The 56,679-nt window shown below is 70.8% G+C and carries 49 protein-coding genes (1 of these 49 running past the window's edge); 19 read left to right on the forward strand and 30 right to left on the reverse strand.

All coding sequences use genetic code 11. The annotated features are described in order from the left end of the window. Positions 1-410: the start of a DUF222 domain-containing protein gene (locus tag AB0J36_RS02355; RefSeq protein WP_357172033.1), read on the reverse strand. It extends 841 nt beyond the left edge of the window; 410 of the gene's 1,251 nt are visible here — the first part of the coding sequence; its start codon is at positions 408-410; its stop codon lies beyond the left edge, outside the window. 541 nt (positions 411-951) lie between these two features. Continuing rightward, positions 952-1,431, reverse strand: a complete 480-nt coding sequence (locus AB0J36_RS02360; protein WP_357124143.1) for a helix-turn-helix domain-containing protein — start codon at positions 1,429-1,431, stop codon at positions 952-954. A 107-nt stretch (positions 1,432-1,538) separates the two neighbouring features. Here AB0J36_RS02360 and AB0J36_RS02365 point away from each other — a divergent pair, with 107 nt between their 5' ends. Continuing rightward, entirely contained in the window at positions 1,539-3,080 is a 1,542-nt protein-coding gene (locus AB0J36_RS02365) for an MFS transporter (protein ID WP_357171948.1), read from the forward strand. Between the two features lie 75 nt (positions 3,081-3,155). On the opposite strand, the gene AB0J36_RS02370 is transcribed toward AB0J36_RS02365, so the two are convergent. After that, complete coding sequence (locus AB0J36_RS02370; protein ID WP_357124149.1) at positions 3,156-4,022, reverse strand: oxidoreductase; 867 nt, start codon at positions 4,020-4,022, stop codon at positions 3,156-3,158. Positions 4,023-4,171: 149 nt separating this feature from the next. Between AB0J36_RS02370 and AB0J36_RS02375 the strand changes: the two genes are divergently transcribed. Together AB0J36_RS02375 and AB0J36_RS02380 are read left to right on the forward strand one after the other, a co-directional pair. Then, the gene (locus AB0J36_RS02375; RefSeq protein ID WP_363660046.1) at positions 4,172-4,714 is read left to right on the forward strand and encodes a TetR/AcrR family transcriptional regulator; all 543 of its coding nucleotides are present in this window, start codon (positions 4,172-4,174) and stop codon (positions 4,712-4,714) included. A gap of 92 nt (positions 4,715-4,806) precedes the next feature. Then, positions 4,807-5,838, forward strand: coding sequence for a medium chain dehydrogenase/reductase family protein (locus AB0J36_RS02380; RefSeq protein ID WP_357396299.1), 1,032 nt, complete (start codon positions 4,807-4,809; stop codon positions 5,836-5,838). Positions 5,839-5,844: 6 nt separating this feature from the next. Here the strand turns inward: AB0J36_RS02380 and AB0J36_RS02385 are convergent, their stop codons facing one another. Then, on the reverse strand, positions 5,845-6,645 hold the full coding sequence (locus AB0J36_RS02385) for an RNA polymerase sigma factor SigF (RefSeq protein ID WP_357124158.1): 801 nt from the start codon (positions 6,643-6,645) through the stop codon (positions 5,845-5,847). Between the two features lie 285 nt (positions 6,646-6,930). Here AB0J36_RS02385 and AB0J36_RS02390 point away from each other — a divergent pair, with 285 nt between their 5' ends. Further along, positions 6,931-8,145 (forward strand): PP2C family protein-serine/threonine phosphatase, encoded by a 1,215-nt coding sequence (locus AB0J36_RS02390; protein WP_357396296.1) that lies wholly within the window; start codon positions 6,931-6,933, stop codon positions 8,143-8,145. 67 nt (positions 8,146-8,212) lie between these two features. After that, a complete protein-coding gene (locus AB0J36_RS02395; RefSeq protein WP_357171945.1) occupies positions 8,213-9,280 on the forward strand; it encodes a DUF2855 family protein in 1,068 nt (355 codons plus the stop codon). A gap of 5 nt (positions 9,281-9,285) precedes the next feature. Here AB0J36_RS02395 and AB0J36_RS02400 read toward each other — a convergent pair whose 3' ends face one another. After that, complete coding sequence (locus AB0J36_RS02400; RefSeq protein ID WP_357171944.1) at positions 9,286-10,086, reverse strand: SDR family oxidoreductase; 801 nt, start codon at positions 10,084-10,086, stop codon at positions 9,286-9,288. 225 nt (positions 10,087-10,311) lie between these two features. Here AB0J36_RS02400 and AB0J36_RS02405 point away from each other — a divergent pair, with 225 nt between their 5' ends. From AB0J36_RS02405 to AB0J36_RS02415, 3 genes are read left to right on the forward strand one after another with little or no spacing between them, the layout of a single operon-like run. Further along, on the forward strand, positions 10,312-12,144 hold the full coding sequence (locus tag AB0J36_RS02405) for a sigma-70 family RNA polymerase sigma factor (RefSeq protein WP_357171943.1): 1,833 nt from the start codon (positions 10,312-10,314) through the stop codon (positions 12,142-12,144). Beyond that, positions 12,144-12,776 carry a DUF305 domain-containing protein gene (locus AB0J36_RS02410; protein ID WP_357171942.1) on the forward strand — a complete coding sequence of 211 codons (633 nt, stop codon included), beginning with the start codon at positions 12,144-12,146 and terminating at the stop codon, positions 12,774-12,776. Before AB0J36_RS02405 ends, AB0J36_RS02410 begins: the two co-directional genes overlap by 1 nt. Continuing rightward, entirely contained in the window at positions 12,763-13,458 is a 696-nt protein-coding gene (locus tag AB0J36_RS02415; RefSeq protein ID WP_357396291.1) for a hypothetical protein, read from the forward strand. Before AB0J36_RS02410 ends, AB0J36_RS02415 begins: the two co-directional genes overlap by 14 nt. 8 nt (positions 13,459-13,466) lie before the next feature. Here AB0J36_RS02415 and AB0J36_RS02420 read toward each other — a convergent pair whose 3' ends face one another. Then, a complete protein-coding gene (locus AB0J36_RS02420) occupies positions 13,467-14,024 on the reverse strand; it encodes a GNAT family N-acetyltransferase (protein ID WP_357124180.1) in 558 nt (185 codons plus the stop codon). 113 nt (positions 14,025-14,137) lie between these two features. Here AB0J36_RS02420 and AB0J36_RS02425 point away from each other — a divergent pair, with 113 nt between their 5' ends. Genes AB0J36_RS02425 through AB0J36_RS02435 form a run of 3 tightly spaced genes read left to right on the forward strand, consistent with a single transcriptional unit; the run spans position 14,138 to position 17,609 of the window. Further along, positions 14,138-14,848: a siderophore-interacting protein gene (locus AB0J36_RS02425; protein WP_357396288.1), complete on the forward strand. Its 711-nt coding sequence runs from the start codon at positions 14,138-14,140 to the stop codon at positions 14,846-14,848. After that, on the forward strand, positions 14,845-16,101 hold the full coding sequence (locus AB0J36_RS02430) for an MFS transporter (RefSeq protein WP_357396284.1): 1,257 nt from the start codon (positions 14,845-14,847) through the stop codon (positions 16,099-16,101). Before AB0J36_RS02425 ends, AB0J36_RS02430 begins: the two co-directional genes overlap by 4 nt. Beyond that, entirely contained in the window at positions 16,098-17,609 is a 1,512-nt protein-coding gene (locus AB0J36_RS02435) for an MFS transporter (RefSeq protein WP_357396282.1), read from the forward strand. The genes AB0J36_RS02430 and AB0J36_RS02435 overlap by 4 nt, the downstream gene beginning before the upstream one ends. On the opposite strand, the gene AB0J36_RS02440 is transcribed toward AB0J36_RS02435, so the two are convergent. The 3 genes from AB0J36_RS02440 to AB0J36_RS02450 are packed head-to-tail and all read right to left on the reverse strand — an operon-like array spanning position 17,606 to position 23,245. Next, entirely contained in the window at positions 17,606-20,473 is a 2,868-nt protein-coding gene (locus AB0J36_RS02440) for an FAD-binding and (Fe-S)-binding domain-containing protein (protein ID WP_363660047.1), read from the reverse strand. The genes AB0J36_RS02435 and AB0J36_RS02440 overlap by 4 nt on opposite strands. A 25-nt stretch (positions 20,474-20,498) precedes the next feature. After that, entirely contained in the window at positions 20,499-21,674 is a 1,176-nt protein-coding gene (locus tag AB0J36_RS02445) for an anhydro-N-acetylmuramic acid kinase (protein ID WP_357396276.1), read from the reverse strand. Between the two features lie 11 nt (positions 21,675-21,685). Next, the gene (locus AB0J36_RS02450) at positions 21,686-23,245 is read right to left on the reverse strand and encodes a sodium:solute symporter (protein ID WP_357171935.1); all 1,560 of its coding nucleotides are present in this window, start codon (positions 23,243-23,245) and stop codon (positions 21,686-21,688) included. A gap of 243 nt (positions 23,246-23,488) precedes the next feature. Here AB0J36_RS02450 and murQ point away from each other — a divergent pair, with 243 nt between their 5' ends. Further along, positions 23,489-24,382 (forward strand): N-acetylmuramic acid 6-phosphate etherase, encoded by an 894-nt coding sequence (gene murQ / locus AB0J36_RS02455; protein WP_357124201.1) that lies wholly within the window; start codon positions 23,489-23,491, stop codon positions 24,380-24,382. Positions 24,383-24,403: 21 nt separating this feature from the next. Here murQ and AB0J36_RS02460 read toward each other — a convergent pair whose 3' ends face one another. From AB0J36_RS02460 to AB0J36_RS02495, 8 genes are all read right to left on the reverse strand, one after another. Then, positions 24,404-25,696 carry a GAF domain-containing protein gene (locus tag AB0J36_RS02460; RefSeq protein WP_357124204.1) on the reverse strand — a complete coding sequence of 431 codons (1,293 nt, stop codon included), beginning with the start codon at positions 25,694-25,696 and terminating at the stop codon, positions 24,404-24,406. A 112-nt stretch (positions 25,697-25,808) separates the two neighbouring features. After that, the gene (locus AB0J36_RS02465) at positions 25,809-26,078 is read right to left on the reverse strand and encodes a hypothetical protein (RefSeq protein ID WP_357124207.1); all 270 of its coding nucleotides are present in this window, start codon (positions 26,076-26,078) and stop codon (positions 25,809-25,811) included. A gap of 28 nt (positions 26,079-26,106) precedes the next feature. Further along, a complete protein-coding gene (locus AB0J36_RS02470) occupies positions 26,107-27,930 on the reverse strand; it encodes a hypothetical protein (protein WP_363660048.1) in 1,824 nt (607 codons plus the stop codon). After that, positions 27,927-28,250, reverse strand: coding sequence for a hypothetical protein (locus tag AB0J36_RS02475; protein ID WP_357124213.1), 324 nt, complete (start codon positions 28,248-28,250; stop codon positions 27,927-27,929). Before AB0J36_RS02475 ends, AB0J36_RS02470 begins: the two co-directional genes overlap by 4 nt. Next, complete coding sequence (locus AB0J36_RS02480) at positions 28,240-28,671, reverse strand: YbaB/EbfC family nucleoid-associated protein (RefSeq protein ID WP_357124216.1); 432 nt, start codon at positions 28,669-28,671, stop codon at positions 28,240-28,242. Before AB0J36_RS02480 ends, AB0J36_RS02475 begins: the two co-directional genes overlap by 11 nt. 193 nt (positions 28,672-28,864) lie before the next feature. Continuing rightward, entirely contained in the window at positions 28,865-31,318 is a 2,454-nt protein-coding gene (locus tag AB0J36_RS02485; RefSeq protein ID WP_357124220.1) for a ricin-type beta-trefoil lectin domain protein, read from the reverse strand. Between the two features lie 314 nt (positions 31,319-31,632). Next, positions 31,633-33,003, reverse strand: a complete 1,371-nt coding sequence (locus AB0J36_RS02490; protein ID WP_363660049.1) for a ricin-type beta-trefoil lectin domain protein — start codon at positions 33,001-33,003, stop codon at positions 31,633-31,635. A gap of 352 nt (positions 33,004-33,355) precedes the next feature. Then, positions 33,356-33,760, reverse strand: coding sequence for an ATP-binding protein (locus tag AB0J36_RS02495; protein WP_357124226.1), 405 nt, complete (start codon positions 33,758-33,760; stop codon positions 33,356-33,358). Between the two features lie 205 nt (positions 33,761-33,965). On the opposite strand from AB0J36_RS02495, the gene AB0J36_RS02500 reads away from it, so the two are divergent. Then, entirely contained in the window at positions 33,966-34,316 is a 351-nt protein-coding gene (locus AB0J36_RS02500; protein WP_357124229.1) for an STAS domain-containing protein, read from the forward strand. 7 nt (positions 34,317-34,323) lie between these two features. Here the strand turns inward: AB0J36_RS02500 and AB0J36_RS02505 are convergent, their stop codons facing one another. Continuing rightward, positions 34,324-35,565 carry a PP2C family protein-serine/threonine phosphatase gene (locus AB0J36_RS02505; protein WP_357124233.1) on the reverse strand — a complete coding sequence of 414 codons (1,242 nt, stop codon included), beginning with the start codon at positions 35,563-35,565 and terminating at the stop codon, positions 34,324-34,326. Between the two features lie 209 nt (positions 35,566-35,774). Between AB0J36_RS02505 and AB0J36_RS02510 the strand changes: the two genes are divergently transcribed. Together AB0J36_RS02510 and AB0J36_RS02515 are read left to right on the forward strand one after the other, a co-directional pair. After that, positions 35,775-36,308: a SigE family RNA polymerase sigma factor gene (locus tag AB0J36_RS02510; protein ID WP_363660050.1), complete on the forward strand. Its 534-nt coding sequence runs from the start codon at positions 35,775-35,777 to the stop codon at positions 36,306-36,308. Next, the gene (locus AB0J36_RS02515; RefSeq protein ID WP_357171931.1) at positions 36,295-37,533 is read left to right on the forward strand and encodes a hypothetical protein; all 1,239 of its coding nucleotides are present in this window, start codon (positions 36,295-36,297) and stop codon (positions 37,531-37,533) included. Before AB0J36_RS02510 ends, AB0J36_RS02515 begins: the two co-directional genes overlap by 14 nt. 51 nt (positions 37,534-37,584) lie before the next feature. Here the strand turns inward: AB0J36_RS02515 and AB0J36_RS02520 are convergent, their stop codons facing one another. After that, entirely contained in the window at positions 37,585-38,424 is an 840-nt protein-coding gene (locus tag AB0J36_RS02520; RefSeq protein WP_357171930.1) for an alpha/beta hydrolase family protein, read from the reverse strand. Between the two features lie 53 nt (positions 38,425-38,477). Between AB0J36_RS02520 and AB0J36_RS02525 the strand changes: the two genes are divergently transcribed. Continuing rightward, complete coding sequence (locus AB0J36_RS02525) at positions 38,478-39,884, forward strand: glycoside hydrolase family 6 protein (RefSeq protein WP_357124245.1); 1,407 nt, start codon at positions 38,478-38,480, stop codon at positions 39,882-39,884. A 138-nt stretch (positions 39,885-40,022) separates the two neighbouring features. On the opposite strand, the gene AB0J36_RS02530 is transcribed toward AB0J36_RS02525, so the two are convergent. Beyond that, positions 40,023-41,243, reverse strand: coding sequence for an MFS transporter (locus AB0J36_RS02530; protein WP_357171929.1), 1,221 nt, complete (start codon positions 41,241-41,243; stop codon positions 40,023-40,025). 159 nt (positions 41,244-41,402) lie between these two features. Between AB0J36_RS02530 and AB0J36_RS02535 the strand changes: the two genes are divergently transcribed. The 3 genes from AB0J36_RS02535 to AB0J36_RS02545 all read left to right on the forward strand — a co-directional run bounded on the left by AB0J36_RS02535 (position 41,403) and on the right by AB0J36_RS02545 (position 44,158). Further along, positions 41,403-42,044, forward strand: a complete 642-nt coding sequence (locus tag AB0J36_RS02535) for a CGNR zinc finger domain-containing protein (RefSeq protein WP_357171928.1) — start codon at positions 41,403-41,405, stop codon at positions 42,042-42,044. Between the two features lie 123 nt (positions 42,045-42,167). Further along, positions 42,168-43,055 carry a helix-turn-helix transcriptional regulator gene (locus AB0J36_RS02540; protein WP_357124254.1) on the forward strand — a complete coding sequence of 296 codons (888 nt, stop codon included), beginning with the start codon at positions 42,168-42,170 and terminating at the stop codon, positions 43,053-43,055. Positions 43,056-43,165: 110 nt separating this feature from the next. Then, entirely contained in the window at positions 43,166-44,158 is a 993-nt protein-coding gene (locus AB0J36_RS02545; RefSeq protein WP_363660051.1) for a hypothetical protein, read from the forward strand. Between the two features lie 14 nt (positions 44,159-44,172). On the opposite strand, the gene AB0J36_RS02550 is transcribed toward AB0J36_RS02545, so the two are convergent. The 10 genes from AB0J36_RS02550 to AB0J36_RS02595 form a co-directional block, all read right to left on the reverse strand. Beyond that, positions 44,173-45,762: a serine/threonine-protein kinase gene (locus AB0J36_RS02550; protein ID WP_363660052.1), complete on the reverse strand. Its 1,590-nt coding sequence runs from the start codon at positions 45,760-45,762 to the stop codon at positions 44,173-44,175. 238 nt (positions 45,763-46,000) lie between these two features. Continuing rightward, positions 46,001-48,877 carry a leucine--tRNA ligase gene (gene leuS, locus AB0J36_RS02555; protein WP_357394190.1) on the reverse strand — a complete coding sequence of 959 codons (2,877 nt, stop codon included), beginning with the start codon at positions 48,875-48,877 and terminating at the stop codon, positions 46,001-46,003. A 331-nt stretch (positions 48,878-49,208) separates the two neighbouring features. Then, positions 49,209-50,366: a hypothetical protein gene (locus AB0J36_RS02560; RefSeq protein ID WP_363660053.1), complete on the reverse strand. Its 1,158-nt coding sequence runs from the start codon at positions 50,364-50,366 to the stop codon at positions 49,209-49,211. Next, complete coding sequence (locus tag AB0J36_RS02565; protein WP_357124266.1) at positions 50,363-50,812, reverse strand: hypothetical protein; 450 nt, start codon at positions 50,810-50,812, stop codon at positions 50,363-50,365. The genes AB0J36_RS02560 and AB0J36_RS02565 overlap by 4 nt, the downstream gene beginning before the upstream one ends. An 80-nt stretch (positions 50,813-50,892) precedes the next feature. Then, the gene (locus tag AB0J36_RS02570) at positions 50,893-51,807 is read right to left on the reverse strand and encodes a phosphotransferase (protein ID WP_357394185.1); all 915 of its coding nucleotides are present in this window, start codon (positions 51,805-51,807) and stop codon (positions 50,893-50,895) included. A 24-nt stretch (positions 51,808-51,831) separates the two neighbouring features. Beyond that, entirely contained in the window at positions 51,832-52,869 is a 1,038-nt protein-coding gene (locus tag AB0J36_RS02575; protein ID WP_357124272.1) for a phytanoyl-CoA dioxygenase family protein, read from the reverse strand. 88 nt (positions 52,870-52,957) lie between these two features. Then, positions 52,958-53,635: an SDR family oxidoreductase gene (locus AB0J36_RS02580; RefSeq protein WP_357394183.1), complete on the reverse strand. Its 678-nt coding sequence runs from the start codon at positions 53,633-53,635 to the stop codon at positions 52,958-52,960. Next, positions 53,632-54,636, reverse strand: coding sequence for a S66 peptidase family protein (locus tag AB0J36_RS02585; RefSeq protein ID WP_357394181.1), 1,005 nt, complete (start codon positions 54,634-54,636; stop codon positions 53,632-53,634). The genes AB0J36_RS02580 and AB0J36_RS02585 overlap by 4 nt, the downstream gene beginning before the upstream one ends. Further along, positions 54,633-55,361, reverse strand: coding sequence for a class I SAM-dependent methyltransferase (locus tag AB0J36_RS02590; RefSeq protein WP_357394179.1), 729 nt, complete (start codon positions 55,359-55,361; stop codon positions 54,633-54,635). Before AB0J36_RS02590 ends, AB0J36_RS02585 begins: the two co-directional genes overlap by 4 nt. 19 nt (positions 55,362-55,380) lie before the next feature. Continuing rightward, positions 55,381-56,223 (reverse strand): methyltransferase domain-containing protein, encoded by an 843-nt coding sequence (locus AB0J36_RS02595; protein WP_357124284.1) that lies wholly within the window; start codon positions 56,221-56,223, stop codon positions 55,381-55,383. Between the last annotated feature and the right edge of the window lie 456 nt (positions 56,224-56,679).

A 56,679-nucleotide genomic window follows, 5' to 3' on the forward strand; every position in this document is an offset into this window, starting at 1 on the left:
GTGACGGCCTTGTCGGCGGCTTCCGGGCCGGCGGTAGCGTGAACGGCGGTGACGGTGTCGATGATGACCCGAGCCTGGTCGAGCGTGATGTCGGCGTCGGCCAGTGCCTGTCGTATCGCGGGGTGGCCGGCGTCGAGGGTGCTGGCGAGGTCGACGAGGCGGCGGGCCGTCGGGTTGGTGAGGTGGAGGCGTTCGCGCAGCCATATCGCCGTGGACGACGCGCCTTGAGCGATCGCCGTTCCCCTGCCGTCCAACTCTCGAATCAGGGCCAGTTTGACGGCGGCGAGGCGCTGCTCGGTGCGGTGTGCGGCGTCGAGGGCGGCGATGAGATCGTCCGCGGGAAGGGCCCAAACCGCCGTTTCGGCGCAGGCCACGACCGCAGCCTCTGCCTGCGTCAACCCCTCCAGCATGACTTGAGAATAGAACACCTGTACGACAATTCTACGACCAAGATCGATCGGTGCCTGGTGCCTGGTGCCTGGTGCCTGGTGCCCGGTGCGCGGTGCCCGGTGCGCGGTGCCCGGTCCGGTGCGCGGTGCCCGACCGCCCTGGCCGCACCGAACGGCTGCCTGATTGCCCCCGACCACACCGAACGACAACCTGACCGCACCGACCGCCTGACCGCATCGACCGCCTGAACGCCGCACCGACCGCCCGACCGCACAGACCGCCTGAATGCCGCACCGACCGCCTGACCGCCGCACCGACGGGGCCGGTGGTCCCGAACCGCCCCGACTGGCCCTGACCGCGCCGAGCGGCCTGACCGCGCCGAGCGGCCTGACCGCGCCGAGCGGCCTGACCGCCCCGAGCGGCCCCGAGCGCCCCAAGTGGCCCCGAGCGCCCGGAGCGCCCCGAGCGCCCCGAGCGCCCGGAGCGCCCCGAGCGCCCCGAGCGCCCCGAGCGCCCGGAGCGCCCCGACCGCCCCGAGCGGCGGCGGCAGGCCTGGCTGCGTCACTGTCGGCGGATCAGGCCCGGTCCCGCGGTGATGTCGATCTCGCCGTCCTCGACGTCGTGTCCGGCGGCGCAGCGGAGCACCGCGCGGACCGGCTCGCCGCAGTCGTGGTGGGTGGCGCGGATGCCGGGGCCGGCCTCGTCGGCGCTCCAGGTGTCGCCCCAGTTGCGCAGCGCGGTGATGACGGGCAGCAGGTCGTGGCCCTTGCGGGTGAGTTGGTACTCGTGGCGGGTGCGCTGGCCCGGCTCCCGGTAGGGGATTCGTTCGAGGAGGCCGGCGGCGACCATCTCCTTGAGTCGGGCCGCCATGGCGGGCTCGCCGACTCCGACGCGGCGGACGAAGTCGTCGAACCGTCGCGTGCCGAGCAGTGCCTCCCGCATGATCAGGATGGTCGAGCGGCTGCCCACGATGTCCATCGCCCGTGCGACGGAGCAGTTCTCCATCGACCAGGATTCGCGGTCGTCCCGTAGGTCCTCCATGTCATCCAGCTTACCTGACTTGCGTTGACGCTAGCCAGGTGATTCACTGGGAGTCGCCTGACTTGCTCACATGTAAGCCAGCGTGAACTCCGACCCGAGGACGTCCAGTGACCACCAGCAGCACGGTCCCGAGCGGAACCGCCGTCAGCACCCGAGCCGCCGTTCGCGGTTCCCGCCCGGTGACGCTGATCGCCATGTGCCTGGGCGCGATGATCACGTTCCTGCAGATCACCGCCACGGTCTCCGCCCTGACCACGATCCAGGCCGACCTCGAGGTCGACCCGACCACCGTGATCTGGATCCCCAGCGCCTACACCCTGGTTGTGGCGAGCCTGGTGCTGTCCGCCGCCACCCTGGGTAACCGCTACGGACGCCGGCGCATGTTCGGCGTCGGCATCCTCGCGATGATCGCCGGCGGCGTCGCCGTGGCCAGCGCGCCCACCGTGGCCTGGGTGATCGTCGGGCAGTTGGTCGCCGGCCTCGGTGGTGCCCTGATCCTGCCGAACAGCCTGGCGATCCTCGGCGCGACGTTCACCGACCCGCACCGCCGGACCGAGGTCATCACCGCCTGGTCGGCCGCCTCCGGCATCGGCCTGGCGATCGGCCCGCTCATCGCCGGTGCGCTGCTGCGTCAGCACTCCTGGCACAGCGTCTACGTGTCGACGATCGTGCTCGGCGTGGTCACCCTTGTCGTCACCGCGATCGGGGTGGCCGAGTCGCGGCCCAGCGCGGGCCGACTCGACCTGCCCGGACTGCTGCTGGGCACCGTCGCCATCGCCGCCGCCGTCTACGCCATGATCCAGGGCGGACGGGACGGCTACACCAGCGGAGTCGTGTCGACCGCCTGGATCGTCTCGGCCGTCGCGCTTGTCGCGTTCGTGCTGATCGAGTTACGCACCAGCGCGCCGATGCTCGACGTACGGCTGTTCCGTTCGGCGTCGTTCAGCGCCGTCATGGTCGTCGCCGCGGTGTCGCTGTTCGGCTTCACCGGTGTGGCGATCCTGCTCGTCCTCTTCCACGAACGTGCCCAGGCGCTCAGTCCGCTGGACACCGGTTGGCGGATGCTGGTGCTCTTCGGCGCGTACGTCCTCGTGGCCTTCGCCGCCGGGCGGGCCATCCGGCGTACCGGATTCAAGGCGCCGCTCACCCTCGGCCTGGTGCTCGGCGCGGTGGCCGCCTTCGGGCTGGCGGCGCAGGGCCCGACCACGACGTTCGACCACCGCTGGGCGCTGTTCGTGCTGTTCGGCGCGGCCAGCGGTCTGGTGGTGGCGCCGGCGACGGCGGCGGCGCTGGCCAGCGTGGCTCCCGCCCAGGCCGGCATGGCCTCCGGCGCGGTCAACGCCTCCCGGCAGGTCGGCTCGGTGCTCGGCTCGTCCCTGCTGGGCACGCTGCTCACCACCACGATGGCGGCCGACCTGCCGGACCGCCTCGCCGCCCACCAGGTGGGCGAACCCACCCGCAGCGCCGTGCGGGCGGCGGTCGCCGCCGGCGCGACCGGCGACCAGCCGCTGCCCGAACCGGTCCGGTCGGCGCTCGCGGAGGCCATGACCTCCGGAGTCCAGGCCGGTCTGCGGGTCACCGGCATCGTCTTCCTCGTCACCGCCGTCCTCGCGCTCACCCTCATCCGCAACCGCCCCCACCAGCGCTGACGCGAGCCCCGCCAGCGCCGGGCCGCCGCCCGGCAAGCACGAGCCGGGGGTACGCGTCAGCGCCCGGTTCCGCGATCAGCCGCCGATCGTGTCGAGGTCCTCGATCGCGTCGGCCGGCAGCGTCAGGTCGGCCGCGGCGAGGTTCTCCCGGAGGTGCGCCAGCGTCGACGTGCCGGGGATCAGCGCCATGGCGGGGGAGCGCTGCAGCAGCCAGGCCAGCGCGACCTGCTGCGCTGAGGCGCCCACCCGGTCGGCCACGGCGTTGAGCGTGTCGGACTGCAACGGCGTGAACCCGCCGAGCGGGAAGAACGCGGCGAAGGCGATGTTCTCCGCCGCGCACCGGTCGACGAGCGGGTCGTCCTGTCGGTTGGCGAGGTTGTAGAGGTTCTGCACGGTGACCACCGGGGCGATGGCCTGGGCCTCGTCGAGCTGGGCGAGCGTGACGTTGCTGAGCCCCAGGTGTCGGATCAGGCCCTCCTGTCGCAGCTCGGCCAAGGCGCCGAACTGCTCGGAGAGGGGATCGTCGCCGGTGCCCTCGGCCACGCCGACCCGCAGGTTGACCACGTCGAGGACGTCCAGGCCGAGGTGCCGGAGGTTGTCGTGGACCTGGGCCTTCAGCTCGTCCGGTCGGAGCGCGGGGAGCCAGGAGGCGTCGTCGCCGCGCCGCGCGCCGACCTTGGTGACCAGGTGCAGATCCTCGGGGTACGGATGCAGCGCCTCGCGGATCAGCTCGTTGACCACCACCGGACCGTAGAAGTCGCTGGTGTCGATGTGGCGTACGCCCCGGTCGACCGCCTCGCGGAGAACGGCGAGAGCCTGCGCGTGGTCGCGCGGGGGGCCGAAGACGTGCGGGCCGGCGAGCTGCATCGCGCCGTAGCCCATCCGGCTCAGGGTGAGGCCGTCGGCGGGAGTCAGTGCGCCGCCAGGAAGATTGTCGCTCATGTGGTCCCTCTATCCGTTGTCGTAGCGGTTATGCGCACGACAACTCTCCTTCGTCTCCGCCCGACCGGCAGGGCGAGGTCTTCCTCAGCGTGACGCGGCCCGGGACGGGGGCTTGACGCGGCGTTGTTTGTGAGTGCACACTTACAAACATGCGATCCACCGCCGAGGCCCGTCGGGCCGTCGTTCTGAACGCCGCCGTGTCGGCCTTCGCACGTACCGGCTTCCACGCCACGCCGGTCACCGCGGTCGCGGCCGCCGCCGGCATCTCCGAGGCGTACGTCTTCCGGCTCTTCGCCGGAAAGCTCGGGTTGTTCGTGGCGGCGGCCGAGGCGTGCTTCGAGCGGATCGTCGCGGCGCTGGAGATGGGCGCGGAGCGCGCCGGGGACGCCGGCCCGGACGAGATCCTGGACGCGATGGGCCGCGCCTACGCCGAGTTGATCTTCGACCGCGATCTCCTGCTGCTCCAGGTGCAGGCGCAGGCCGTCACGGACGTCCCCGAGATCGCCGCGGCGGTGCGGGCCGGCTACAAGCGCGTCGCCACCTTCGTGCAGAACCGGTCCGGCGCGGGCGATGCCCAGGTGCAGCAGTTCTTCGCGTACGGCCAGCTCTGCCACCTGATCGTGACGGTCGGCCTGGAGCAGGTGCCCGAGCCGTGGGCCCGGGCGCTGACCGCCGGCATCCAGCACCCCTGATTTCGACGTCCCACCACGGGCCGCTGCGGCGGCCCACTTTTTCCACCCGACATGTGAGTGAGTGAACACTCACGAACCAAAGGAGAGTAGCGATGACCAGCAGCGAGATGATCACCGAAGTGGTGCTGCCCGGCGTGGTGGAGCCGGATGGGCTCCAGATCAACCGACGCTCCATGCCCGTACCGGCCGCCGGACAGGCGCTCGTTGAGGTCGAGGCCACCGGCATCTCGTACGCCGAGCAGAGCATGCGCCGGGACCTCTACCCCGGTCAGCCGGCGTTTCCGTTCGTACCCGGCTACGACCTCGTCGGCACCGTTCGCGCGGTGGGACCGGGAGGTGACGCCTCGCTGGTCGGCACCCGGGTCGCGGTGGTCACCAAGACCGGCGCCTGGACCACGCACGCCGTCGTGGACGTCCACGACCTCACGCCCGTACCGTCCGGCCTGGATCCGGCCGCGGTCGAGACCGTCGTCGTGAACGGGGTGACCGCCTGGCAGATGCTGGACCGTGCCCAGCTGCGGTCCGGGCAGACCATCCTCGTGCACGGCGCGAACGGCGGTGTGGGGACGGTCCTCGTCCAACTCGGACGCCACCTCGGGTTGCGGGTCATCGGTACCGCGGCCCCGCGACACCACGAGGCGCTGCGGGCGCTCGGCGTCGAACCGCTCGACTACCGCGCCCCGGACCTGGCCGCACGTGTCCGGCAGTTGTCTCCCGACGGTGTCGACGCCGTCTTCGATCCGGTGGCCGGACCGGGCGTACGCACCTCGTACCGACTGCTCGCCCCCGGTGGCACGCTCGTCGTCTACGGCAACGCATCGGCCAACGGTGCCGCACGGTCGATCGTCTGGGTCTTCGTGAAGCTGCTGGCCCGCCTCTACACCTGGAACGCCCTGCCGAACGGCCACCGGGTCGGCTTCTACAACTTCTGGGCCGGCAGCCGCACGCGCGGCGCGGCGTTCCGGCGGCGGCTGCGCGCCGACCTCGGCAGCGTGCTCGACCTGCTCCGGCAGGGCGTGCTCGTGCCGCAGATCGCCGCCCGCTACCCCCTGACCGAGGTCTCCGAGGCGCTGGCCTTCGCCGAGGCCCGCACCCGGCCGGGCAAGGTGGTGCTGGAGCCCTGAGCCGGCTCAGCCGGCCTCCTCGCCGAGATGCCCGCGCAGGCTGACCAGCGCCCGGGTGAGCAGCCGGGAGACGTGCATCTGGGAGACGCCGATCCGCTCGGCGATCTGGACCTGGGTCAGGTTGCCGTGGAACCGCAGGCTGATGATCCGGCGCTCGCGTTCGGGCAGCGTGGCGAGCGCCGGGCCGAGGGCGACGCGGAGGTCGACGAGGTCCAGTTCGTGGTCGTCCACCCCGAGGGTGTCGCCGAGTTCCAAAGTGCCGTCGGCGCCCATGGGCGCGGACAGGGACGTCGTCCGGTACGCCCGGGCCCCCTCCAGCCCTTCCAGCACGGCCTCCTCAGAGACGTCGAGGTGGGTGGCGATGTCGGCGACCGTCGGCGAGCGGCCCAGGGTGTGCGTCAACGTGCTGTTGGCGGCGCTGATCGACAGCCGGAGTTCCTGGAGGCGGCGAGGGACCCGTACGGCCCAGGTGCGGTCCCGGAAGTATCGCTTGATCTCGCCGACGATGGTGGGGATGGCGTACCCACTGAAGTCGACGCCGCGGGCGGCGTCGAAGTGGTCGACGGCCTTGACGAGACCGACCATGGCGGTCTGCGTCAGGTCCTCGTCGGGCACGCCGCGCCCGGAGTAACGGCGGGCCAGGTGGCGGGCGAGCGGCATCCACGCCTCGATGGCACGGTCCCGCAGGGCCGGTCGGCGCGGATCGTCGGCCGGGGTGGTGACCAGTTCGACGATGAGTTGTTCGGTGCTGGCGGTGCTCCGACGGGTGGTGCCGGTGCCGGTCGTGTGCTCCACAGTGGTGACCATGAAACTGGTCCTCTCCACGGGTGCCCATCAGCGAGGTCGACCGGAGAGAGATCCGAACCGGCTGCCGCCGGAGCGCATGGACGGACGGCTGCGCTGTCGAGGAGGGTCCACAACCCGGGCCTCGCCACCGCGTCATGTCGTTCACGTGCCGGCCCCGACGCTACCCGAAAGTGCCAGCCATTACTAGCCGAAAGTATGAGTGGGTCAAGGTAGGGCGAGGTCAGGCGCACATTGGCAGTTCGCTTCCGGGCTTCTAGGGTGGTCAGGACACGGGGGAGGTGGAGCGTGGTCGACGCTGGCGACGCGGCGCGTTGGCTACAGCTCAACGCACCCCGGGGTGGCCCCGACGAGCTGTCGCTCCTCGTCGCTCGGGTGGCCCCGGCGATCGGCGCCACCGAGATCGTGATCTACCTGGCGGACTACACCCAGTCCTGCCTCGTGCCCATGCCGGACGCCGGTCCGACCCGGGACGAGCTGACGATCGAGACGACCCTGGCTGGACGGGCGTTCACGACCCTCGACGTGCAGCGAGCCGCGGACAGTCCGGACCGACTCTGGGTGCCTCTGCTGCTCGGCTGCGAGCGGCTGGGTGTCCTGGAGGTCGTGTCGCCGGCCGCTGGTGACCCGGCGTTGGACGGGCCCGCCTGGGAGTTGGCGGTCAACGTCTCCCAGGTCCTGGTGAACCGCCGGCTCTACGGCGATGTCGTCGAGCGGATGCGACGTCGCCTCCCGATGCAGGTCGCTGCCGAGATCGTGTGGGGGCTGCTGCCGCCGCTGACCTTTGCCACCGACGAACTGGTGATCACCGCGATCCTCGAACCGTGCTACGACGTCGGCGGGGACATCTTCGACTACGCGCTCAACGGCGACGTGCTCAGCGTCGGACTCTTCGACACCTGCGGGCACGGCATCAAGGCGAGCACCCTGGCCTCGCTGGTGGTCAGCGCGTACCGCAACGCCCGCCGGTCCGGCCTCGACCTCGTCGACACGGCGATCAGTGTCGACCGGTGGGTGCGCTCCGAGCACCCCAGCTACTTCGCGACCGCGCTGCTCGCCGAGCTGGACCGGCGGACCGGCCGACTCAAAATGATCAACGCGGGCCACCCCGGCGCCATGCTGCTGCGCGCCGGCAAGGCCATCCGGGAGCTGCCGGGGCCGACCGCGCTGCCGCTCGGCCTGGGTCACCTGACGGCGGCCAGACCCGAGGTGTACGAGGAGGAGCTGCACCCGGGCGACCGCATCCTCGCCTACACCGACGGCATCACTGATGCGCGCAGCGCCGACGGGGAGCGGTTCGGGCTGGACCGGCTCGTCGACTTCGTCAACCGTGCCCTCAATGACCGGCTGCCCAGCCCGGAGACGATGCGCCGCCTGGTGCGTGCCGTCCTCGCGTACCAGGACGAGCAGCTCGACGACGACGCCACCGCCCTGATCCTGGAGTGGCAACCGCCGCACGTGCCGCTGGGGCACCTGCGTCACGTCACCGTGCCCCACCCCTGACCGCCGAGTGGGATTTTGCACTCCCAGTGCACTTGTCTGGGGTTCGGAGGCTGTCTAGCGTCACACCATGGCTGACTCGTGGACCTTCGCCGTGGCCCGTGACGATCTCTCCCGGACCACGCTCACCGACGACGACGTGCCCGAGTTGCCCGATGGTGCGGCGCTGCTGCGCGTCGACCGCGTCGGCCTCACCGCCAACAACGTGACCTACGCGGTGCTGGGCGAGGCGATGCGCTACTGGGAGTTCTTCCCGCCCGGCCCGCGCGGGCTCGACGCGCAGTGGGGGCTCGTCCCGCTGTGGGGATTCGCCGAGGTGGTCGCGTCGACGGTCGCCGACGTCGAGGTGGGCCAACGGGTCTACGGCTATCTACCGTCCGCCGCCCACCTGGTGGTCCGGCCGGACCGGGTGGACGCGTCCGGGTTCCGCGACGCGAGCCCGCACCGCGCCGAGCTGCCCTCGCCGTACAACGCGTACCGGGCGACCAACGGCGACCCGGCCTACCAGGCCGAGCAGGAGGATCTGCTGATCCTGTTCCGGCCGCTCTTCTTCACCTCCTTCATGCTGGCCGACCAGGTCGTCGACAACGACTTCTACGGCGCGCGGTCGCTGGTGCTGTCGTCGGCGTCGAGCAAGACGGCGTACGCCGCCGCGTGCGAACTGCACGGCCGCGGCGCGCGCCTGATCGGGCTCACCTCGCCCGGCAACGTCGCGTTCACGCGGTCACTGGGCTGCTACGACGACGTCGTCCCGTACGACGCGATCGACACCCTCGACGTGGTCGACACCGCGTACCTCGACCTGTCCGGCGGGCCCGCGACCCGGGCCGCGCTCCGCGAACACCTCGGCGACCGGCTCGTCCGGGACATCGCCGTCGGGCTCACCACCCAGACGCCCAACGCCGACGCCGCCGGAGAGGTCTTCTTCGCGCCCGTGCAGATGCGCAAGCGCGGTAGGGACTGGGGGCGCGACGGCCTCGACGCGCGGTTCACCGACGCCTGGCAGCGGTTCGTCCCGAAGGTGAGCGGATGGCTCGACGTGCGGGTCGGCCACGGTCCGGAGGCGCTGCGGGACGCCTGGCTCGACGTCCTCGCCGGTCGTACGCCCCCACGGGTGGGCCACGTCATCCAGCTCTAGCCGCGTTACGGCACGATGGCGTCGACGTAGCCGCCGTCGACCCGGACCGCAGCGCCCGTCGTCGCCGAGGCGAGCGGAGAGGCGAGGTACGTGACCATGTTGGCGATCTCCTCCGGCTCGATGAGCCGCTGGAGCAGCGACTGCGGCCGGTGCAGCCGCATGAACTCCCGCTGGGCCTCATCCCACGGGAGGCTGTCGCCCACCAGATCGGCGACGAGGTCCTCCACGCCGCCGGTGTGGGTCGGCCCGGCGAGCACCGAGTTGACGGTCACGCCGGTGCCGGCCGCGGCCTTCGCGAACCCGCGCGAGACGCCGAGCAGGGCGGTCTTCGAGACGCCGTAGTGGATCATTTCGGCGGGGATGACGACGGCCGAGTCACTGGCGATGTACTGCACCCGTCCCCAACCGCGGTCCATCATCGCCGGCAGGTAGGCGCGGGTCAGCCGGACACCGGCCAGCACGTTCACCTCGAAGTAGCGACGCCACTCGTCGTCCGAGATCTCCAACGGCTCGGTCGGTCCGAAGATGCCGAGGTTGTTGACCAGGATGTCGACGCTGGGCAGCAGGTCGAGCGTACGAGCCGCACCCTCGTCGGTCGACACGTCCGCGTCCACCTCGACGACCTCCGCGCCGGGGACCTCGTCGCGTAGCGCCTTCGCCGCGCGCCGCACGCTGGCGGCGGTACGGCCGTTCACGGCCACCCGCGCCCCCGCCCGGGCGAGCCCGACCGTGATGGCCGCGCCGATGCCCTGGGTCGAGCCGGTGACCAGCGCGGTCCTACCGGCGAGATCGATCTGAACCGTCATGTCCCGTCCCCGTCCTTGCGCACCGCACCCGCTTACCGCAGCCTCGACCGTAACGGTGTCGGCCGGACCCGGCAGGGTGAGTCGGACAGCTCACGCCCGACGGCCGCGGCCGGTGTCCGGTCCGAGCAGAAAACCGTAATCTGACCTGCCACCGCTCGTCTCCGATCAGGAGGCGGTCAGCGCGCACAGGCGCTGTTCGGACCGAGCGCACAAGGAGTGGAACCCATGTCGTCAGCCGGTCGGGCAGTTGCCGATCCCGGGTTGGTCGTCGCGGCGCGACAGGGCGACCGGCGCGCTCTCGACGACCTCGTGGCGGCCTCGCTTCCGCTGGTCTACAACATCGTCGGGCGCGCGCTGCGCGGTCACGCCGACGTCGACGACGTCGTCCAGGAGACTCTGGTACGGGTGATCCGGCACCTGCCCACCCTCAACGACCCGGAGGCGTACCGGTCCTGGCTGGTGGCGATCACCATCCGGCAGGTACGCGACTGGGACCAGCGCCGACGCCTCGCCCTCAACCGGGACGCCGGGCTGGACGCGATCCACAACGTGCCCGACCCCGCCTCCGACTTCGCCGGGATGACGATCCTCCGGCTCGGCCTCACCGACCAGCGACGTGAGGTCGCCGAGGCCACCCGGTGGCTCGATCCGGACGACCAGGAACTGCTGTCGCTGTGGTGGTTGGAGGAGACCGGCGAGCTGACGCGTACCGAGATCGCCGAGGCGGCGAATCTGTCGCCGGGGCACGTCGCGGTCCGCATCCACCGGATGAAGGAGCAGATCCAGAGCGCTCGCGGGGTCGTCCGCGCGCTGCACGAACGACCCGGGTGCCCGGACCTGCACGCCGTGACGGCCGAGTGGGACGGCAACCCGAGCCCGCTGTGGCGCAAGCGGTTGGGCCGACACGTCCGGGACTGTGCGTTCTGCGGTCACCTGGGCGCCGCCTTCCTGCCGATCGACCGGCTGCTCGCGGGGATGTCGCTGCTGCCGCTGCCGGCCGGCCTCAGCGCCCACCTCCCGCAGGCGACCGCGCCCATGGCCGTCGCACCGACCGTCGGGCCGTCGTCGAACGTCGCCGGCCTGGCGGCGCACGCGCCAAGTGGCCTGCTGCCGTCCCTCGCGGCTTCGGTGGCGGTGGCGGTCACCGCGGTCACCGCGTTGGTGGTGCTCCTGCCGGCTGATCCGGCCGCCGCGCCGCAGGCCACGCCCTCCTGGGCGGCGGCGCCGCCCGCCTCGCCCACCGTCGTCGCCTCGCCGAGCAAGGCGCCGTCACCGAGCGTCCGTCCGTCGCCCTCGAAGGCGCCGGTCGTGCCGGCGGTCAGCTCCGCGCGCAAGGGCGTGGGGGTGTGGAACTTCGCGGGCGCGAGTCAGGCGTTGGCCAACTCGAAGGCCGGTTGGTACTACACCTGGGGCACCCAGCATCCCGGCATCACCACTCCCAAGGGCGCGGCGTTCGTTCCCATGATCCGCAGCGCGGAGAACGTCAACGCCGGAGAGCTGGCCCGGGCCCGGGCGGCCGGGCCCTACCTGCTCGGCTTCAACGAGCCGGACCTGCCCGAGCAGGCCAACATGACCGTCGACCAGGCACTGGACCTGTGGCCGCAACTGATGGCGACCGGCAGCAAACTGAGCAGTCCGGCGGTCGCCTGGGGCGGGGCGGATCCGCAGGGTTGGCTGGGCAGGTTCATGGCCGGCGCCGACGCCCGGGGCCACCGCGTCGACTTCATCGCCCTGCACTGGTACGGGGGCGACTTCACGACGGCCGCGGCCGTGGACCAGCTCCGGCAGTACCTGCAAGCCGTCTACCAGCGGTACAAGAAGCCGATCTGGCTGACCGAGTTCGCGCTGATCCGGTACGACGGCGGGCGTCAGGTGTTCCCCAGTCAGGAGCAGCAGGCCGCCTTCCTCACCGCGGCGACCAGCATGCTCGGCCAGCTCTCCTACGTGCAGCGGTACGCCTGGTTCGGCCTGCCCGCGACCGACAAGGACAAGTCCGGGTTGTTCAGCGACGGTTCCAAGGCGACGGCTGTCGGCCGCGCGTTCCAGGCCGCGCGCTGATGACCGGTTCCGCGCTCAAGACCCCCGCCTGGCGGATCGCCGGCGTCGCCGTGACCCTGGCCGCGACGACGTTGGCCGTCGGCCTGACCTGGAACGCGAGCCGCCCGGACCAACCCGCCGCGCCCGCGTCGTCAGCTCCCGCGCCGGCCGCGTCGGTGCTGCTCAACGGCACCGACGACGCCTTCATCCAACTGCTGCTCCCGATGGACGAGGGTGTCCTCGCGCTGATCGACCACCTCGACACCCGTCCGTCGGCGACCGACCCCGCGTTGCGCGCCATCCTCGGTGACATCCGGACGGCGCACCGGGCCGAGGCGTCGGAGCTGCGGCGTCTGCTGGCCGCCGGCAACGTCCCCGAACAGAACATCCACGAGGGGCACCAGATGCCCGGCATGGTGACGGACGACCGCCTCACCGAGCTACGCGCCGCCCCCGACGCCGAGGTGCCGTCCCGGGCCGTGGGTCTGCTCCGGGCGCATCTTGAGCAGACGGTGGTGCTGTGCCGGGGCGAGCAGAACGCCGGGGGCAGCCCGGAGGTGCGGGCGCTCGCCGGCCGGATCCAGACGACGCGGGCCGCCGAGCTGAGCGCTCTGGCGGGTCGTCCCGGCTCGACCGGCGATGGGGACCACTGACCTGTACGACACCGTCGGCGGTCCGGCGCGGGTGTCGCGGGCTGCCCATCGTGCCGCGACGACCGGGTACGCGGACAGCGTCCGGCGAGGTCGTACCGGTGGGGCAGGGTCACCCCGCCGGGGTGCCGCGACCACACCGACGGCGGGTTGGCGCGGTGGGCACCGCCGTGCCACGGGTCACGCCACCCTGGTCCGGGCGAGCGCGCTGGTGGGCCTGGGGTGGCTGCTCGCGATTCTCGCCGCGCCGCACGTCACCCTCTCCCCGGGCGGGCGGATGCTCGCCCTCTTCTGCCACCTGACCTGCCTGGTGGTGGGCTTCGGCGCGGTGTTGACGGTGGACTGGTTCAGCCTGCGCTGGCTGTTGCGTCGCGAACCGCTCGACGCCGTGCTGAACGCGGCACGGGCGGCTCACCCGCTCATCTGGCTGGGCCTCGTCGGTCTGGTGGTCAGCGGCGCGGCGTTGGGACCGGACACGTCCTCCGCGCTGGTGTGGGTCAAGCTGGTCGCGGTGCTCGTGGTCGGCCTCAACGGACTCTTCCTCGGCCGGGTACGGGATCGACTCGTCGCGGTCCAGGACGGCCCACGCTGGTCCGCTCTGCTGCCCGGCGTCGCCGCCGCCCTCACCTCCCAGCTCGGCTGGTGGGCCGCGACGCTGATCGGCTTCCTCAGCGCGAATCGCTGATCCGGTGGTCAGCCGGCCGGGTGGTCGGCCTCGAAGCGGGACCGGGTGAGGAACGCGAGCTGGGCGCGCTTGTCCGGCATGTCGATCTCGGCGTCGAAGGTGAACCCCTCGATCTCCAGGCGGCGCAGCGCGAGGTGGTTGCGGACGTCCGGCTCGACGACGATCCGCCGCGCGGCCGGGTCGCGGAACAGGAACCGCGCCAGGGCCGGACCGACCGCGTCGGTGAGACCACGGGCGAGGTGCCGGGCCGGGCTGAGCAGCAGGTGCATCCCGATGTCGCCGGGCTGTACGGCGTACCGCTCGCCGACCGGGTCCGCCTCGGGCTGATAGGTCTGGAACAGGCCGACCGGCTCCCCGTCGACGCGGATCAGGTACGCGTGGTGCGTGGGCAGGCCTTCGACGAAGGTGTAGATCTCGCGGACCTGGTCGAGGGTGTGTGTCCCCATGCCCCAGAACGAGTTCCGGGGCAGCGTGACCCAGCGGTGCAGGAGCGCCGCGTCCCGGTCGGGCGCCACGGGCGTCAGCGTGAGCTCGCCGAGGCCGGTGATCTTCTCCTGGTATGTCATGTCGTGCTCCTTTGCTGCTGCGGGCTGGGATGGCGCGAGGGGGACGCGCGTTCCGCCTGCGGCGAAGGTAGGTTAGCCTGCCCTAACAAAGGTTCGCCTTACCTGGAGGGTGCGTGAAGCGGAACTGGGAAGCCCTGGTCCTCAAGGCCATGGGAGGCCGGGACTTTCAGTTGACGGTGCGGGCCACCGAGTCGGTGGACGGGCACTACCAGCGGCTGCTCCTGGACGACGGCGGCCTGCTGGCGGCGTGCGGCGTCCACCCCACGATGTGGGTCCGACTGTGGTTCGACAACGACGGGCGGGCGCACCAGCGGGCGTACACGCTCGTCGACCCCGACCCGGCCACCGGCCGGTTCAGCCTCGAATTCGCCATCCATGACGGCTGCGCCGCCCGCTGGGCGACCTCGGCGCGGGTGGGCGACACCATCGTCGCCACCGTGCAGGGCAGCGCCTTCGCACTGCCCGACCCCGCGCCGGAGCACCTCTACCTCGTCGGCGACGCGGCCTCCCTGCCGGCGGTCAACAGCCTGCTCGACGCCGGTGCCGACATCCCGGCGACGATCTGGCTCGAGTACGCCCACGAGGGCGAGAAGGCCCTCGCGCCGCGCGCCCGGGCACACCACGACGTCACCTGGGTGCCCCGGGACGCCAGCGGCCAGCACCTCGTCGACACCGTCCGCTCAGATCTGCCGGCCAACGACGCGGCCCACTACTGGGTCGCCTGCGAGGCGGCCACCACCCGGGGCATCACCCGGCACATCCGCCGGACGCTGGGCGTGGACAAGGACCGGCTGACCTCGCTCGGCTACTGGAGAGCCCCGTGAGAGGCCGGCTCGGCACCCTCACCGCGCTGTACGTCACGCAGTACCTCGGCATCGGCTTCATCACCGTCGGACTGACCGCCATCCTGCGCGACGGCGGCACCTCGCTGGACACCCTCGCGCTGCTCCAGGTCGTCGGCGTGATCTGGCCCGCCAAGTTCCTCTGGGCGCCGATCCTCGACCGGTACGGCTCCCGTCGGCACGGCCACTACCGATCCTGGCTGCTCGTCCTCCAGAGCGCCCTGGTGTTGGTCCTGCTGGCCCTGCTGCCGTTTCCCCGTCCGGCCGACGCGCTCGGTCCGGTCATCGCCATCTGCGCCGCGTACGTCTTCTTCTCCGCCACCCAGGACATCGCCGTGGACGCCGTCGCCGTGCGGATGCTCCACGAGGCGGACCGGGGGACCGGCAACGGCATCCAGGTGGCGGCGAGCTACCTCGGCAACCTGCTCGGCGGCGGCGCCTGCGTACTGGTCTACGACCGGTTCGGCTGGGTGCCGGCGGTCGGCCTGCTGGCCGCGATGACCGCGGTCGGGCTGCTGGTGGTGTGGCGGTTCGCCGAGCCGGCCCGTACCGATCGGGTCGACCGCGTCGGTACCGCCTACCGGGCGCTGCTGTCGGTGTTCGGCCAGCCCGGCTGCCGGCGGTGGACCTTCGGCGTCGTGCCACTGGTCTACGTCGGCGCGGGCATGGCGTACGCGCTGGTCACGCCCGCCCTGGTGGACGCGGGATGGTCGTTGGGCCGGATCGGGGTGGTGACCGGTGTGGTGACCAGCGCGCCGGCCATCGTGGCCGGGCTGGTCGCCGGGGTTGGCGTCGGCCGGTTCGGTCGCGGCCCGATGCTCGTGGCCGGCGGGGTGGCCCTCGTGGTGTCGACGACGATGCTGCTGCCGTTGCTGAACGGCCGTGCCCCGCTGGGCGGGACCGTCGTCGCGCTCTGCTGCTTCATGGTGGCCTACACGATCGCCAACGTCGTGCTCTACACGGTCAACATGGACTATTCGCGGCCGGGAACCGGTGGCACCGATTTCACCGTCCTGTCGTCGTTCGGCCTGGTGTGCTCGTTCGTCGCCTCCTCGCTGGGCCTGGCGGCCGCGGACCGGGTCGGCTACCCGCCGGTGGCGGTCGCCGCCGTCGTGCTGGTGGCCGCCGGGGTCGCCCTCGGTCTGGCGCACCAGCGTCGGTTCCCGCGCACACCCCACGCCGCCTCCGACCCGGCGACCGAGCGCGGGTCGACCGGCGTACGGGCGGCGGTGTGACGCTCACCCAGGCGGTCGCCGCTCCCACGGCGTCGGCCCGACCACCACACCGCTGGCTCGTCCTGGCCGTGCTCTGCGTCGCCCAGCTCGTCGTGGTGCTGGACAACACGGTGCTGACCGTGGCGGTGCCGGTGCTCACCAGCGAGCTGGGCGCCAGCACCGCCGACGCGCAGTGGATGATCAACGCGTACGCCCTGGCCCTGTCGGGGCTGCTGCTCACGGCCGGCGCGGCCGCGGACCGGTACGGGCGACGCCGGATGCTGCTCGCCGGGCTCGTCCTGTTCGGACTCGGCTCGCTGGCGGCGGGCCTCGCGAGCAGCAGCGGTCAGTTGATCGCCGCACGGGCGGGGATGGGCGTCGGCGGGGCGCTGCTGGTCACGTCGACGCTCGCGGTGGCGATGCAGGTCTTCGACGGGCCCGAACGCTCCCGCGCCATCGGCATCTGGGCCGCCACCAGCGCGTTCGGCTTCGCGGTCGGGCCGCCGATCGGTGGCACCATCCTGGCCCACCTGCCGTGGGGTGCCATCTTCCTGCTGAACGTCCCCATCGTGCTGGTCTGCCTGCTCGTCGGGCGGGCGCTCGTTCCCGAGTCCCGTGGCACGACCGGGGGCCGGCTCGACGGGTGGGGCGCGACGCTCTCCACCGCGGGGCTGACCGCGGTCGTCTTCGCGATCATCGCCGGGCCGGAGCGGGGTTGGGCCTCGACCGAGGTGGTCGGTACGGCGGGTGCCGGCGTACTCCTGCTCGGCTGGTTCGTCCGCTGGGAGCGGCGGATCGCCCACCCCATGCTGGACCTGCACTTCTTCCGGAACCGGCAGTTCGTCGGCGCGGTGTCCGGGGTCGTCCTGGTCACCTTCGGGGCGACCGGCGCGCTGTTCCTGCTGACCCAGCACCTCCAGTTCGTCCGTGGCTATCCGGCCTGGGAGGCGGGCCTGCGCATGGCCCCCTTCGCGCTGTCCATCGTGCTGCTCAACGTCAGCGGGGTGGCGGCCGCCGTGATCCGTCGTCTCGGGCTGGCCGCCGCCATCGCCGTCGGCATGACCCTGCTCGCGGCCGGCCTCGCGGCGGTGACCCTCCGGTCGGACGACGGGTACGGGGTGCTGCTCGCTGGCCTGCTCGTCATGGGCGTCGGCTGCGCGCTGGCCAACCCGGCGATCGTGGAGGCGGTGATGAGCGCGATCCCGGCCGAGAAGGCCGGCGCCGGCGCCGGAGTGGACGGGACCATGACCGAGGTCGGCAGCAGCCTCGGCATCGCCGTACTCGGCGCGGTCCTGAACGCTCGGTTCGCGGCGCTGCTGCCCGCCGCGCTGGCCGGCGCGGACTCGTTCCCGGCGGCGCTCGCCGCCGCGGGGGAGGGACCGCAGCGGGCGGCCGTGACCAGCGCCTTCGCCTCCGCGCTGGAGACCGGGCAACTGGTCGGCGCCGCTGCGGTACTGGCTGGTGGTCTGCTCGCCGCCGCGCTGCTGCGCCGCGCGCACACCGCCCGAACGCCGACGGCCGGCGGCTAGGCCGGCGGCTCGACCGCCTCGGCGAGCACCTCCAGCACGTGCCGGTACGGCTGTCCGGTGGCCCGACTCATGCCCATCTCGCAGGTGCGGTTGCAGGAGGCGTACGCGTCGTGCGGGCGCTCGTTGACCTCGGCGGCCTGGGCCGCGGTCGCGCCGGCGGTGACCTCGGGGTGCAGCAGTCCCCGGTCACCCGCGAAGGCGCAGCAGCCCCAACTGTCCGGCACGGTCACCGTGTCGGCGACGGCCCGAGCCACCGTGTGCAGGTCGTCGACGCCGTCGAGGTGCACTGTGGAGCAGGTGGGGTGCAGCGCGAGCGAACCGAGTCGCCGGGCCTCGGGCAGCGCCGGCAGCAGGTGCCGCGCGGTGAAGGTGACGCTGTCGACGAAGCGCAGCCCGGCGTACCGCGCCCGGTCTTCCTCGGCGAGCGCGGCGGTCAACTGGGCGAGACCGTGGGTGCAGGACGACGCGTCGCACACGACGGGCAGCCGGCCGTGGTCGCTGGCGGCCCAGAGCACGGCCAGGGTGCGCTCGGCCATCTCGCGGTGCCCGGCCGGGTAGCCCTTGGACTGCCAGGGCGTCCCGCAGCACAGACCCGCCGTGCCGGCCGGTACGACCACCGGCACCCCGGCCAGGTCACACAGGCGCAGGAACGCCGCCGCCGAGCCGCCGGACGGACCGTCCTGGGCCGCGAAGACGCTGCCGATGCAGGCCGCGAAGAACACCGCCTGGGCGTCCGGCGCGCTGCGCGGCGTCGGACGGGACGCGCCGGCCCGGGGGATGTCGTCGCTCCACTGTGGTACGAGTTCGGTGCCACCGAGGGACCGGATCACCCCGGTAGCGGCGCGGACCACCGGCGTCGGGGTGACGTGCGCGGCGTTCAGCCCGACCCGGACACCGGTCACGGCGGCCTTCCAGTGCCGCGCCACACCGGCTGCGGTGCGCTGCGCGCGGGGGCTGTGCCGCTCGGCGCGCAGCCGCTTCATCGCGGCTCCGGTGTCGATGCCGACCGGGCAGGCGGTGACGCAGAGGCTGTCGGCGGCGCAGGTGTCCACCGCCGCGTACGCGTAGTCGTCGGTCAACTCCCGGCGGCGCTCCTCGTCACCGGCGGCGGTGGCGAGGGCGATCTGCCGTTGCAGCACGATGCGCTGCCGGGGCGTGGTGGTGACGTCGGCGGTGGGGCAGACCGGCTCGCAGTAGCCGCACTCCACGCAGGCGTCCAACTCCTCGTCGACCGTCGGGACGGCCTTGAGCTGCCGCAGGTGCACGCTCGGGTCGTCGTTGAGCAGCACGCCCGGGTTGAGCAGGCCGCTCGGGTCGCACAGCCGCTTGAGTTCGCGCATGACGTCGTACAGCTCGTCGCCGTACTGCCGGCGGACGAAGGGCGCCATGGCCCGGCCGGTGCCGTGCTCGGCCTTGAGGGTGCCGCCCTCGGCGAGCACGAGGTCGACCATGTCGTCGGTGAACCGCGCGTAGCGGTCGATCTCGGCCGGCGTGTCGAAGGACTGCGTGAGCATGAAGTGCAGGTTGCCGTCGCGCGCGTGTCCGAAGATCACCGCGTCGGCGTACCCGTGCCGCTCGAACAGCTCGATCAGGCCGTCGCAGGTGCCGGTCAGGCGGGGCATCGGCACCGCGATGTCCTCCAGCAGGGCCGTGGTGCCGGGTGGTCGGGCCCCGGCGACCGCCGTGTAGAGGCCCTTGCGCAGGTGCCAGAGCTGGGCCCGCTCGCGCCGGTCACGGGTCAGCTCGGTGCCGGTGACGGCCGGCAGCCGGTCGAGCACTCGCCGGGCGTCGGCGAGCGTCGCGGCCAGGTGCTCCGCGCTGTCCTCGGCGAACTCCACCAGCAGCGCCGCGTGACCGGTGACGGTCAGCCCGCGCAGGGTCGCGCTCGCGCCGGGGTCGCGCTGGCTGACCCGCAACGCGGCCGCGTCCAGCAGCTCGGCGGTACGCGCGCCGGCGGCGAGCAGGGCGGGCAGCGCGTCGGTGGCGTCGGTGAGACCGGGCAGGATGAGCAGCCCGGTGGCGGCATGGGGGTGGATCTCGACGGTGCGGAAGACGGCCTCGGCCACGAAGCCGAGGGTGCCCTCGCTGCCGATCATCAAGTGGGCGAGCATGTCGACCGGGCTGCGGTGGTCGAGCAGCGAGTTCAGTCCGTACCCCATGGTGTTCTTCATCGCGAACAGCCGCTCGACGGTGGCCCGCGAGCCGGGGTCGGACCGCACCCGGTCGCGCAGCCGCAGCAGCCCGGCGTGCAGCTCGGGTTCGGCGGCCCGCAGCCGCTCGTCGGCGTCGCGGGCGGCGGAGTCGACGACCGTGCCGGACGGCAGCACGAAACGCAGCGACTCCATCGTGCGGTACGCGTTGTCGGTGGTGCCGCAGGTCATCCCGCTGGAGTTGTTGGCCACCATGCCGCCCACCGTGCAGGCGGCCTCGCTGGCCGGGTCCGGGCCGAGCCGACGGCCGTAGCGGGCCAGCCGGGCGTTGGCCTGCCGGATCGTCAGCCCCGGCTGGAGTCGGATGCGCCGCCCGTCGTCGAGCACCTCCGCGTCGCGCCAGTCGGTGCGCACGTCGACCAGGACCCCCGCGCCGCCGGCCTGCCCGGCGAGGCTGGTGCCGCCGCCGCGCAGGGTCAGCGGCACCCCGGCCTCGCGGGCGCCGGCCATCAGCGCGCCCACCTCGGCCGCCGAGGCGGCGCGGACCACCGCCTGCGGCTCGAACAGGTACGGCGAGGCGTCGTGCGCCGCCGCGAGCCGCCGGGGCAGCTCGGCGCTGGCCCGGCTCGGATCGTCGAGGCGGGAGCGCAGCAGGTCGGCGACCTCGCGGGCGCGGACGCCGGCGGCGGTCGGCGCGGGTACGACGGTGCTCATGGGCGGATCCTCCCGTGCGGGGCGGTCAGTCGGACGCGACGATCAGCAGCCTGGTCGGGGCGGTGCCGCCCGGCGCGGGCAGCCGCAGCGGCTCGCGGCCGGGGGTGATGCTGCCGAGCACCGAGGCGTGCCGCGCGCCGGTGCCCGAGGGCAGGGTGCCCGGCAGCCCGTGCACGGTCAGGTAGCCCAGCAGCGCGAACGCCAGCGCCTCCTTGGCGTCCGACGGGACACCCACCTCGTCGCTGGACGTCAGGTCGACGCCCGGCAGCTCGTCGACGAGCAGGCCCATCAGCGTCGGGTTGTGCGCCCCGCCGCCGGAGACCACGAGCCGGGTGACGCCGTGCGCGCGGCAGGCGTCGGCCACCGTGACCGCCGTCAGCCGGGTGAGCGTGGCCAGCACGTCCCGCGAATCCGGGGTGGGCACGTCGGCCAGGGCGGCGAGCAGGTACGGCAGGTGGAACAGCTCCTTGCCGGTGCTCTTCGGGCTGGGCAGCCGGTAGTACGGCTCGTCGAGCAGCCGCCGCAGCAGCGCCGGGCTCACCTGCCCGGCGGCTGCCCCGCGCCCGTCCCGGTCGTACTCCTCGACGCCGCCGCTGAAGTGGCGTACGGCGGCGTCGAGAAGCGCGTTGGCCGGTCCGGTGTCGAACGCGAGAGGGTCGGCGTCCGCTGCGACGACCGTGATGTTGGCGATCCCGCCCAGGTTGAGGGCGGCCGGGATGCCCGGCAGACCGCGCAGCAGCAGCGTGTCGAAGAGGGCGACGAGCGGTGCGCCCTGGCCGCCGGCCGCGACGTCGCGGCTGCGCAGATCGGCCACGACCGGAAGTCCGGTGGCCTCGGCGATCCAGGCCGGCTGACCCAGTTGCAGGGTGCCCCGGACCGTGCCGTCCTCGACCCAGTGGTGCATGGTCTGGCCGTGTGAGACGACCAGGTCGGCCCGCCCCTCGCACAGCTCGGCGAGGGCTCGCGTGCCGGCTGCGGCGAACGCCTGGCCGATGCCGGTGTCCAGCACGCAGATCGCCTCGGTGGTGGTCGGCGCGGGTGGCAGGGCGGCGGCGATCCGGGCCCGCAGCTCGTCCGGGTACGGGTGGCTGAGCCGGCCCAGCGGGCGCATCCGCAGGGTGTCGCCGGTCAGCTCGAACTCCGCGGCGGCGGCTTCGATGCCGTCGTACGAGGTGCCGGACATCAGGCCGATCACGCGCATGGCGGTCTCCTTCATGCCCGGCCCACGGGTGCCGCCGTCGTCTCGTCGTCATCGTCGACGCGGCTGTGGTCGTACGGCGTCGGGGCCGGGTGGAACCAGCTCGACACCACGCCGACGGCCAGGGTGATCAGGACGCCGATCGGCACCAGCCACTGTGCGGCGATGGCGGTCGCGGTGGTGGTGCCGGCCGTCGTCACATCGATCTTGACGTAGCGGACGATGTACGTCATCACCGCGATCGTGACGAGGAACGCGATCACCGCGTCGACCTGGTTGGCCCGCTTCACGAGGCGGCCGAGCAGGAACGCGCCGAGCAGCGCTCCGTAGGTGTAGCCGGCGATGGTCAGACCGGTCAGGTAGACGTTTCCGGTGCTGGAGCTGAACGCGCAGGCGAAGATCGCCATCAGCACCGCCCAGACCAGGGTCATCACCCGGGCGAGCCGGAGCATGGCGTCGTCCGACGGGACCTTCTTGAAGAAGCTGTGGATGAAGTCGGCGACCGTGGAGTTCGACATCGAGTTCAGCGCCGACGACAGCGACCCCATCGCCGCGCCGAGGATGCCGGCGACCAGCAGGCCCGAGATGCCCACCGGCAGGGCGTGCAGGATGAAGTTCGGGTACAGGTTGTCGGTGCTGTTCAGGCCCAGCTCCTTGAAGGTCTGGCCCTTGTTGTACGACCAGAGCAGCGCGCCGACCAGCGAGAACGCCGCGAACTGGATGACCACGAAGATGCCCGAGGAGACCATCGCCAACTGGCCCTCGCGCAGCGTGCGGGTCGACAGGATGCGCTGGACGATGAGCTGGTCCGACCCGTGGCTGGCCATCGCGAAGATGGCGCCACCGATGATCGCGGTCGGCAGCGCGAACGGGCTGGTGAGCACGTGCGCGAGGTCGAAGTTGGTGTCGAAGAGCTGGAACTTGCCGGCGTCCAACGCCTGCGAGTAGCCGTCGAACCCGATGGCGTGGCTGAGCACCGCGACGGCCAGGATCGCCCCGCCGAGGTAGAGGCCCATCTGGATGGCGTCGGTCCAGATGACCGCCTTGATGCCACCGAGGTAGGTGTAGACCACCGTGATCAGTGTCAGCACGATGATGATCGCCTGGTAGCCGACGTTCAGCCCGAACTCGTCGAGGAGCAGCTTGATCGGGATGGCCGAGGCGAACAGTCGTACGCCCTCGGCGAGCAGGCGGGTGAAGACGAAGGTGATCGACGCCAGGCCCTGGAGTTTCAGGCCGAACCGCTCACCGAGGTACTGGTAGGCGCTGACGAAGCCACCCCGCTTGTAGAGCGGGATGAGCACCGCGGCCACGATCACGCGGCCGATCACGTAGCCGAGGGCCAGTTCGACGTTGCCGAAGCCCTGACTGCTGTACGCGCCGCCGGGCACGCTGATCACCGTCAGAACGCTTGTCTCGGTGGCGACCACGGAGAACGAGACGGTCCACCAGGGCAGTTTTCCCTCGCCCACGAAGTAGTCCTTGGACGACTTCTGTTTACCGGACAGGCGTAGTCCGACGGCGGCGATCACCACGAGGTACAGCACGATCACGACAAGGTCGAGTTGACGCACGGTTCACTCCCAACCAGCGGGGTTGTCAATAAGTGACGTTGGCCCACACTAACCCGAAACTTTTTGCCAGTGCCCGTCCGGTCTGGTTACGCTGTGGTCTCAGCCTGCCGATACGGGGCGGACGCGAGGCCCAAACGGTGCGTTGCCGGCGGATTCTCAACGATCTGGCGCGCGTCGCCGAACTGGTCAGGGAGCACTCGCCCGGTCGGCGACTGAGTCACCAGCGAGAGGAACGAACACCCCGTGGACCTCAGCACCCTCGGCACCGAGACCCGCAACGACAACACCACCGACCTCGACCGCATGTCGCCCACCGAGATGCTCCTCGCCATGAACGACGAGGACCACACGGTCGCGGACGCCGTCCGCCGGGCCGTGCCGGACATCGCGGCCGCCGTCGACGTCGTCGTGGCCTCGCTGCGCCGAGGCGGTCGGTTGATCTACCTGGGCGCCGGCACCAGCGGCCGGATCGGCATGCTCGACGCCGTCGAGTGCCCACCGACCTTCGGTACGTCGCCCGAGCGGGTCGTCGGTCTGCTCGCCGGCGGGGCGGGCGCGTTCGGCGTCGCCGTCGAGGGCGCGGAGGACGACCCGGACCGTGCCGTCGCCGATCTCGACGCGATCGGCGTCAGCGACCGCGACACGGTGGTGGGGCTCGCGGCCAGCGGTCGTACCCCGTATGTGGTGGGTGGGTTGGCGCACGCCCGCGCGCGGGGGGCGAGCACCGTCTCCGTCGCCTGCAACACCGACGCGGTGATCAGCCGGCACGCCGACGTCGCCATCGAGGTGCCCACCGGCCCCGAGGTGCTCACCGGCTCGACCCGGCTCAAGGCCGGCACCGCCGAGAAGCTCGTCTGCAACATGCTCTCGACCGCCACGATGGCCCGGCTCGGCAAGGTCTACGGCAACCTGATGGTGGACATGAACGCCACCAACGCCAAGCTCGTCGACCGGGCGCGTCGCATCGTCGCCGAGGCCGCCGACACCGATCTCGACACGGCCGCGGAGGCGCTGGCCGCGGCGCACGGCCACGCCAAGACGGCCATCGTGCTGCTGCTCGCGCACTGCACCGCCGAGGAGGCCGCGGCACGGCTGCGCGAGGCCGACGACGACGTCCGGGCGGCCGTCGCGGCCTGACCGGCCGTCGCGCCGGGGCGGTCAGCGGTTGACGTACGCGGCGAGGCCGCCGAGTTCCTCGTTGGCGATGAACACCGACCGCACGTTGAGGATGGCCTCCTCCACGTGCGTGTCGCAGCCCCAGGCCGAGTCGCCCCACGAATCGGCGATCTTGATCCTGGCGGGTGCGGAGCAGCCCTGGACCCCGCCGAGCTGGCAGTGCTCCGGATGCGGTCGGGCGGCCTGGGCGGCCGCGGCGTTACGCATCCGCTCGGTGAGCTCCGCGGCGGCGGCCGCACGCTGCTCCGCCTCGGCGCGCAACTGCCGCTCCGCGCGCACCGCCTTCGCCAGCTCCTCGTGGGCCGCCCTGGCGCGGGCCTCGGCGGCCGTCTTCGCCTGCTCGACGTGGTGACGCTCGATGGCCAGGGCCGCGGTGTCGGCGAAGACCCGGGCCAGGGCCAGGTCGGTGTCCTGCGGGACGCGCGGCGTGCGGTGGTACATGGCGAAGGTGCCCAACAGGCCGCCGTCGCGGGCCAGGATCGGCATCGACCAGCAGGCGGCGAGACCGGCCCGCTCCGCCAGCTCCCGGAAGTCCGCCCAGAAGGGGTCGGTGGCGATGTCGGTGACGATGACCGGCTCCCGCCGGTAGGCGGCGGTGCCGCACGAGCCGACACCCTCGCCGGTGGCGATCCCGTCGATGGCCTGGTTGTAGAACTCGGGCAGGCTCGGCGCGGCCCCGTGGCGCAGGTGCCGGCCGTCCTCGTCGGCGAGCAGCACGGAGACGAGCACCTGCTCGGGCGTCAGATCCTCGATGCAGCGGGCCATCCCGTCCAGCACCTCGGTCAGCGGCGCCTGACGGGCGATCTGCTCCAGCAGGGCGCGGTGCTCGACCATCAACCGCTGGGCGTGCTTGACCTGGGTGATCTCCACGCCGATCACCCGGATCCCGGTCACCGTGCCGTCGGCGTCGCGGCGCGGCTCGTAGGTGAAGTCGAAGAACGCCTCCCGCGCGTGCGGGCCGACGCCGAGCATGATCCGGGCGTCCCGACCGGTGTACGGCTCGCCCGTGCGGTAGACCTCGTCCAGCAGGTCGAGGAAGCCCTGACCGGCCAACTCGGGCAGCAGCTCGGCGACCGTGATCCCGGTGCGGGCGCGTTCGGAACCGATGGCGGCGAAGAACGCCGGGTTCGCCGCCTCCACCACGTGCGTGGGCCCCCCGAGGGACGCGAACACCGCGATGGACTGCCCGAACAGCGCCCGCAGATCCTCCTGCGCCGCCTGTCCGGCGTCCGAAGACCGTACGGCGGTCGCCCGCTGGTTCGGTACCGCCGTCATGCTGTGGTCGCCTCTCTCCGGTACGGCTTCCGTCGCTGCACCGCTGGATCGCGGTCCGCTCACCCCGGCCAGGATACGAAGAGGGCCGCGAAGCCGCCGGGCAGGGCGCGGATCAGTCGCTCTCGTCCACGAACTTGTAGTAGCTCGCGCGGAATCGTTGCAGCAGCGCGCGCATGAACTCCGGGCCGGCCTCCGGCGACACCCGGTGCGCGCCGGCCGGCACGCCGTTGTCGTAGAAGTCCTGTGCGACTGCACCCCACTCCGGATCGAGAATGGTCAGCGACACCGGTTGGCCGGGCTGCCAATTGAACTCGGCCACCCGATGTTTCGTGTGCTTGGCGAACGTGTACAGCGCCACCCTGGTCGCCGCCTGCTCGGTCATTCCTGCCTCCTGGTTCACTGCGGCTCACTCACCACGGGCTCGGCGGGCGGAAGGCGTTCCACGCCTCGCCCGTGATCGTGCCCCGGGCACGGATCTCGTTGAAGCGGTCCATCGCACCGGACAGCGCCTGCTCACTCAGGCCGGTGCCGCGCAGCCGCTCGGCCAGCGCCGCCGGGTCGGTGTCCTGGAGCCGGGCCATCGTCTCCGGGCTCAGCGGCCGGTTCATCTGCTGCGTCACGAAGTCCGAGCGCAACGGTTCGGCGTTCGACTCGGGGAACGAGTAACCGTGGTCGATGGCGACCAGCCGGCCGTCGGGCCCGGTCAGGTAGTTGAGCATGTGCCGGTCGGTGTTGCCGCTGATGTAGTCGAGGACCGCCATCCGCTCGCCCTCGACGGCCGAATAGGCGTTGGTCGGGCGGCCCGGGGTCGTGTTCTCCACGAACTCCTGCATCGACCCGGCCCCGTGCGGTCCGTCCCAGCGCGCCGTCGTCGGCACCAGGCCGAAGCCCAGATCCTCGTCCAGGCGCGAGGCGGCGACCTCACGCGGGGCCAACTCGTTCTCCGGGATGGACGAACGAACCTGGACGAACTCGTTCTCCGGCACGTTCGGCTTGTAGACGCCGTGCGTACCGTCGGTGAACGTGACCTCGTACGCGTCGTTGACGTGTCCGCCGGGGTCGAGTTCGGTCATGCTGTGTACCTCTCTGCCGAGCAGCCGCAACTCGGCCTCGCTCGCGTGATCAGGCGTCAGCGGATCGGCGTTGGAGCCGGAGTCCGGCGCGGCATTCCCGTCGGGGTCCGTCGGCTCTTCACCACCGTGCGACGTGCCACCGTCGTGCGACGTGCCACCGTCGTGCGACGTGCCACCGCCACCGCCCGGCCCGCCACCGCCCGGCCCGCCACCGCCCGGTCCGCCGCCGCTTGGCCCGCCGCCGCCCGGTCCGCGGTCGACGTCGGGTGGCCAGTCGTCCTGCCGGGCCCACGGCGGCGGCTGGCCGCCGCCCGCCGGGTCGGTGTAGCCGCGCGCGCCCGGACCGGGGGCCGGCATGTCGGTGGAGCGCGACCCGCCCGGGGTACGCCGCAGGCCCCGCAACGCCGTGCGCAGGGCGTCGAGCAGTTCGCCGAGCTTGGAGAGGATTGGCCGCAGGCGGCTGACGCTGCGGGCCAGCGCCGTGAGGAGCCCGGAAACCTTGGCGGCCCACTTGGCGACGAGCGAGGAGACCTGCGCGGCGACCAGGGGAGTGGCCGCGCCCAGGGTCAGGCCGGCCTCGGCGAGCCACACCCACAGCCGGACGGCGAGGACCGAGACGAAGTCGGCGATGAGGTCCCGGACCAGTTCCCGGACCAGCGCCACCAGCAGGCCCGCGCCCTCGACGACGGTGCCGATCAGATCGGTGGCGTCCGCCAGGCCGGCGAGATGACGCAGGTGCTGGTCGCTGTAGCGGCGGTACGCCTCGGACGCGGGGCCCGTCCAGGTGGCGATCTCGGTCCGGACCGCCTCGGACAGGGCGGTGGCCTGGTCGCTGACCTGCCGGGAGACGTTGTGCCACGTCTGCGCGTACGCGGTGATCTGGTCCGGGTCGCCGGCCAGCCAGTCGAGGGCGTCGGAGAGTGGCTTGACGTGCTCGATGAGCCAGGCCACCCCCCACGAGACGATCGAACCGATTGGGTCGACGCAGGTCGCCAGCACCTCCATCGACGTACCGAAGCCGCCGATGGTCAGGTCGACCCAGGAGCCGCTCTCGATGCCGTTACGCAGGTCGACCAGGCTCTCGACGAGACCGAGGCCGCTGTACGAGGTGGTGGTGTCCTGCCGGGCAGCGATCAGCGGGTTCGCGACGTCGGTGCTCACCGGTGCATCCGCCCGAGGGAGGCGGAGATCGTCGCGTCGGTGTCGTGGTAGGCGTCCACCGTCTCGTCGAGCGCCCCGGCCGCGCTGTGCAACGCCTCCTGCGCCGCCGCGAGCGCCTCGGCGGCCGGGCCCTGGAGGAAGTCCAGCAGGAAGGGGAGCGCCTGACAGACGGGCAGGTGCCCGTACGCGTCGGCACCCATCCGCACGTACGCGGCCGCGTCGTGTGCGATGCCGATTCCCGTGGAGATCCGGTCGACGGAACGGGCGTGTGTGCTCACCGCCGCCGTGGTGACCTCGAAGCCGGCTGCCTCAGCGCCCACGGTCACCCCACGGGCCGTACCCCTGCTCGTCCTCCTCGGGCACCTCCGGGAAGCGCGACTCGTAGCTGCCCACGACGGCGCGGGCGGTCTCGGAGTCGGCGCCGACGGTCTCGGCGGCCGCCTCGGCCACCTGCGGCGTCAACCGGCCCTGCGCCCGGCGCATCACGGCCAGCACCTCGGCGGCGATCTCGTCCGCCCGCCAGCGCAGCACCCGGTCGTCGAGCCGCAGGTCGGTCATGGCGCCGGACGCCGCGACGGTGACCTGGACCGCGCCGTCCGCGCCCTCGGCGGTCGCCGACATCGCCGCCACGCGCTCCGACAACTCGTGCGCACGGGCGGCCCGCTCGGAGATGCCCGCCGCCCAGGAAGCGACGAAGTCTTCGGTCGCCGCGCCGAAGTCCGCGTTCGGGAACTGCGCCATCAGACCTCCCCCGGGTGACCACCGCCGGCCGCACCCGGGGTCGGCCCGAGGCGGCGCAGCCAGCACACGATACGCCCTCACTCTCCGACGTGGAGCCCGCGCCGTCCGCCCGAACGGCGACTCCCGGCCGCTCGGGTGAGCGGCCGGGAGCCATCGATCGGGGGTACGGGTCTGGCGTGGACCCGCTACCCGCTCAGCCGCGGATCCACTGCTGGTTGCTGCCGCCGGTGCACGTCCAGATCTGCACGGCGGTGCCGTTGGCCGTGCCCGCGCCGTTGACGTCCAGGCAGAGCCCCGAGGCGACGCCGGTGATCGTGCCGTCGCCGTTGACGCGCCACTGCTGGCCGCCGCCGCCGTTGCAGGTCATGATCCGCGCGCGGCTCCCCGTCGAGCTGCTGGCCACGTCGAGGCACTTGTTGCCGTAGACGGTGAGCTGGTTGCTGCTGGTGAGCGTCCACTGCTGGTTCGCGCCGCTGTTGCAGTCCCAGATCTGCACGACCGCGCCGTCGGCCTGGCTCTGGCCGTTGACGTCCAGGCACCGGTTGGAGCCCGCGCCCCGGATCGTGCCGGTCGCACCCGGTTCACCGGAGTTGCCGACCGGCGTGACGGAGAGGTTGTCGAACTGGGCGCTGACTCCCTGACCCGTGCCGTAACCGATCTGGCCGGCGACCCAGGTCGAGTCGGAGGCCGTGCCGACGGTGGTGCCGTCGATGCTCGCCGTGAGGGTGCTCCCGTTGAGCGTCAACGCCAGGGTGTGCCAGCGCCCGGTGCCCAGCGCCGAGGTGTTCCCGCTGGCCAGCGTGCGCCAGTTGCCGCTGGTGTTGTTGCTCCGGATCGACCACGCGCCACCGTCGGTCACCCGGAAGTAGTAGCCGTTCAGGTTCTGCGGCCCCTGGTGGTTGTACGTGTTCGCCCGCCCGATGAGCTGCGCGTAGCCGGACTTCTCCAGCATGACGTCGGAGGAGAGCGTGTAGTTACGCCAGCTCAGGTCACCCAACAGCGTGTACGGCTCGGCCTGGCCCGACGTCCAGAAGATCGGCGTCTGCTCCGACATCTGCCGGACGCACCGGCCCGAGTGGCCGCCCCCGCAGGCCGCGATCTCGAACGAACCCTGCTGGTCCATCAGGTACTTGGCCTCACGCCCGACGTCGTAGCTGTCGAACGTGTCGCTGTACGGCAGCTTCAGGGTGCCCTGCGCGGGGCTGGTCGCCGTGCTCTTGCCCTGCCCGCTGGTGGTGGTGATGCTGTAGACGTAGCCGGGCTGGACGGTGAGCGAGAAACGCCCGCCGCTCGGCGTGAGGTCGCTGCCCCGCACGAAGTGGTCGGCGCTGTTGTTCGACCTGACGTTCGTGGCCCAGACGTGGACGGTGCCGGTGGACAGTCCGCCGGTGACGGTGAAGTCGAGGGTCTGCGCCGATCCGGCGTCCATCGTCTCGATGATGGTGCTGTAGTCGCTGTTGTTGGTGGACTTCAGCGACACGTAGCTGCCGTTGTTGCGGTTGCCGCCGAGGTAGCCGCTCGAAGAGTCGAGGTAGCGCCAGCCCGGGGCGGTGAACTGCGTCGTCTGTGCCATCACCCAGGTGCTCTTGCCGATCGAGTAGGCGCCGGACCAGGGCTGCTGGGCCACCGCCACGCCCGTGGTCGCCCACGGGATGTTGGGGGTGATGGCGGCGATGGCGGGCCAGTTGATGTAGCCGGTCATCTTGCCGTCGATGTAGCCACGGTTGATGCCCCGGGCGAGCGCCTGCGCGCCGGCGTTGTAGTCGTCGGAGCCGTTCTCGCTGGCCCAGAGCGCCTTGCCGGTGGATATCGCGTTGTTGGAGCTGGGGCAGCTGCTCTGGGCGCTGCGGTAGCCGCAGACGTAGTGGCTGCCGAAGACCTGTACGGCGTTGGCGAACGCCGGATCGCGCAGCGACTCGTCGGCGGCGCCCCAGCCGAAGTCGTCCGAGGCAACGATCTTGACGTTGCTGTAGCCGCGGGAGTTCAGGGTGGACCGCAGGTTCTTGTACCAGGTGGCGTTGTAGCCCTTCTCGTTCCACCCGCCGAGGTAGTTGATGGTCAGCCCGTGGGTGCCCGCGCAGTCCAGCCAGGCGACCAGGTACTCGATCGAGTCGTTGGACCAGAAGTTGCCGTTGCCGATCCAGCCCGGTGCTCCCCACGCCAGGCCCGCCAGGGCGATGTTGGGGTTGCGCGTCCGCGCCTGCTCCATCAGCCACCACTCGTAGCCCCGGTTGCAGTTGATGCTGCCCCGGGTGTGCTCGTGGCTGGGCTCCGCGCCGGAGGTCGAGTTCGTGTCGCCGCCGATCTCCGTCTTCAGCAGCTGCATCGCAGCGCCACGGCCCGGCTTGAACAGGTAGTCCAGGATGTCACTGCGCTGCGGTTCCGGGTAGTCGATCAGAAGTCTGCTGTTGCCACCGCCGCCACTGACCGCGCCGATCCCGTCGAGCGCCCGTCCACCGGACCCGCCGTTGATCGTGATGGCGGTCGCCGCCTGAGCGGGGGAGGCGACGACGGTCAGTACGGCTGCCGCCCCGACGAGCGCCCCCACCAGGGCGGCCGTTAACCGACGTGGACGTCGCGTGTGTCGCCATGACCGGCGTCGTGCCGCCTCGCCGGCACCGCGCCGCCGACTCTCTCTACCGAACATCTGATTCGCCTCCCGGACCGTCCCGACACCCGAAGCCGTACGGCAGGTTGTCGAGCTGTCGCAAGGCGCTGGGGCCGATGATCGAAGATCGTTGATGAGCAGACGTCGTATGTTAAGCACCGCATGGATCGCCGGTCAATGCCACTACTGCGCTCAATTACCGCCATTTGCATCGACGGACTTCGCACAGCGACCTAAAAAGATTTGATGAATGTGGCCTGTCGGAGTACGGCCGAGTGGCTCGGCGGCGGAACCTGACGGTTCCGCCGCCGAGCGCGATCCCTACCGTTGCGCGCTGGAGGCGACCGCCGGGCTCAGCTTCGGGTCCACCGCTGGTTGGCGGCGCCGCTGCAGTCCCGGATCTCGGCGCGGGTGCCGTTGGCAGTCCCGTTGTTGACCAGGGCGAGGCACCGACCGGACCCGACCCCGGTGATCGAGCCGTCGGAGTTGAACCGCCACTGCTGGTTGGACTGGCCATTGCAGTCCCAGATGATCACCGAGCTGCCGTTCGCCGTGGCGGCGCCGTTGACGTCGAGACACTTGCCGCCGAACACCCGCAGTTCCTGCGACGCCGTCGAGGTCCAGCTCTGGTTGCTCTGGCCGTGGCAGTCCCAGATGATCGCCGCCGAGCCGTTCGTCTGCGAGGCGCCGTTGACGTCCAGGCAGCGGCCGGAGGCGGTGTTGCGCACCGCCGACGTGCTGCTCGGTGGCGGGGTGGTCGGGTTGCCGGTGGGCGACACGGTCGGGCTCGGCGTCGGGTCGGTGCTGCTGAACTGCGTGAAGAACCGCCACACCTCGCCCTTGGTCCAGGTCCGCGCGCCGCTGTCCCCGCCGCCGTCCACCGGGCCGGGGGTGTGCCCGCCGTCGAAGGCGGCCCAGACCACCGGATAGCCGGACCGGCAGCCGGAGTACGTGGTGGTGATGTGGGTCAGGCTGCCCGCTCTCGGCTCGGGAGGGCTCTGTGCCGTGCATCCGTTGTTCCGCACGAACGTGTCCCGCAGGGACCGCCCGGCGGAGATGTTGAGCACCGGGTCCCCGATGCCGTGGATGCCCATGTACGCGATCGGCTGGGTGCCGCCGCCGCAACCGCTGAGCTGGCCGCCGGAGTAGACGGCGACGGCGCGGAAGACGTTGGCGCGGGAGCAGGCCAGCGAGTAGCTCATGCCGCCGCCGTAGCTGAAGCCGAGCGCGAAGAGTTGCGACGTGTCGACGCAGAGGTCGGCCTCGATCAGGCTGATCATGTTGTCGACGAAGGTGACGTCCTGGCCGCCGGGGTTGGCCCAGCCGTTTCCGTTGCCCTGGGGGGCGACGAAGATGGTGCTGTTGTTGGCCTGCTGGCGCAGGCCGTAGTAGGACCAGGCCGCACCGTCGGACCCGCCGCCGTCGACGTCGTTCATGGTGCCGCCGTTCCAGTGGAATCCGAAGATCAGCCGGTACGGGTGGTTCCGGTCGTAGTTGTCAGGGATCCGCAGGATGAAACTACGGTTCTGACCGCTGCTCTGGATGGACCGTTGACCGCTGGTCAGCGTGGGCGCCTTGCCGCACCCGGCGGTTGCTGCGGCCGCTGCGACGTTCGCGGCCGACGCGGTGGTGCTCACGCCACCGGTCACTATCGCCGCACCCACGGTCGCGACGACGAGCGCCGCCGTCGCAAGAGAACCGAGGATGGGTCTACGTCCTGTCATGATGGGCTCCCGCCAATCGGCACGAAGTGATAGGTGAGGGGATCCACGGCGACCACGACACGCCACCGCTCACCGCTGCCGACGCCGCTCGGCGCGGACGAAACCCCGACGCGGTGTGCCCACGGACCGACCGGCTCGTCGCCATGGGTCTGCACCGCTGGTTCCGCCGCCCAAGCGGGACCAGAGGGTCGTCGAATCGTCGGCGGCCACGTCGTACGCCCGAACGCCACGCCCGGCCGTCGATCGGAGCACCCGGTCCACGGCCGAATCGATTCGGCCCCGACGCTAGATCTGGCAGTGAAATATGTCAATGCTGTGTCGAGTGGGTTGCGACCCGACGCGAGGGTCGGCGCTACGGCGCTGCTCGTACCCCGCTGAGGTTCTTGGTGATGCGCAGCAGCACCTGGTCCGGTGGCCCGTCGACGAACGCGGCCACGTCCGAGAGCGCGGCGATCAGCGGTAGTCCACGGCCGCCGATGGTCAGCGGCGCGGGAAGGTCGGCGTCGAGCTTGGCGGCGTCCGGGGTGCTGCCCCGGTTGCCGACCTCGAGGACACAGACGTCGTCGTCGATGCTGATCGTGAGGTCGACAGCGCCGCTGGGATCGGCGTGGATCACCGCGTTGGAGCACGCCTCGCTGATCAGGACCGCCAGGTTGGCGCGAACGTCGTCGCCGATGTCGGTCAGGCTCAGCAGGGTGGCGAGTATGTGCCGGGCTCGGGCCACCGCCGACGGCTGGCGCGGGAGCGACGCAGTCATGTCCACCCGCATCGCTCAGCCCCCTTCCAGACCCGTGCGTCGCCAGCCCGGATCACCCTGTCATACCCACGGCCGGGTGCCCCGATACCCGTGCCGCCACGACGGATCGGGAACCTTCGGAAGGCGTTCGGTCTCGGCATCTGGCACGGTAGGGGGCGAGCAGGCACCGCACAGCGGATCGGCGCAGCGCACGTGAGGGGGAGTGGTGGATTTCGCGTTGGCAACCCGGCGAGGGCGCGTCGGCACGGTGGTGGAGGTCGCCGGCGATCTGGACATGAGCACCACACCGCGTCTGCGTGACGGGCTGCTGGAGGCGGTCGAGAGCGGAACCCGGGTGGTGGTGGTCGACCTCGCTGCCGTCGGGTTCATGGACTCCAGCGGCCTGGGCGCGCTCGTGATCGCCTACAAGGCGATGCGGGCGCGGGACGGCTGGCTCTGCCTGGCTGGAGTCCAGCCTTCGGTACGCAAGGTGCTGTCGATCACATCGGTGGATCGGGTCATCGAATCCTTCGACACCGTGCAGGACGCCGAGGCGGCGTCCCCGGCGGCGTCCTGAGCGTGGTTCAGCGGGTGCTGGCGCGGGCGATGTCAGCGCCGGCGGCGGTACGGCGTGGCCCGTGGCTGTCGTACCAGTCGATGATGAGCAGGGTCGCGTCGTCGGCCAGCACCGGGCCGGCCGTCGCCAGCACCTTGTCCGAGAGCGCCCGGACCGCCTCGCGCGGGTGCAGGTGGGCGATCTCGAGCAGCGCCGCGGCCAGGTCCAGGTCGGCGGCATTGCGTTCGCGCATCCCGTCGGTGACGATCACCAGCCGGTCGCCGGGAAGCAGGGAGATGTCCCCGCTGCGGTAGCGCTCCTCGGGAAACATGCCCAGCGGGAAGTTGCTGGGCAGCTCCACCGGTACGACCCGGTCGCCCCGGACCAGCAGCGGCGGGACGTGCCCGGCGTTGAGCAGTTCGCAGCGACCGGTACGCAGGTCCATCCGGCCCAGCACGGCGGTCACGTACGCGCCGGGCACGTTGGCGTGCTCGGCGACGGCCCGGCTGGCCTGGTCGGCCTGCGCGACGAGGCTGTCGCCGCGACGGCGGGTGTTCCGCAGGCTGCCCACCCCGAGGGTGGCGGTCAGCGCGCTGGCCACGCCGTGCCCCATCGCGTCGGTGACGCTGACGTGCAGCAGGTCCCGGGCGAGGCTGTAGTCGAAGGTGTCCCCGCCGACACTGGCCGCCGGTTCCAGCCATCCGGACAGCGCGAAGGCGCCGGCCTCGCAGGTGAACGCGGCGGGCAGCAGCCGGCGCTGGATCTCCGCGGAGAGGGTGAACGGGCTGCTGCGCTGACCCCACTCGAACAGGTCGGTGTGCCGGCGGTTGGCGATGACCACGAACGCCAGCGCGTGCGCGGTCCGGGCGATCTGCGCGATGATCGACTCGTCCGGCTCCTGCGGAAGGTCGATCTCCAGCAGACCGATGGCCTCGCCGCGTTCGGTGACCGGCGCCAGCACGGTCCACCGGCCGTCGCCCATGAGCACCTGGGTGCCCTGCTGACGAAGGACCTGCTCGCGGGGGCCGCCGTCGAACGGCAGGACCTCGGCGGCCTCCTCGTCGTGGCGACGGCCCGGACCCCCGGGGGTCGGTTGGTGGGTCAGCCGGACCAGCGCGCGGCCGCTGAGGTCGGCGATCAGCAGCGAGACACTGGACGCGTGCAGCGCGGCGGCGATGGTGCCCGTGACCGCCTCGACCGCCTCCACCGGAGCGGCGTCCTCGGCCGCCTGCAACACCCCGGTCAGCACCGCCTGCCCGCTCTCGTCCACCCGTCGAGCATAAGCACCCGCTCGTCGGGCCGGGTGCGCTGCCTCGGCCCTCGCCGGTGCCGTTCCGGCCCAGCGCACCGCCTCGTCATGCCCGAGTCGGGGCAGTCGGACGTGTTCATCGCTGAGTAGTCACACAACTACTTGTCCGGCCGATGCAACTTCCCGGTACGGCGGTTCCGTTCTACCTCAGTCACGAGGAGGCAGTCGACGTGAAAGCCGAAGACGAGCAGGCATTCCGCGAGTTTGTGACGTCAGAGGTGGCGTCATTGCGCAAGCTGGCGTACGTGACCTGCGGCGACTGGCACACGGCAGAGGACGCCGTCGCCAACGCGCTGATCAAGCTCTACCCGCGGTGGCGCAAGTTGGACCGACCCGATCTGTACGTCAAGACCATGGTCTACCGGGCCGCGATCGACGAGACCCGTCGGCCGTGGCGGCGCGAGCGACCGACCGGTGATGCCCTGCCGGACGTGGTGGTGCGGGATCCGGCCGTCGCGACCGACGAGCGGATGCGCCTGCGGGTGGCGCTCGACGCGGTGCCGGCCCGGCAGCGGGCCGCGGTCGTGCTTCGGCACTACCTGGGTCTGAGCCTGGAGGACACGGCCGGCGTCCTCAACTGCACGGTCGGCGCGGCCAAGAGCCAGGCCTCGCGGGGCCTGGCGAAACTGCGCGAGTCACTCGCCGCCGAACGCGTCAATCTCAGCGGGAAGCCGATGGAGGAGTGGACCAATGCAGTTGCGTGACCTGGTGGACACGGTGACGGGTGACGAACCGCCGATGGCCCGTACCGTCGACGACATCATCGCGTTGGGGCGGCGTGCCGAGCGGCGTCGCCGCGTCGGGTTCACGTCGGCCGGTGCGGCGGGCCTGGTCGCGGTCGCGGTCGCCGGCGTGCTCGTCCTGCCCGCCCTGGGCGCCGAACAGAACACCACTCCGGCTCCGGCCCCGGCCGGCGCAACGACGTCCAAGCCCGGCCAGGCCGCGTGGTCCGACGCCGAGCCGTTCACCTTCACCTTCACCGGGTACGACGCCGGCACGCTGCACGTGCAGGACCCGATCGTCGCGTCCACCGCTTACCAGATCGCCTCCGTCTACTCCGACCGTCACGACTCGAACGACAGGCCGGTGAGCGAGGGGGAGGCTGATGCCCCGGGCGTCGGCACCGAGATGGAGAGCAAGAAGGGGGCCGCCGACGACAAGCCGAACCTGTGGGCCTACCTGACCGTCTACCGACCGGGCGCCTTCGACGCCACCGGCATCAAGGGTGGTAAGAGCGTCACCGTGGCGGGGCGCAAGGCCGTGCGGGCGACCCTGCCGGTCGGTCTCGACCCGCGCAATGAGCCGGACACCCGCAACAAGCTGTTCGCCTGGGAGTACACCGACAACGCCTGGGCCGCTGTCACGTCGGTCTCCTCGGACGAGGCCACGCCGACCTTCGAGGACCTGAGCGGCCTGGTCGAGGGCCTGAAGCCCAGCCGGCCGACGCCGGCCCTGGTGCCGTTCACGATGGGCTACGTCCCGGCCGGCTACCAGCCGCTGCAGATCGGCACGCACGCGATGCCCGGCCTCAGCGGCATCGCGGCGGCCCGCGCCGGTGACTACGGGGGCGCGACGTACACCAAGCCCGCCGCGCCCACCTCGGGTCTGACCGCGCCCTACGACTCGGCCGAGGACGGCATCGAGAACGGGTTCAACATCTTCGTCACCCCGAACACCAGCTCGAACCAGTCGCCCGAGCCCGGTGCCACCAGGTGCTACGACGCATCCGAAGAGAGTGGCCGGAACGCCGACGGCGGCTTCTGCAACATCTGGAGCGCCGACGGCAGGGTCGTCCTCCAGGTCAGCTCCGCGGGTCTCGGTGACCAGCTGTCCCAGGCCGAGCTGAAGAAGATCGCCAAGGGGATCACGGTGGCCGACGTCCGCAACGAGTCGAGCTGGACGCCCGCCGCGACAGCGCTCCGCCCGTAACCGCGGCTCCACTGCGCCCCGGCGGTGACCCCTGGCGACGTGGTCCGTGGGTCACTCGTCGAGCAACAGGGCGGCGACGGCCTCCGGCGCTTCGCGCATCGCGTCGTGGCCGGTGGGGAGGTCGTGGACCTGCCAGTCGGGTTGGGCGTCCAGCCGTGCGCGGAGTTCGGCGAAGGGCGTGCGGTCCCAGCCGGAGCAGTAGACGAACTCGCGGCGCGGGACCTGGCTGACGGCGCCGGTGAGTCGGATCGTCTGCAGGAGCGAGGCGAGGGGGTGCGGCCGACGGCGGGGGTCACCGCCGTCCGGCGGTCGGACGGCGTATCCGGTGGCGGCCGCGCCAGCGGCGAACACGTCCCGGAAGTGGTCACTGGTCGCCGACCAGCACGACTCGCCATCGCGCGGTACGTAGGCGTCGAGATGCACCAGCCGTGAGACGCGGCCCTCGGCGCGGTCGGCGGCGGCGGCGATCACCATTCCGGCGTAGCTGTGGCCGACCAGCGTCGCGTTGGTGACCTGGTGTCGATCGAGGTGCCGTAGTACGTCGTCGGCGTGTGTGTCGAGGTTGGCGGTCGCCACCGTCGCGATGTCGTCGTCTGGCCGCAGGCCCGACAGCGTCAGGGCGTGCACCCGGTGGCCGGCGCCCTCCAGGAGCGGAACCACCGCCTCGAACGCCCAGCCACCCTTCCAGCCGCCCGGCACGAGCACGAACGTCGCCATGTCTTCCTCCTCTGCCGCCACCCGAGGCTGGTCGCCGCCGGGGTCACCGTCACCGTCCTGCTGCGCCGAGAGGCGTGCGGCGGCATCCGGGTCCGGGCCAGGAACGCCCGGCGGCGGCCGTACACCGGAAGTTTCGCGCACCTTGGCAGCGGCGCGCGCCTCCGCTACCTTCATGGGAACGCTCCCATGAACTTAGATACATCAATGTGATCAGGAGGAAACACGACGTGGCTATCCTCTCCCTCCGGCGACGCAGATCCACGGCCCTCAGCGTGGCCGCGGTCGCGGGCGCTGCCGCGGCCGGCGTGTGCCTCGCCGTCAGCAGCGCGTCCGCCGGCACGATCTCCGGCCCGCTCTATCGCGACCCGAGTTCGGCGGTCGTACGCTGGGTCGCCGCAAACCCCGGCGACTCGCGCGCCGGCGTCATCCGCGACAAGATCGCGAGCCAGCCGCAGGCCCGCTGGTTCGCCAACTTCAACATCTCGACGGCGCAGTCCGAGGCCGCCGCGTACGTGGGCGCCGCCAATGCCGCGCAGCAGATCCCGGTGATCGCGGTGTACCAGATCACCAACCGGGATTGCGGCGGTGCCAGCGCCGGTGGTGCGCCGGACCTCAACCAGTACCAGAGCTGGGTGTCCAACTTCTCCCGGGGACTGGGCAACCAGACGGTCATCATCATCCTGGAGACCGACTCGCTCGCCCTGCTGACCTGCCTGAACAGCAACGAGATCAACGCCCGTAACCAGGCGATCTCGACGGCCACCCGCACCATCAAGTCGGCCAACCCCAACGCCAAGGTCTACCTCGACGCCGGCCACTCCACCTGGAACAGCGCGGGTGAGACCGCCAACCGGCTCCGGGCAGCCGGCGTGCAGTACGCCGACGGTTTCTTCAGCAACGTGTCGAACTACAACTCGACCTCCAGCGAGGCCAACTTCGGTCGGGCGGTCATCTCCTCCCTCAACGGCATGGGCCTCTCGGGCAAGCGCCAGGTGATCGACACCAGCCGCAACGGCGGCGCCAGCGGAGACTGGTGCGGCGACGACAACACCGACCGCCGTATCGGGATGTACCCGACGACGAACACCGGCGACAGCAACATCGACGCGTACCTCTGGGTGAAGCCTCCGGGCGAGGCGGACGGCTGCCGCTACACCGCCGGTTCGTTCCAGCCCGACCTGGCCTACAGCCTGGCCAACGGCGTGCCCAACCCGCCCACGACGGCCCCGCCGACGACTCCGCCGCCGACGTCCGCCCCGCCGACCACGCCGCCCCCGACCACGCCTCCGCCGACGACCCCGCCGCCCACCACGCCCCCGCCCACCACGCCTCCGCCGACCGGTAACGGCTGCTCCGCGTCGGTGGCGCTCAACCAGTGGTCCGGTGGCTTCACCGCGAGCGTGACGGTCACGGCCGGGTCCGCGGACATCAACGGCTGGACCGTGACCATCACGCTGCCCAGCGGCGCCGCGGTCACCGGGGTCTGGAACGCGCAGGCCAGCGGCACGAGCGGAACCGTCCGGTACACCAACGTGGGCTACAACGGACGCGTGGGCGCCGGGCAGTCGACCAACTTCGGCTTCCAGGGCACCGGCACCGGCCCGGGGGCGACGGCCAGCTGCGCGGCCGCCTGACCCCGACCGAAGTCATGGCCCGGCGCGGAGGACCGCCTCCGCGCCGGGCCAGCACCATCGGGGGGTACGGGCCGGACCGGCCAGCGGCAAGGTGACGAGTCAGCGATCGCCACCGTACGGCGGCCTGTGCGCGGAGACTCAAGCGTGAACTGCGGATTGTCCGATCGGTTGCGGGTCGGGATCACGACGGGCCGTTCCGTTCGCTCGTCTTCGCCCACGGGACATCTCGTGGCCGGCGAGCAACGCCAACGCGACGGCCGTCAGCAGTCCACCGAACAACGGGACGACGCGTACCCCGGCCGTCGCGAGCAGGCCCGCCCCGATGAGCGAGCCGGCCGCGAGGCCGACGTTGAACGCGACGCTGAGGCTGGCCGACGCCATGTCGGTGGTCGAGGGGGCGACCTGCATGATGCGGTGCTGGATCCCCGCGATCAGTGAACTGAACGACATCCCCGCCACGGCGAGCAACGGTATCGCCGCCACCTTGCTCGCGCCGATCCCGTAGAGGCCGAGCATCGCGGCCGTTAGGAGCCCGAGCAGGCCCAGCACGACACCGAGCGGAAACCGGTCCAGGACCCGACCGACCGCCCAGGTGCCGACGACGCCGAACGAGCCCTGGACGAAGAGCAACAAGCCGAGAGACGCCGCGGCGAACCCGCTCACGTCGAGGAGGAAGACGGTCATGTACGTGAACGCGCCCATGGCGCCGGTGACCGCGAGAGTGGTGGCGACGAGGAGCACGACGAAGCGCTGTCGGTCCGGCATCGGCCCGATGTCTCCCGCACTCTGGCGCGGTGTGACACTCGGCAGGAGCAGGGCGATCGCAAGGCAGATGGCGAAGCCGAGGACGGCCATCGCGGCGAAGGCGGCCCGCCACCCGAACTCCCCGCCCAACCAGGTGCCCAGCGGTACGCCGAGGACCGGTCCGAGCGCGTTGCCGATCGAGAGTCGAGCCACGATGCGGCCTCGAACGTTCGCCGGAAACATCGAGATCGCTACGGGAAACACCACTGCCCAGAAGACGCCGTTGGTGGTGGCGGACACCAGTCGTGCGGCGAGCAGCACCTGGTAGGAGTCGGCGAAGGCCGACACCGTCGTCGCGGCGGCGAAGACACCCAGGGTGCCGGCGAGTAGTGGACGCCGTGGCACTCGCCGGGTGACTCGGGTCAGCGGCAGGGCCACGATCATGACCACGACGGCGTACCCGGTCACCAGCAGGCCGGCCTCGGACCTGGAGCGTCCCAGGTCTGGCGCGATCAGCGTGAGCAGACCGATCGGCAGCACCTCGGTGGTGACGTAACAGAACGTGGCGGCGGACAAGGCGACGAGGGCATGGACCGCGCGTCGAGGGTGCGCCATCGGCTACCTCCCAATCCTCACAGGTCGTTATGTGATTCCACCTAACCATGATTAGACGGTAGCGTGAAGCCATAGATGCTCTTTGTTGTCGCGGAGTGCCGGGCCAGGGCCGCGCGCAGGGCAACCGCCTTCAGCGGTATAGGTGGTAGCCTCGTCGATATGCCCCTCGATGTGTCCGAGCTGCCGTTGGTTGGCGGGCACCCGGCGCTCGACCTGGTCAACACCCTCGAACGAGGCGGCAACTCGCCGCCCCACGACTTCCTGTCCGACAGCTCCGCCCTGCTGAGCTGGTCGGTCCGGGTGGGAGTGATCAGCGACGCGGAGGCCGACCAGGTCGACCGGGCGTGGCACGACGAGCCGGCGGCGGCGCACGCGGGGCTCACCGCCGTGCGGGACATCCGTGCGGGGCTCCACCTCGTGCTGCTCGCGGTCATCACCGACCCGGACGGTGACACCGTCGCGGCCGGTGCCGCGCTGGTCGGACTGCACGAGCGTTGGTCGGGCGCGGCCGCTCGCGCGAGATTGGTGCTCGGCTCGTCGCGGGTGCGGCTGGCCTACGGCACGGTGCCAGCCATGTTGGTGCCCGACCGGACCGCCGAGGCCGCCTTCGACATCATGCTGACCGCCGATCCGACCCGGGTGCGCCGCTGCCCGGTGCGCGACGGTGGCTGTGGCTGGCTGTTCCTCGATCAGAGCCGCAACGGTTCCCGTCGCTGGTGCCGGATGGCTGACTGCGGCAACGTGGTGAAGGCGCGACGGCTCACCGAACGCCGCCGGGCAGCCCGATCCTCGCCCTCGTAGACATCGGGCGACCTTGACGGGCCGTGCGCCGCAGCCGCACGGTTTCCTGGTCGGCCTCGCCCTGCGGTGCCTAGCCCTGGCAGGGAGTGGTTGGCACAGGCAGGGCTGGCGATACTTCGAGTCATGAACGCGAGAGGACAGCTCGGCGACTTCCTCCAGGCCCGGCGCTCTCAGCTGCGCCCGGAGGACACTGGCGTGCCGACCTACGGTGAGCGGCGGCGCGTTCGAGGACTGCGCCGGGAGGAACTGGCCCTGTTGGCCGGAGTGAGCGTTTCGTACTACTCCCGGTTGGAGCAGGGTCAGGCGGTGAACGCCTCTCCTGAAGTGCTCGACGCGCTCGCCCGGGCGTTGCGGCTCGACGACGCGGAACGCCGCCACCTCGGCGAGCTCGCGGCGGGCACCCGCCGTCGGCCCGCCGCGCGTCGCCCGACTCCGGAGCGGGTGAGCCCAGCGGTCCGCCAGCTCGTCGCGGTGCTCGGGGACGTACCGGTGGTGGTGCTCGGCCGCCGGGCCGACGTGCTGGCCTGGAACACCGCAGGCCATGCCCTCTTCGCCGGCCATCTGCCTCCGGAGATCCCCGAGCGGCCGGGCCGGTACGTGAACATGGCGCGGCTGGTGTTCCTGGACGCGCACACCCGCGACCTGTATGCGGACTGGCCCACCAAGGCCCGCGCGGTGGTGGCGACGCTCCGGATGGCCTCCGGGCAGAACCCGGACGATCCGCTGATGGCCGCGCTGGTCGGCGAGTTGACGGTACGGAGTCCGGAGTTCGCCGCCAGGTGGGCCGACCACCGGGTGAAAGCCGGCGGCGACACCGTCTACCAGATGCGTCACCCGCTGGTTGGCGCGATGGACGTGACGCAGCAGACCCTTCGTACCGAGGACGGCCAGAGCGTCGTGGTCGCCACCACCGAGCCCGGCTCCGCGTCCCACGCCGCGATGACGTTGCTCGTCCACGGTGCCGTCACCACCCGTGCCGGCGCTGTCCAGCCGGCTGCCCTGCGCGACTAACACCACCCCACCGGCCGACAAGAGGTGCTCCGACAGGAGCGCCGGACGCGTCGTGCCCGCACCAGGCCAATCACGAACAGCATGAGTAGGGGAGAGAAATGCGCCCAAGAATGATGACCATCGCAGTCGCTCTCGCGGCGGCCGTGACCGGCGTCGTGACCGTCTTCCCGCCGAGCGCGACGAAGGCTGCGACCGCGCCGGCCCCGCCCGCGGGGCTGGCCCGACCATCCGCCCCGCCGGCGTCCTCGCGGATCGCGGTCCACTTCGACCTGGCCAAGGGGCAGATGCCGGAGAACATCGCGGTCGGCCCGGACGGCACGGCTTACGTCACCTTCGCGGCCGCTCGACAGGTCGCCGCGGTCACCCCGTCCGGCGGGACGCGAATCCTGGCGACTCTGCCCGCCCCGGCCGACGGCGGCGTCAACACACCCGTGCTCAAATTCGCGCTCACGACGGGCATCGTCCGGATGGCGGACGGCACCCTCTATTTCCTGTACGCGAGCGGCGATGCCGCCTCCACCGGCCTGTACCGACTACGTCCCGGAAGCGTCCCGCAGCGCATCGCCGCCCTGCCGGCCGGCGGGCTTCCCAACGGTCTGGCGTTCGACGCGGTGGCGAAGAGGTTCTACCTCACCGACTCGGTGCTCGGGACGATCTCGACGGTCGCGCTGGGAGGCGGCCGTGTCGAGGTGTGGTCGTCGGCACCCGAGCTGGCTGCGGCAGGGTTCCTGGGTGCCAACGGCATCAAGGTACGCGCTGACGCGGTGTGGGCGACCAACCTCGACCAGGGCACGCTGCTGCGCATCCCGTCGCGGCACGGTCGGCCCGGACCTGTCCAGGTGGTCGCGACCGGGCTGGTCGGTATCGACGACTTCGCGTTCGTCGGTGTCGGTGACCAACGGGTCATCGCCACGCTGAACGGACCGAACACGGTGGTGAGCATCGACGCGGCCGGTCGGGCGCGAACGTTGCTGACGGCCGGCGACGGGCTGCAGAACCCGACCTCGGTGGCCCTGCGCGGTCGCACTCTCTACGTGCTCAGCGCCGCGTACACCACGGGCGTCGACCCGAACCTGGCCCTGGCAACCCTGCCGCGCCGCTGAGCTGTCCCCGTCGGTCAGACCGCGCCCCGGTCGACCAGGCTGAACGTCGTGTCGATCGGGGCGTCACCGAGATGCTCGACGTAGATCGCTTTCTTCGTCGGGCTCCACTGCACCACCCCGTACTCGTCGCTGATGATCGAGTAGGAGGTGCGTCCCTTGTCGTCCTTGCCCTCCCGGGACAGCGCGAACACGGTTGCGGCGGAGGCGTAACACTCGGCTCCCACCAACGACGCGTACTGCTCTGAATCGATCTTGACTCCGAGGCACGGTCGGTGGTCGACGTCCGGATTCAACGATTTGATCATGAAGTCGACGCCGACCGGCTCGAGCACGAAGAGCGCGTCCTTGCCGGTGCCGTCGCCGGCCTCCAGCTCGCCGTGGAACGGCAGCTTGAGGTCACGGTCGATCTCCACCAGGTGCAGCAGGATCCGCCGCTGACCGGTCAGTATCGCCCGGGTCGGGTCCGTGCTCCTCGACGGTGACGCGGTGGGCGTACCCGATGTGGCCGCCGACACGGAGGTCGCCGGTGCGCTCGCTAGCGGGCTGCCGGTCGGCGTCGAGCCAACGTGATCCGGTCCGGACCCGCTGTTGAGCAGTCGCGGGCCGAACAGTGTGGCGGACACCAACACCGCGATCACCGCCGCGGCTGCTCCGCCCGCCGTGAGCCAGCGACGCCGGCCCCAGCCCGGGCGACCGGCAGCGACGAGACCGGGTGGCATCGACCGCCCGTCCTGGTCAGCACCACCCGCGCCCGGAAGCTGGGCCGACTCTCCAGCACCTCCCGCGTACCCTGCCGTCAACAACCCATCGAGCAGGTCGCGGGCGCTGGGACGAGCAGCGGGATTCTTCTCCAACGCCCGGGAGACCAACTCCCGCAACGGCCCATCGAGCCCGGTCAGATCCGGCGGTTGAGTCAGGATCCGCATCGCGGTGGCGGTAGCGGAGTCGCCTCCGAACGGGTTGCGGCCGGTCGCGGCATGGGCGACCAGGGCACCCCAGGCGAAGATGTCCGCAGCCGGGCCCACCGGATAACCGGACGCGGTGTCCAACCGCTCGGGAGCCATGTACGAGACGGTTCCAACCATCTGGTCGGTCCGGGTGTGCTGGCTCGTCGCTTCGAACGCTCGGGCGATACCGAAGTCGATGACCTTGATCCCGCCCGGCGCCACCAGGACGTTCGCCGGCTTCAGGTCCCGGTGGATGACCCCGGCGCGGTGGATGGCGGTGAGCGCGGTAGCCACCCCGACCGCGATGCTGTGTAGCTGCGCCGCCCCCAGCGGCCCCCGCTCCCGGAGCACCTGGGCCAGGCTGGGGCCCTCGACGTACTCCACCACCAAATACGGCGGGTCGTGGTCCGGGTCGGCGTCCAGAACCTCGGCGGTGCAGAACGGTGGGACCTGGCGCGCGCGGTTCACCTCGCTACGGAATCGGCCCCGGAACTCCTCGTCGTGCGAGAGTTCCGGACGGACGACCTTGACCGCCACCCGCCGTCCCTGCGGCGAGCGGGCCAGGAAGACAGTTCCCATGCCACCGTCGCCGAGCCGGTCCAACACGTCGTATCCGCCGAGGCGGGCCGGGTCACCGGGACGCAGCCCGTTGTTCACGCCCGATGCCCGCAGACCGCGACCACCACGTGAACTGTTCCGCCTATCACCCGTTCCCCTTAGGTCAGTCGGACGCCGACCGCAGCCTATCGTCCGCGGCCGGTGGAGACGATGATCGTCGACAGGTGCAGGTGCCGGGTGTAATTGCCCGAAGGGCAAGGAGTAGCTGTGGTCACCGCTCGGGTCGCGCTCCTTGCCGGACGTAGGTGGCCGGAGTGCTGCCCGGCCACCCACCACGTCAGATGACGATGTTCACCAGCTTCGGTGCGCGCACAACGACCTTGCGCACCTCGGCGTCCCCGAGCGAGGAGACCACCGCCGCCTCGGCGAGGGCGAGACTGCGCAGCTCGTCCTCGCCGATCTCGGGAGCCACCTCGAGCCGGGCCTTGACCTTGCCCCGGATCTGCACCACACAGGTGACCGTGGGCTGGCGCAGGTATGCCGGGTCGGCCACGGGGAACGGCTGACGAGCCAACGACGTGGGGTATCCCAGCCGCTGCCACAGCTCCTCCGCGATGTGCGGGGCCAGCGGAGCCACGAGCAGCACCGCCTGCTCGGCCACCGTGCGCGGCGTGCTGCCCCGCTTGACCAGGAAGTTGACCAGTTCGATGGCCTTGGCGACCGCGGTGTTGAAGCGCAGCCCGGACAGGTCGGCCGCGATCCCGTTGATGGCCCGGTGCAGGGCCCGCAGGGTCTCGGTATCGGGCTCCTCGTCGGTGACCACGAGATCGCCGGTGTGCTCGTCGACGATGGTGCGCCACAGCCGCTGGAGGAACCGGTGGGAGCCGACGATGGCTCGGGAGTCCCAGGGGCGGGACGCGTCCAGGGGGCCGGTCGCCATCTCGTACAGCCGCAGCGTGTCGGCGCCGTACTCCTCGCGGATCTCATCCGGCGAGACCGCGTTCCGCAGCGACTTGCCCATCTTGCCAGCTTCTCGGCTGACCCGTTCGCCCTTCCAGTACCAGCCGCCGTCGCGCTCCTCTACCTCCGCGGCCGGCACCGGAAAGCCCCGGCTGTCCCGGTAGACGTGGGCGGTGACCATGCCCTGGTTGTAGAGCCGGTGGAACGGCTCGTCGGACGAGACGTGCCCGAGGTCGAAGAGGATCTTCTGCCAGAAGCGCGCGTACAGCAGATGCAGGACGGCCTGCTCTGATCCGCCCACGTACAGATCAACTCCGCCGTGCGGCTTGTGCTCCGTCGGCTCCATCCAGTAGCGGTCGTTCGCGGGGTCGACCATCGCCTGCTGGTTGTCCGGATCGATGTAACGGAACTGGTACCAGCTCGAGCCCGCCCAGTTCGGCATGGTGTTGGTCTCACGCCGATAGCGTCGCGGCCCGTCCCCTCGGCCCAGATCAAGCTCGACCTCGACCCACCCGACGGACCGGGACAGTGGCGTCTCCGGGGTGCTGCTCAGGTCCTGGGGGTCATAGGTGCGCGGAGCGTAGTCGTCGATCTCCGGCAGCCGGACGGGCAGCATCGATTCCGGCAGCGCATGGGCGACGCCGTCCTCGTCGTAGACGATCGGGAAAGGCTCCCCCCAGTACCGCTGCCGGCTGAACAGCCAGTCCCGCAACCGGAAGTTGACCATGCCTTCGCCCGGACCATGCTCCGTCAGCCAGGCCGTGATGCGCTTCTTGGCCTCGGCGACGGTGAGCCCGTCCAGGGACACCGACGTGTTGGCGGAGTTCACGAGTCGTGCGTCATGGGAGACCATGGCATCGGGCCACTCGGCCGGGTCCGTGCCGCGTCCGTCCTTGGGCTCCACCACGCAGCGGATCGGCAGTGTGAAGGCGCGGGCGAACTCGAAGTCACGCTGGTCATGGGCCGGCACGGCCATGATGGCGCCGGTGCCGTACCCCATGAGTACGTAGTCGGCCACGAAGATGGGCAGCAGTTCCCCGTTTACCGGGTTACGAGCATATTTGCCGACGAACACGCCGGTCTTGGCGCGATCCTCAGCCATCCGCTCCAGTTCCGACCTGCTGGCGGCCTGCCTCCGGTACGCAGCGACAGCCTCGGCGGGTGTGGCGTACCCGCCGGTCCAGGTTTCCGGAAGCGACGACTGTTCCGGCCACGTCGCGGTCACCAGTTCGTCCACCATGTCGTGCTCGGGCGCCAGCACCAGATACGTGGCGCCGAACAGGGTGTCGGGACGGGTGGTGAAGACGTCGATCGATCGCTCGACGCCGTCGACGGCGAACTCGACGCGTGCGCCCTCGGAACGACCGATCCAGTTGCGCTGCTGCAGCTTGATCGCTTCGGGCCAGTCCAGCCCCTCCAGGTCGTCCAGGAGGCGATTACCGTACGCGGTGATGCGCATCATCCACTGACGCAGCCGGGTGCGGAAGACCGGGAAGTTGCCACGCTCGGAACGCCCGTCGGCGGTGACCTCCTCGTTCGACAGCACGGTGCCCAGCCCCGGACACCAGTTGACGGGCGCTTCCTTGGAGTAGGCGAGCCGGTACTCGCTGAGCACCTCATCCTTGTCGAGCGGGGACAACTCCGCCCACGCCTGACCGCCCGGCACCGCGCGCTCACCGCGCTCGAACTGCTCCACCAGGGTGTCGATGGGCCTCGCCCGATCGAGCTCAGGGTCGTACCACGAATTGAAGATCTGCAGGAAGAGCCACTGCGTCCAGCGGTAGTAATCCGGTTCGATCGTCGTGATCGAGCGTCGGTAGTCGTAGGACATGCCCAGCGAACGAAGCTGGTCGCGGTAGCGCTCGATATTGGCTTCGGTCGTCACCCGCGGATGGGTGCCCGTCTGAATGGCATGCTGTTCGGCGGGCAGCCCGAAGGCGTCGTACCCCATGGTGTACAGGACGTTGTGGCCGTTCATCCGCATGAAGCGCGCGTAGATGTCGGTCGCGATGAACCCGAGAGGGTGCCCGACATGCAGCCCCGAACCGGACGGGTACGGGAACATGTCCATGACGAAGCTGCGCTTGGGACCGGCAAGACCTGCCAGGTTCCCGGTGGGGTTGGCGGCGTAAAAGGTGCCTTCCTTCTCCCAGCGCTGCTGCCATTCCAGCTCGATACGGCCGGCCAATGCGGCCGAATAGCGGAACGGCGGCGTACCGTCGTTCTCCGGGTGCTCATGACTGTTCGAAGTCATGTCGCTCATCGTCCTGTATCTCCATCTGGTCCGGTCGGGCCTGGCCCCGACTCGCGTGGACGCGGAAACGCGTGCGGGCTGCGCTCGGAAAAGGAGAAGAGCAAGCCCCGGTGCCCGGAGGCCTAGCCGCACCTGCTCCGGGGGCTGTCATTCAATTGCTCCGGGACTGCTCGGCGCTGCTCGGGAAGACGCAGTCGCGACGTATCCATCTGGAGAGACTAGCCTAGTACCTCAGCCCGAGTCGTCGACGTTGGCTGATCTGCCGGCCCGATGCGTTGCGCGGACCAGGACGCCGACTGTCGAGCATGGATGGTCCCGAGGCCACGGCGAGTCACGCAGGTTGGTAGGACCGTCGTACGAGGTGCTGGCCGACGAGATCCGGGGCGGGGGCGCGCAGGACCCGCAGCGACCCGCGAGTCGGGCGACCATGTACGGCGTGCGCGCCGTGGATGATGTCGGTCAGCCGTCGCGTCGCGCCGTCGGCGAGCAACCTGTCGGCTCGGCCGAGCAGCTCAGGCAGGTCCTGGTGAGGGTCGTCGACCGGGTACCAGCGGGAGTAGTCCTCCACGAGAAGCGCCGCCCTGGCCTGCCCCGGCACCCAGAGCACCGGTGCCAACGCGCCGGCGGGGACCGGCCTGCGTTCCACCCGGCAGCGCAGCCCGGTGTCCGTGCTCTCCGCGCGGGGGTCTTCGCCACGAACATGGACGTGAAGGGGCGCGACCGTACTTCCGAAGGCCGCGGCGAGTCCGGTCTGAAGCTGGGCCAGGAAGGCCAGCAGACGTCCCGAAATCCCAATCTCGAGGACTGCGGTGTCCGGGGCGTCGAGGTGAGCGAGGAACTCCGGCCCGAGCTCGTAGGCCAGCGACCACGGCTCGAGCGAGTCCCGCGGATCGGGCATGAGGGCCGCGAGGCACCGATCGGCGTAGTGAGGCGGCGGAGGCTGCTCGACGAGCAGCAGGGGAGCGCCGACCGCGGCAGCGATGCCCGCCAGGATGTCCTCGACGGCCGCCCAGCCCTCGGCCAACTGGCCGCGAGGCACGACGACGTGCATTGCCATGAACGGCGCGATGTACTCGTCGCGGATCAGGGGCTCGGTGCGCGCGACCGGTCGGTAGATCCCACTCGCGGACACGACGGCACGGGCGGTCCGATCCAGCGCTGCCGCCCGAAGCCAGCGCAGGTGCGCGAGGTTGAGATCGAAGAGTACGGGTCGGCCGTCCTCCAGCAGGTAACAGTCGAAGTTCTCGGACATTGCACGGGCGGTGTCGAGTCTCGTCCGGTCGCTCATCACCGCGTCGTGCGCCACCCAGTCCACGGACCAGTGCGCGGCGACGAGGTCATGGAAGGTCGCCATCAGGCGCTCGGCCAGGTCGAGACCGTCGCCGGTGAGATTGGTGTAGCCGGCGCCGATGTGATGGCGGCTGAGATAACCGGCCGCGATCAGTCGTCGCCGGTAGGCGGGGATCTTCCGGCTCACGTCGGGGATCATCGGGCAATCCTCACTGCGCATGTCCGGACCCGCCGCAACACCGACGTCAGGTCGGTGGTCTCGTGCGCGACCTGCCATCCGGAGGAGGCGAGAACGGTCATAAGGTCATCGCTCGTCGAGTGCTCGGGCCGCGACCATTCCTCGGCGAGCAGCACGTCGTGCTCGATGCTGCCGTCGGTCCCGAGAGCATCGCCCACGGAGTACACCGCCAGGGGGAGCCGCTGTCGGCGCAGGCGCTCCCCGGGCACGAGCTGGAAGTCGAGACCCACGGTGCGCACCGAGAAGGCACCGGTGGCGCCGGCCGCGGTCGTGAAGTGTTGACGGGGCCCGAGGCGTGAGCCCGCCGAGACCGGGATGCCGACGAAGGTGCACCGGTTGTCGGACCATGGCGCGATCAGCGGAGCCGACAGGCGGTCCCAGTTCGCCGACCTGAGCGTCTCGTGCAAACCCCGCAGGCTCGCCCACTCCCGCGGATCGACCCGTCGCAGGCCCATCGCACGGGCTTCGGCGTACGGAGCGGGCCGGTTCACGGCTGCCTCGGGTCGGCCGTGCCGTCCGGTGCGTCGAGCCCGAGTTCCCGCGCGGCCCAGTCGAGTGAGATCTTCCCGAGATCGCGCTGGAGCAGCCGACGACCCGAGGGCGGGTCCGTGTCGGGAAGGCCCATCTGGGAGCACCAGTAGCCGGCGAGCACGGCCGCGAACTCGCCCTGCCCGGCCAGCACCTGGTCCGGCAACGGGCCGCCTTCCCTTCGCAGGCTCGGCAGCCAGGCGCAGATGTCGAAGACCGGATTGCCGATCGCGGCCCAGTTCCAGTCGACGATCCGGACACCCACCGACGTGAAGCACAGGTTGTCGCTGCGGATGTCGAGGTGCAGCAGAGAGGTTCCGTCGACCGACGCCGCGGCCGACGCCTTGCTCAGTGCAGGTAGGGCCCGGTCCAGCCAGCCGGCCGACACCAGCCCGGTCGCGAGGAACGGGTTCCTGTCCTCAGCCACCACGTCCCAACCACCAAGCAGCTCGACGTCGTCCCGCAGGAGCGGAAGCGGGAAGTCAGGTTCGATGGCATGGACCGCGTCGAGCGTTTCCAATACCAGGCTGATCATGGTGGCGTCCCAGGGTGGGGGCCACTGCGCGTCGTGCAGTCCTTCGAGAACGAGGACCGGGTGACGGCTTCCGCCCGCGTCCCAGGCGATCGCCTCCGGCAACCACGGCGCATCGACGCGTTCGTAGATGACCGCCTCGTCCCGGAGCCATCGGGCCGTGAGCTCGTCCGTGGCCGCCTTGACGAACCGGGGGCCGCCGTCGTCGCCGACCACCAGCCATCGTTCGGCCCCGGTAAAGCCGCGCACCACCTTCTGCCAGTCCCGGACGGGACCGAGGAGCAGCTCCACCCGGCGTACCAGATCAGCCGGTGGGCGGTCCTGGGCCAGTTCACTTCTCATGTCGATCCTTGTCGGTCTCCGGCACTACACGACCGCGTTCAACGACGCGAGCAGCTCACCGGCGAGCTGGCGACGAGCGGGGTCCGGGTCGTGCACAGCCATCCGTTGGAGGGAAGAGATCGCTCGCGTGTCGCCGCGCCTCGCGTACTCGATCGCCTGTCGGTTGCGCTCTTCCTCGTAGCGGAAGTCGAACGAAACGGTCCGTAGCTCCGGCCGATCCCAGTGGTACTTCAACGACTCGTTCTCCCAGGCGGAGTAGAGCGCATCCCAGGCGAGCGCGGAGGTCGACGGTGCGAGGCTACGGTCGCAGATGGGCTCCGTGAGCGGCTGGAACCTGAAGTCGGTCGATATCCGGAACCGGTCGGAGCGATTCGGCAAGCCGCGGTGGACCGTCAGCGAATTGAAGATGACGACGTCGCCGCGGGTGAACTCGCCGCTGCGCCAGTCCTCGTCCGGGACATCCTCGATCACTGTGCCGCCGGTGCCGCGGGCAGGGACACTCGGTCGTACGCCGCAAAGGTGCGAGCCCTCGGCGACGGCCAACGGCCCGTCCTCCCAGGAGACGTCGTGCAGGGGCACCCAACAGGTGTACGCGTTGGTCGTGCCCTGCACGGACACGAAGTCCTGATGCGCCGGCGTGGTGAAGTCCATGTTGCGAGGAGCGCTGGAGGCCGGAAAGACGATGCGGCCGATGGGGCGAGGATGAATGAGCGCGGCCTCGCCCAGGAGCGGCTCCAGGAGACTGTCCCGTATCGAGTGGCCCACGCTGTGGAACGCCTCCGACCGGTACGCCTGGTGGTAGACGCGTCGGTAGTTCTCCTGCGGCTCGACGGTGAACTTGGCCGGATCGGCTCGCCGGTCGGCCGGATCACCGAGGAACCAGCCGTTCTCGCCGATCGGTCGGGTGAAGTCGGCGAGTACGCGTTCGAGCAGCTCGGGATTCACGACCTGACGGAGGAAGAGGTAGCCGTCCCTGCGCAGTCTGCCGAGCAGCGCCCCAGGATCGTCGAGATCCGGGGTGGAGTCATGGAAAGCGGTGATCTGGTGCCTGTCTTCTGTCACCGGCCCTACCCCCTCGGGAGGATGTGATTTCCGGACTGGAATTCGTGCGGCTCAAGGATCAGCCCGCGGGCGACGTCGACCCATCTCGTCATCGAGGTCTGGGGAGCTCGATGACCGCGCCCGACAGATGGTGAAACTCCGGCGTTGTCAGCGCGACGATCGTCCGGGCGACATCCCCCACGTCCAGGGCGGTCGCGGGATCTCGGCCAGGGAATGCGGTGCGGAACATGTCGGTGTCCATCGCCCCAGGACTGACGTAGTTCAATCGGATCCCGTCTGGTTCCAGCTCCATGGCCAGGCATTGCGTGAGGAACCCCGTTGCGGCCTTCGCCGTTCCGTACCCGTAGCCGTGCGGCCGTGGGCGGCTGCCCATCCGTGACAGGACCACAATCACGTGGCCGCGAGCGGCGGCCAGCTGCGGACGGAACTGCCGGACCAGTCGATAGGTCCCGACCACGTGCTCGTCGAGCATCGTGAGAAACGTGGTTGGCTCCAGCTCGGTCATGCCACCCAGCGACGCGCTCCCGGCACTGATCACGAGGAGATCCAACGTCCTGCCACGCGACGCCTGGGCGTGGGCGAGACGCGCCACCGAGCTGTCGTCACGGAGATCGAGCGGCTCGTAGTCGCGAGCACGACCGTCCGCGGATTCGAGGTCCGCCCGTGAACGGCCGGTGCGCAGAACGGACCAACCTGCCTGCTCCAGCTGCTCGGCCACCTCCCGGCCGAGTCCGCGCCGGCCGCCCACGACGAGCGCGGAACTCATCGCAGCTCCTCGCCGGGTCGGGGTGCCAGCACGAGTTCCCGCGCGTCCGCGTCCAGCGATGCCTGATGGCCGATCGGCAGGGTCAGCATCGGATCGGTGTGCCCGATGTCGACGTTGAGGACGACCGGCATCCCGCTGCCGCCGTGTCGGCGGACCATCGCCTTCTCGATCTCGGCGGAGAGCTCGGGCGGTGCACGGAAGGTGCGGCCGACGACCACGCCGGCGAGGTCGTCGAGCGCGCCGGCCTGTTCCAGATGATCCAGCGAGCGCTCGATGGGGCCGAGCGACGTGTTACAGGTCTCCCAGAACAGGATCGCACCGTTCAGACTCGGGAAATAGGCGGTGCCGAGCAGTGCCTCGAGGGTCTCGAGGTTGCCGCCGATCAGCGGCCCGGACGCGCTCCCGGCGCCAAGCCAACGCTGCTCCGGCCCGGACGTCTTCGTGCGGGGCCGGACATCGTCCTGATCCCACTGGAGGAATTCATCCGTCCACGCGGGCACGTGCGGAAGAGGGCCCGCCCAGGCCCCGGAGAGGAACCGCAGCAGTTCCTGTTCCGAAACGGGTTGCGGCGCCGGGAATTCCGCCAACTCCGGCAGCAGGGTCGGCCCATGCAACGAGACAACTCCGGCCCGGCTGAGGATCCCCAGGTGAAGAGCCGTTATGTCGCTGTAGCCGACGAGGAACTTCGGGTCTCGACGCAGCGCGTCGAAATCCAGCATCGGTAGGAGGGCGTTGCTGTTGTAGCCACCGATGCTGGCGATGATCGCGCGCACGGAGGAATCAATGAGCAGAGCGTTGAGCTCTTCCGCGCGTTGCGCCGGGGATCGAGGCTCTGACCTGGCTGCTCCTTCAGGCACACGAACCTCGAACCCCGACGCACGGAGAAAGGCGACACCACGACGAAACCGCGCAGGGGTTGGTGGCGGTTGGCTCGACGGAGAAGCGATGGCAACCGTGTCACCGGGCCGCAGTGGCGAAGGGTAGAGCAGCTTCTGGGTCATTCCTTGACCAGAACGAGGCAGCGTCGCATGGTGTCCGGCGTCACGGCGTTGTCGGTGTAGTCGTCGAGATCCTCCAGAACCCGAAATCCCGACTCCGCACAGGCTGTCTCGAGTTCGTCCTCGGTGAACCACCGTTGCCGGTGATACTCGGTCGCCCGGCTGAAGCTCGCGCCATCGCCGCGCGTGAACAAGGTGATCAGGAACTCGATGCTCCGGGTCGCCGAGTCGTAACGATTGCGCCAGACATAGGCGAAATCATCGAGATCGTCGCCGAAGTGCGAGGAGCCGAAAACCTGCTCGATCTTCCGCTGGGTGTTCACGTCGAAGATGAAGACACCCCCGGGTCGCAGGGCGGTAGCCACGCCGCGAAGCAGCTCGGCGAGCGCGCCGTCCGAAGCCATGTAGTTGACGCTGTCGAACGTGCACAACGCGGCGTCGTACGTGCCGCCGAGATCGGCGGACGGGAGGGTACGCAGTAGGTAGTCCGCCCCCTCGCCGTCGATCGCACGGGCCTGCGCGAGCATCTCCTCGGACCCGTCGATCCCCGTGACGTCGAAGCCTCGCCCGCGAAGCAGCCGCGTCAGGCGTCCGGTGCCGCAGCACAGGTCCACGACGCGCCGGGCGTCGTGCTGCTTCAGCCGTCGCTCCACGAAGTCGGCCCACCGGTCGTACGGGTTCTCGGCCGTCCAGCGGTCGTAGATGGGAGCCAGTTGCGCGTACGGCATCTCGACACCGGCCCCTACGTCAGTCATCGGCGGGCTTCCGGACGTGGACCATCAGGTTGACCCCGCGGTCGGCCCACTCCGGGCGTTCCGACGCCTTCAGCTCCGCCGCCAGCGCCGCGTTGAAGAACTCCTGGTCCTGAAGCGCGTTCGACACGAAGCCGAGCTTCTCGTACGGGTAGCCGAAGTCCTCGGGGCCCGGGTAGGTGAGCAGCGGGACACCGTACACGCGGGGAACCTCGAAGCCGGCCCTTTCGCCGAGCTCCCGCAGGTCGGACGCGGAGTACACGCGCAGCGGCGGAACGTGCTCGGCCCAGCGCACGATCTGGTCGTTCAGGAGGGTGTCGAGTTCCTCCGGGGTGACGCCGTCCCGGCTCAGCTTGGAGTGCAGCGCGTTGGAGAGCGAGTGGGACATGAACATGCCCTGGGCGCCCGGCTTGAGCACGCGTGCCAGGGTGTCGAAGGCCGCCGCCGGCTGGTCCAGGAAGCTGAGTACCCCGTAGGTCGAGATGGCGGCGTCGAACGACTCGTCCGCCAGCATGGGAGCGTCCTCGAGGTCGCACAGCACCACGGTGACGCGTTCGCCGAAGGGCGACTTGGCGACGTTCTGGAGCGCTTCCTCGACCATCTTCTCCGACTTGTCGGCGACGGTGACGTCCACGTCGAAGTGCTCGGCGGCCCAGAGCGCCCAACGGGCGGTGCCACCTCCGGCGTCGAGGATGTGCTGACCGGCCTGGATGCCCAGATGTTTGTCCATGAGCGCACGCACCAGCGCGTCGGAGAAGGCCCAGAAAGGTGCCTCGTAGAATCCTTGCACATTGGGGGCGTAGGGCTCGAAGAACTTTTCGAACTGCTCAGTACTCATGAGTGACATAGCTACGCGGCCTCACTGGTCGAGAGTAAAAGGGCATTGATCAACGAAGAATGCGCATAGTCGCGGATGCTTGAGACAAATGTTTGGTTCGGTCATTACCGGGCATCTCGGCGCGTAGGAACTCGTTGCGTCACCTCGGTGGGGTTGGAGCGGCTGTTCTCGATATCTAGGAAACCTACCGGACGACAGTGACGTGCGACAAGGGGCTTCTGATCAATTGATCGACGGTTTCTTCAGGGTCTTGGGCAGCCAAGTGCACGCCCGCTGAACTCGGTGTTTCGCACCCGGTTCGGTGGCTGATCATTGGCTGGTATGCCTTTTGTGCGTGGGGTAGGAGTGCGGTCGTGGCATGAAGTGCGGAGTGCGTCAGAAAGCGGATTCAACCCCGTCTGACAGCCCGTGCCGACACGTTGTTCGGGATCACCGTCACCTTGCTGGGCATTGGCG

It is taken from the genome of Micromonospora sp. NPDC049662, from assembly GCF_040675055.1.
Taxonomy (GTDB): domain Bacteria; phylum Actinomycetota; class Actinomycetes; order Mycobacteriales; family Micromonosporaceae; genus Micromonospora.

What these genes read in the sequence shown, in the direction of transcription:
- AB0J36_RS02360 (WP_357124143.1), bottom strand. Translation starts at nt 1,431, where the DNA reads ATGGAGGACCTACGGGACGACCGCGAATCCTGGTCGATGGAGAACTGC.
- AB0J36_RS02370 (WP_357124149.1), bottom strand. Translation starts at nt 4,022, where the DNA reads ATGAGCGACAATCTTCCTGGCGGCGCACTGACTCCCGCCGACGGCCTC.
- AB0J36_RS02375 (WP_363660046.1), top strand. Translation starts at nt 4,172, where the DNA reads ATGCGATCCACCGCCGAGGCCCGTCGGGCCGTCGTTCTGAACGCCGCC.
- AB0J36_RS02380 (WP_357396299.1), top strand. Translation starts at nt 4,807, where the DNA reads ATGACCAGCAGCGAGATGATCACCGAAGTGGTGCTGCCCGGCGTGGTG.
- AB0J36_RS02385 (WP_357124158.1), bottom strand. Translation starts at nt 6,645, where the DNA reads ATGGTCACCACTGTGGAGCACACGACCGGCACCGGCACCACCCGTCGG.
- AB0J36_RS02395 (WP_357171945.1), top strand. Translation starts at nt 8,213, where the DNA reads ATGGCTGACTCGTGGACCTTCGCCGTGGCCCGTGACGATCTCTCCCGG.
- AB0J36_RS02400 (WP_357171944.1), bottom strand. Translation starts at nt 10,086, where the DNA reads ATGACGGTTCAGATCGATCTCGCCGGTAGGACCGCGCTGGTCACCGGC.
- AB0J36_RS02405 (WP_357171943.1), top strand. Translation starts at nt 10,312, where the DNA reads ATGTCGTCAGCCGGTCGGGCAGTTGCCGATCCCGGGTTGGTCGTCGCG.
- AB0J36_RS02410 (WP_357171942.1), top strand. Translation starts at nt 12,144, where the DNA reads ATGACCGGTTCCGCGCTCAAGACCCCCGCCTGGCGGATCGCCGGCGTC.
- AB0J36_RS02415 (WP_357396291.1), top strand. Translation starts at nt 12,763, where the DNA reads ATGGGGACCACTGACCTGTACGACACCGTCGGCGGTCCGGCGCGGGTG.
- AB0J36_RS02420 (WP_357124180.1), bottom strand. Translation starts at nt 14,024, where the DNA reads ATGACATACCAGGAGAAGATCACCGGCCTCGGCGAGCTCACGCTGACG.
- AB0J36_RS02440 (WP_363660047.1), bottom strand. Translation starts at nt 20,473, where the DNA reads ATGAGCACCGTCGTACCCGCGCCGACCGCCGCCGGCGTCCGCGCCCGC.
- AB0J36_RS02445 (WP_357396276.1), bottom strand. Translation starts at nt 21,674, where the DNA reads ATGCGCGTGATCGGCCTGATGTCCGGCACCTCGTACGACGGCATCGAA.
- AB0J36_RS02460 (WP_357124204.1), bottom strand. Translation starts at nt 25,696, where the DNA reads ATGACGGCGGTACCGAACCAGCGGGCGACCGCCGTACGGTCTTCGGAC.
- AB0J36_RS02465 (WP_357124207.1), bottom strand. Translation starts at nt 26,078, where the DNA reads ATGACCGAGCAGGCGGCGACCAGGGTGGCGCTGTACACGTTCGCCAAG.
- AB0J36_RS02480 (WP_357124216.1), bottom strand. Translation starts at nt 28,671, where the DNA reads ATGGCGCAGTTCCCGAACGCGGACTTCGGCGCGGCGACCGAAGACTTC.
- AB0J36_RS02485 (WP_357124220.1), bottom strand. Translation starts at nt 31,318, where the DNA reads ATGTTCGGTAGAGAGAGTCGGCGGCGCGGTGCCGGCGAGGCGGCACGA.
- AB0J36_RS02490 (WP_363660049.1), bottom strand. Translation starts at nt 33,003, where the DNA reads ATGACAGGACGTAGACCCATCCTCGGTTCTCTTGCGACGGCGGCGCTC.
- AB0J36_RS02495 (WP_357124226.1), bottom strand. Translation starts at nt 33,760, where the DNA reads ATGACTGCGTCGCTCCCGCGCCAGCCGTCGGCGGTGGCCCGAGCCCGG.
- AB0J36_RS02515 (WP_357171931.1), top strand. Translation starts at nt 36,295, where the DNA reads ATGCAGTTGCGTGACCTGGTGGACACGGTGACGGGTGACGAACCGCCG.
- AB0J36_RS02520 (WP_357171930.1), bottom strand. Translation starts at nt 38,424, where the DNA reads ATGAAGGTAGCGGAGGCGCGCGCCGCTGCCAAGGTGCGCGAAACTTCC.
- AB0J36_RS02530 (WP_357171929.1), bottom strand. Translation starts at nt 41,243, where the DNA reads ATGGCGCACCCTCGACGCGCGGTCCATGCCCTCGTCGCCTTGTCCGCC.
- AB0J36_RS02535 (WP_357171928.1), top strand. Translation starts at nt 41,403, where the DNA reads ATGCCCCTCGATGTGTCCGAGCTGCCGTTGGTTGGCGGGCACCCGGCG.
- AB0J36_RS02540 (WP_357124254.1), top strand. Translation starts at nt 42,168, where the DNA reads ATGAACGCGAGAGGACAGCTCGGCGACTTCCTCCAGGCCCGGCGCTCT.
- AB0J36_RS02545 (WP_363660051.1), top strand. Translation starts at nt 43,166, where the DNA reads ATGATGACCATCGCAGTCGCTCTCGCGGCGGCCGTGACCGGCGTCGTG.
- leuS (WP_357394190.1), bottom strand. Translation starts at nt 48,877, where the DNA reads ATGACTTCGAACAGTCATGAGCACCCGGAGAACGACGGTACGCCGCCG.
- AB0J36_RS02560 (WP_363660053.1), bottom strand. Translation starts at nt 50,366, where the DNA reads ATGATCCCCGACGTGAGCCGGAAGATCCCCGCCTACCGGCGACGACTG.
- AB0J36_RS02570 (WP_357394185.1), bottom strand. Translation starts at nt 51,807, where the DNA reads ATGAGAAGTGAACTGGCCCAGGACCGCCCACCGGCTGATCTGGTACGC.
- AB0J36_RS02580 (WP_357394183.1), bottom strand. Translation starts at nt 53,635, where the DNA reads ATGAGTTCCGCGCTCGTCGTGGGCGGCCGGCGCGGACTCGGCCGGGAG.
- AB0J36_RS02585 (WP_357394181.1), bottom strand. Translation starts at nt 54,636, where the DNA reads ATGACCCAGAAGCTGCTCTACCCTTCGCCACTGCGGCCCGGTGACACG.
- AB0J36_RS02590 (WP_357394179.1), bottom strand. Translation starts at nt 55,361, where the DNA reads ATGCCGTACGCGCAACTGGCTCCCATCTACGACCGCTGGACGGCCGAG.
- AB0J36_RS02595 (WP_357124284.1), bottom strand. Translation starts at nt 56,223, where the DNA reads ATGAGTACTGAGCAGTTCGAAAAGTTCTTCGAGCCCTACGCCCCCAAT.